Source organism: Butyricicoccus intestinisimiae (genome assembly GCF_018918345.1).
Classification (GTDB): Bacteria; Bacillota; Clostridia; order Oscillospirales; family Butyricicoccaceae; genus Butyricicoccus_A; species Butyricicoccus_A intestinisimiae.
The window spans coordinates 572,226-629,896 of the sequence record NZ_JAHLQI010000002.1 but is presented as its reverse complement, the minus strand read 5'-3'; the positions used below and the strand labels follow the sequence as shown (position 1 = coordinate 629,896).

Annotated in this window: 56 protein-coding genes, 5 tRNA genes and 1 pseudogene (1 of these 62 only partly in view); 45 read left to right on the top strand and 17 right to left on the bottom strand. The window is 48.1% G+C overall.

All coding sequences use genetic code 11. The features are described 5' to 3' along the window. The 4 genes in view from prfA to KQI75_RS06475 are tightly spaced (at most 56 nt apart) and all read left to right on the top strand, a layout consistent with a single transcriptional unit that may run on beyond the window. Positions 1-267, top strand: partial view of a peptide chain release factor 1 gene (gene prfA, locus KQI75_RS06490; RefSeq protein ID WP_216469899.1) — the 3' portion only. It extends 807 nt beyond the left edge of the window; the window shows 267 of its 1,074 coding nt (coding positions 808-1,074); its start codon lies beyond the left edge, outside the window; its stop codon occupies positions 265-267. Positions 268-323: 56 nt separating this feature from the next. Continuing rightward, positions 324-1,367 (top strand): L-threonylcarbamoyladenylate synthase, encoded by a 1,044-nt coding sequence (locus KQI75_RS06485; RefSeq protein ID WP_216469898.1) that lies wholly within the window; start codon positions 324-326, stop codon positions 1,365-1,367. Continuing rightward, the gene (gene coaE, locus KQI75_RS06480) at positions 1,364-1,957 is read left to right on the top strand and encodes a dephospho-CoA kinase (RefSeq protein ID WP_216469897.1); all 594 of its coding nucleotides are present in this window, start codon (positions 1,364-1,366) and stop codon (positions 1,955-1,957) included. Before KQI75_RS06485 ends, coaE begins: the two co-directional genes overlap by 4 nt. 30 nt (positions 1,958-1,987) lie before the next feature. Further along, positions 1,988-3,382, top strand: a complete 1,395-nt coding sequence (locus tag KQI75_RS06475; RefSeq protein ID WP_216469896.1) for an aminopeptidase — start codon at positions 1,988-1,990, stop codon at positions 3,380-3,382. A gap of 51 nt (positions 3,383-3,433) precedes the next feature. On the opposite strand, the gene KQI75_RS06470 is transcribed toward KQI75_RS06475, so the two are convergent. From KQI75_RS06470 to truA, 12 genes are all read right to left on the bottom strand, one after another. Then, the gene (locus KQI75_RS06470) at positions 3,434-4,165 is read right to left on the bottom strand and encodes an NAD-dependent protein deacylase (protein ID WP_216469895.1); all 732 of its coding nucleotides are present in this window, start codon (positions 4,163-4,165) and stop codon (positions 3,434-3,436) included. A 24-nt stretch (positions 4,166-4,189) separates the two neighbouring features. Then, positions 4,190-4,711 carry a nitroreductase family protein gene (locus tag KQI75_RS06465; protein ID WP_216469894.1) on the bottom strand — a complete coding sequence of 174 codons (522 nt, stop codon included), beginning with the start codon at positions 4,709-4,711 and terminating at the stop codon, positions 4,190-4,192. Between the two features lie 167 nt (positions 4,712-4,878). Next, positions 4,879-4,954, bottom strand: a tRNA-Lys gene (locus KQI75_RS06460). A 4-nt stretch (positions 4,955-4,958) separates the two neighbouring features. Beyond that, positions 4,959-5,033, bottom strand: a tRNA-Gln gene (locus KQI75_RS06455). Between the two features lie 76 nt (positions 5,034-5,109). Further along, positions 5,110-5,186: transfer RNA gene (locus KQI75_RS06450), tRNA-His, on the bottom strand. A gap of 39 nt (positions 5,187-5,225) precedes the next feature. Next, positions 5,226-5,302: transfer RNA gene (locus KQI75_RS06445), tRNA-Arg, on the bottom strand. A gap of 32 nt (positions 5,303-5,334) precedes the next feature. Next, positions 5,335-5,408, bottom strand: a tRNA-Gly gene (locus tag KQI75_RS06440). Positions 5,409-5,489: 81 nt separating this feature from the next. Next, the gene (locus KQI75_RS06435) at positions 5,490-5,705 is read right to left on the bottom strand and encodes a hypothetical protein (RefSeq protein WP_216469893.1); all 216 of its coding nucleotides are present in this window, start codon (positions 5,703-5,705) and stop codon (positions 5,490-5,492) included. Positions 5,706-5,767: 62 nt separating this feature from the next. Then, complete coding sequence (locus tag KQI75_RS06430; RefSeq protein WP_216469892.1) at positions 5,768-8,110, bottom strand: ATP-dependent Clp protease ATP-binding subunit; 2,343 nt, start codon at positions 8,108-8,110, stop codon at positions 5,768-5,770. A gap of 107 nt (positions 8,111-8,217) precedes the next feature. Further along, entirely contained in the window at positions 8,218-8,913 is a 696-nt protein-coding gene (locus KQI75_RS06425) for a CvpA family protein (protein ID WP_216469891.1), read from the bottom strand. A 53-nt stretch (positions 8,914-8,966) separates the two neighbouring features. Next, on the bottom strand, positions 8,967-10,205 hold the full coding sequence (locus tag KQI75_RS06420; RefSeq protein WP_216469890.1) for a DUF5711 family protein: 1,239 nt from the start codon (positions 10,203-10,205) through the stop codon (positions 8,967-8,969). Then, positions 10,202-11,002 carry a tRNA pseudouridine(38-40) synthase TruA gene (gene truA, locus KQI75_RS06415; protein ID WP_216469889.1) on the bottom strand — a complete coding sequence of 267 codons (801 nt, stop codon included), beginning with the start codon at positions 11,000-11,002 and terminating at the stop codon, positions 10,202-10,204. The genes KQI75_RS06420 and truA overlap by 4 nt, the downstream gene beginning before the upstream one ends. Positions 11,003-11,019: 17 nt before the next feature. On the opposite strand from truA, the gene KQI75_RS06410 reads away from it, so the two are divergent. The 9 genes from KQI75_RS06410 (at position 11,020) to KQI75_RS06370 (ending at position 21,074) form a co-directional block, all read left to right on the top strand. After that, complete coding sequence (locus tag KQI75_RS06410; protein ID WP_216469888.1) at positions 11,020-11,226, top strand: hypothetical protein; 207 nt, start codon at positions 11,020-11,022, stop codon at positions 11,224-11,226. A gap of 22 nt (positions 11,227-11,248) precedes the next feature. Beyond that, positions 11,249-13,990, top strand: a complete 2,742-nt coding sequence (locus KQI75_RS06405; RefSeq protein WP_246566426.1) for a DNA translocase FtsK — start codon at positions 11,249-11,251, stop codon at positions 13,988-13,990. Positions 13,991-14,097: 107 nt separating this feature from the next. Beyond that, on the top strand, positions 14,098-14,604 hold the full coding sequence (locus tag KQI75_RS06400; protein ID WP_216469887.1) for a flavin reductase family protein: 507 nt from the start codon (positions 14,098-14,100) through the stop codon (positions 14,602-14,604). A gap of 183 nt (positions 14,605-14,787) precedes the next feature. Next, positions 14,788-16,785 (top strand): YgiQ family radical SAM protein, encoded by a 1,998-nt coding sequence (locus KQI75_RS06395; protein WP_216469886.1) that lies wholly within the window; start codon positions 14,788-14,790, stop codon positions 16,783-16,785. A 12-nt stretch (positions 16,786-16,797) separates the two neighbouring features. Next, positions 16,798-17,667, top strand: a complete 870-nt coding sequence (locus KQI75_RS06390) for a class I SAM-dependent methyltransferase (protein WP_216469885.1) — start codon at positions 16,798-16,800, stop codon at positions 17,665-17,667. An 18-nt stretch (positions 17,668-17,685) separates the two neighbouring features. Continuing rightward, on the top strand, positions 17,686-18,546 hold the full coding sequence (locus KQI75_RS06385; protein WP_216469884.1) for an energy-coupling factor transporter ATPase: 861 nt from the start codon (positions 17,686-17,688) through the stop codon (positions 18,544-18,546). Next, positions 18,543-19,427 (top strand): energy-coupling factor transporter ATPase, encoded by an 885-nt coding sequence (locus tag KQI75_RS06380; RefSeq protein ID WP_246566423.1) that lies wholly within the window; start codon positions 18,543-18,545, stop codon positions 19,425-19,427. Before KQI75_RS06385 ends, KQI75_RS06380 begins: the two co-directional genes overlap by 4 nt. Next, positions 19,421-20,224: an energy-coupling factor transporter transmembrane component T family protein gene (locus KQI75_RS06375; RefSeq protein ID WP_216469883.1), complete on the top strand. Its 804-nt coding sequence runs from the start codon at positions 19,421-19,423 to the stop codon at positions 20,222-20,224. Before KQI75_RS06380 ends, KQI75_RS06375 begins: the two co-directional genes overlap by 7 nt. A gap of 49 nt (positions 20,225-20,273) precedes the next feature. Next, a complete protein-coding gene (locus KQI75_RS06370; protein ID WP_216469882.1) occupies positions 20,274-21,074 on the top strand; it encodes a Cof-type HAD-IIB family hydrolase in 801 nt (266 codons plus the stop codon). A 68-nt stretch (positions 21,075-21,142) separates the two neighbouring features. Here the strand turns inward: KQI75_RS06370 and KQI75_RS06365 are convergent, their stop codons facing one another. Together KQI75_RS06365 and KQI75_RS06360 are read right to left on the bottom strand one after the other, a co-directional pair. Then, positions 21,143-21,961 (bottom strand): hypothetical protein, encoded by an 819-nt coding sequence (locus KQI75_RS06365; protein WP_216469881.1) that lies wholly within the window; start codon positions 21,959-21,961, stop codon positions 21,143-21,145. A 121-nt stretch (positions 21,962-22,082) separates the two neighbouring features. Beyond that, entirely contained in the window at positions 22,083-22,922 is an 840-nt protein-coding gene (locus tag KQI75_RS06360; RefSeq protein WP_216469880.1) for an AraC family transcriptional regulator, read from the bottom strand. 601 nt (positions 22,923-23,523) lie between these two features. Between KQI75_RS06360 and KQI75_RS13700 the strand changes: the two are divergent. The 32 genes and pseudogenes from KQI75_RS13700 to KQI75_RS06205 form a co-directional block, all read left to right on the top strand. Continuing rightward, positions 23,524-23,871 (top strand): annotated as a pseudogene (locus KQI75_RS13700) (NAD(P)-binding domain-containing protein); the annotation flags it as partial. Positions 23,872-23,883: 12 nt separating this feature from the next. Next, positions 23,884-24,381 carry a DUF2520 domain-containing protein gene (locus KQI75_RS13695; RefSeq protein ID WP_330655518.1) on the top strand — a complete coding sequence of 166 codons (498 nt, stop codon included), beginning with the start codon at positions 23,884-23,886 and terminating at the stop codon, positions 24,379-24,381. After that, positions 24,378-25,205 (top strand): 3-methyl-2-oxobutanoate hydroxymethyltransferase, encoded by an 828-nt coding sequence (gene panB / locus KQI75_RS06350; RefSeq protein WP_216469878.1) that lies wholly within the window; start codon positions 24,378-24,380, stop codon positions 25,203-25,205. The genes KQI75_RS13695 and panB overlap by 4 nt, the downstream gene beginning before the upstream one ends. Before the next feature lie 32 nt (positions 25,206-25,237). Beyond that, positions 25,238-26,083 carry a pantoate--beta-alanine ligase gene (panC, locus tag KQI75_RS06345; RefSeq protein WP_216469935.1) on the top strand — a complete coding sequence of 282 codons (846 nt, stop codon included), beginning with the start codon at positions 25,238-25,240 and terminating at the stop codon, positions 26,081-26,083. Between the two features lie 24 nt (positions 26,084-26,107). Continuing rightward, on the top strand, positions 26,108-26,506 hold the full coding sequence (gene panD, locus KQI75_RS06340) for an aspartate 1-decarboxylase (RefSeq protein WP_216469877.1): 399 nt from the start codon (positions 26,108-26,110) through the stop codon (positions 26,504-26,506). Between the two features lie 270 nt (positions 26,507-26,776). After that, the gene (locus tag KQI75_RS06335; protein ID WP_216469876.1) at positions 26,777-28,708 is read left to right on the top strand and encodes a polysaccharide biosynthesis protein; all 1,932 of its coding nucleotides are present in this window, start codon (positions 26,777-26,779) and stop codon (positions 28,706-28,708) included. A 33-nt stretch (positions 28,709-28,741) separates the two neighbouring features. Further along, positions 28,742-29,635 (top strand): immunoglobulin-like domain-containing protein, encoded by an 894-nt coding sequence (locus tag KQI75_RS06330; RefSeq protein ID WP_216469875.1) that lies wholly within the window; start codon positions 28,742-28,744, stop codon positions 29,633-29,635. Between the two features lie 11 nt (positions 29,636-29,646). After that, on the top strand, positions 29,647-31,047 hold the full coding sequence (locus KQI75_RS06325; protein WP_216469874.1) for a polysaccharide biosynthesis tyrosine autokinase: 1,401 nt from the start codon (positions 29,647-29,649) through the stop codon (positions 31,045-31,047). Continuing rightward, entirely contained in the window at positions 31,028-32,536 is a 1,509-nt protein-coding gene (locus KQI75_RS06320) for a polysaccharide biosynthesis tyrosine autokinase (protein WP_216469873.1), read from the top strand. The genes KQI75_RS06325 and KQI75_RS06320 overlap by 20 nt, the downstream gene beginning before the upstream one ends. Positions 32,537-32,544: 8 nt before the next feature. Beyond that, positions 32,545-34,410 (top strand): sugar transferase, encoded by a 1,866-nt coding sequence (locus tag KQI75_RS06315; RefSeq protein WP_246566420.1) that lies wholly within the window; start codon positions 32,545-32,547, stop codon positions 34,408-34,410. Positions 34,411-34,429: 19 nt separating this feature from the next. After that, positions 34,430-35,533, top strand: a complete 1,104-nt coding sequence (locus KQI75_RS06310; protein WP_216469872.1) for an EpsG family protein — start codon at positions 34,430-34,432, stop codon at positions 35,531-35,533. A 10-nt stretch (positions 35,534-35,543) separates the two neighbouring features. Further along, positions 35,544-36,614: a glycosyltransferase family 2 protein gene (locus KQI75_RS06305; RefSeq protein WP_216469871.1), complete on the top strand. Its 1,071-nt coding sequence runs from the start codon at positions 35,544-35,546 to the stop codon at positions 36,612-36,614. An 11-nt stretch (positions 36,615-36,625) separates the two neighbouring features. Beyond that, entirely contained in the window at positions 36,626-37,444 is an 819-nt protein-coding gene (locus tag KQI75_RS06300; RefSeq protein WP_246566419.1) for a glycosyltransferase family 2 protein, read from the top strand. 20 nt (positions 37,445-37,464) lie between these two features. After that, positions 37,465-38,478, top strand: a complete 1,014-nt coding sequence (locus KQI75_RS06295) for a glycosyltransferase family 2 protein (RefSeq protein WP_216469870.1) — start codon at positions 37,465-37,467, stop codon at positions 38,476-38,478. Positions 38,479-38,482: 4 nt separating this feature from the next. After that, on the top strand, positions 38,483-39,613 hold the full coding sequence (locus KQI75_RS06290) for a glycosyltransferase (protein WP_246566418.1): 1,131 nt from the start codon (positions 38,483-38,485) through the stop codon (positions 39,611-39,613). A 1-nt stretch (position 39,614) separates the two neighbouring features. Continuing rightward, positions 39,615-40,322 (top strand): DUF1919 domain-containing protein, encoded by a 708-nt coding sequence (locus tag KQI75_RS06285; RefSeq protein WP_216469869.1) that lies wholly within the window; start codon positions 39,615-39,617, stop codon positions 40,320-40,322. A gap of 4 nt (positions 40,323-40,326) precedes the next feature. Further along, positions 40,327-42,156, top strand: a complete 1,830-nt coding sequence (locus KQI75_RS06280; protein ID WP_216469868.1) for a hypothetical protein — start codon at positions 40,327-40,329, stop codon at positions 42,154-42,156. Beyond that, positions 42,153-43,277 (top strand): acyltransferase, encoded by a 1,125-nt coding sequence (locus KQI75_RS06275; RefSeq protein WP_216469867.1) that lies wholly within the window; start codon positions 42,153-42,155, stop codon positions 43,275-43,277. The genes KQI75_RS06280 and KQI75_RS06275 overlap by 4 nt, the downstream gene beginning before the upstream one ends. Next, a complete protein-coding gene (locus KQI75_RS06270) occupies positions 43,274-44,488 on the top strand; it encodes a glycosyltransferase family protein (RefSeq protein ID WP_216469866.1) in 1,215 nt (404 codons plus the stop codon). Before KQI75_RS06275 ends, KQI75_RS06270 begins: the two co-directional genes overlap by 4 nt. Continuing rightward, entirely contained in the window at positions 44,485-45,462 is a 978-nt protein-coding gene (locus tag KQI75_RS06265; RefSeq protein WP_216469865.1) for a glycosyltransferase, read from the top strand. The genes KQI75_RS06270 and KQI75_RS06265 overlap by 4 nt, the downstream gene beginning before the upstream one ends. A gap of 16 nt (positions 45,463-45,478) precedes the next feature. Further along, positions 45,479-46,039, top strand: a complete 561-nt coding sequence (locus KQI75_RS06260; protein WP_216469864.1) for an acyltransferase — start codon at positions 45,479-45,481, stop codon at positions 46,037-46,039. 26 nt (positions 46,040-46,065) lie between these two features. Next, positions 46,066-47,100, top strand: coding sequence for a glycosyltransferase family 2 protein (locus tag KQI75_RS06255; protein WP_216469863.1), 1,035 nt, complete (start codon positions 46,066-46,068; stop codon positions 47,098-47,100). A 34-nt stretch (positions 47,101-47,134) separates the two neighbouring features. Next, complete coding sequence (locus KQI75_RS06250; RefSeq protein ID WP_216469862.1) at positions 47,135-47,902, top strand: 6-hydroxymethylpterin diphosphokinase MptE-like protein; 768 nt, start codon at positions 47,135-47,137, stop codon at positions 47,900-47,902. A 15-nt stretch (positions 47,903-47,917) separates the two neighbouring features. Further along, entirely contained in the window at positions 47,918-49,423 is a 1,506-nt protein-coding gene (locus KQI75_RS06245) for an oligosaccharide flippase family protein (RefSeq protein ID WP_216469861.1), read from the top strand. A gap of 23 nt (positions 49,424-49,446) precedes the next feature. Then, positions 49,447-50,421: a glycosyltransferase family 2 protein gene (locus KQI75_RS06240; protein WP_216469860.1), complete on the top strand. Its 975-nt coding sequence runs from the start codon at positions 49,447-49,449 to the stop codon at positions 50,419-50,421. A gap of 26 nt (positions 50,422-50,447) precedes the next feature. After that, on the top strand, positions 50,448-51,182 hold the full coding sequence (locus tag KQI75_RS06235; RefSeq protein ID WP_216469859.1) for a 3-deoxy-manno-octulosonate cytidylyltransferase: 735 nt from the start codon (positions 50,448-50,450) through the stop codon (positions 51,180-51,182). Between the two features lie 12 nt (positions 51,183-51,194). Continuing rightward, positions 51,195-51,974 carry a 3-deoxy-8-phosphooctulonate synthase gene (kdsA, locus tag KQI75_RS06230; protein WP_216469858.1) on the top strand — a complete coding sequence of 260 codons (780 nt, stop codon included), beginning with the start codon at positions 51,195-51,197 and terminating at the stop codon, positions 51,972-51,974. A gap of 1 nt (position 51,975) precedes the next feature. Beyond that, complete coding sequence (locus tag KQI75_RS06225) at positions 51,976-52,941, top strand: KpsF/GutQ family sugar-phosphate isomerase (protein WP_216469857.1); 966 nt, start codon at positions 51,976-51,978, stop codon at positions 52,939-52,941. Next, positions 52,938-53,417 carry a KdsC family phosphatase gene (locus tag KQI75_RS06220; RefSeq protein WP_216469856.1) on the top strand — a complete coding sequence of 160 codons (480 nt, stop codon included), beginning with the start codon at positions 52,938-52,940 and terminating at the stop codon, positions 53,415-53,417. The genes KQI75_RS06225 and KQI75_RS06220 overlap by 4 nt, the downstream gene beginning before the upstream one ends. 16 nt (positions 53,418-53,433) lie before the next feature. Next, positions 53,434-54,663 (top strand): nucleotidyltransferase domain-containing protein, encoded by a 1,230-nt coding sequence (locus tag KQI75_RS06215; protein ID WP_216469855.1) that lies wholly within the window; start codon positions 53,434-53,436, stop codon positions 54,661-54,663. Positions 54,664-54,771: 108 nt separating this feature from the next. Beyond that, entirely contained in the window at positions 54,772-55,788 is a 1,017-nt protein-coding gene (gene galE / locus KQI75_RS06210; protein ID WP_216469854.1) for a UDP-glucose 4-epimerase GalE, read from the top strand. Positions 55,789-56,097: 309 nt separating this feature from the next. After that, complete coding sequence (locus KQI75_RS06205; RefSeq protein WP_216469853.1) at positions 56,098-56,259, top strand: hypothetical protein; 162 nt, start codon at positions 56,098-56,100, stop codon at positions 56,257-56,259. A 194-nt stretch (positions 56,260-56,453) separates the two neighbouring features. On the opposite strand, the gene KQI75_RS06200 is transcribed toward KQI75_RS06205, so the two are convergent. The 3 genes from KQI75_RS06200 to KQI75_RS06190 are packed head-to-tail and all read right to left on the bottom strand — an operon-like array spanning position 56,454 to position 57,546. Beyond that, positions 56,454-57,077 (bottom strand): manganese catalase family protein, encoded by a 624-nt coding sequence (locus tag KQI75_RS06200; RefSeq protein WP_216469852.1) that lies wholly within the window; start codon positions 57,075-57,077, stop codon positions 56,454-56,456. A gap of 3 nt (positions 57,078-57,080) precedes the next feature. Further along, positions 57,081-57,329, bottom strand: a complete 249-nt coding sequence (locus KQI75_RS06195) for a spore coat protein CotJB (RefSeq protein WP_216469851.1) — start codon at positions 57,327-57,329, stop codon at positions 57,081-57,083. After that, a complete protein-coding gene (locus KQI75_RS06190) occupies positions 57,322-57,546 on the bottom strand; it encodes a spore coat associated protein CotJA (RefSeq protein ID WP_216469850.1) in 225 nt (74 codons plus the stop codon). The genes KQI75_RS06195 and KQI75_RS06190 overlap by 8 nt, the downstream gene beginning before the upstream one ends. Positions 57,547-57,671 lie beyond the last annotated feature (125 nt).

The following is a 57,671-nucleotide window of genomic DNA, read 5'->3' as shown; positions in this document are numbered from 1 at the left end:
ATGAAGGTACTGCGTTCCCGTCTGTTTGAAATCAAACAGCGCGAACAGGATGACGCGATTGCTGCGGAACGCCGCAGTCAGGTCGGTTCCGGTGACCGCTCGGAGCGCATTCGTACGTATAACTTTCCGGAAAACCGCGTGTCCGAGCACCGCATCAAGCTGACGCTGTATAAGCTGGACAATTTCCTCAACGGAAATCTGGATGAAGTGCTTGACGCGCTGATTACAACCGATCAGGCGGAGAAGCTGGCAAAGATGGAAAATTAAACAAATAGACAAAAATAATTAAAATTATACGAATAGAAATAAAAGAAGGTCAAATCATGCAAACCAAACTGCTGCGTCCGTCGGAAGAACCGGCGGCAATTGAAGAAGCCGGTGCGCTGCTTCGCGCCGGAGAAGTTGTGGGCATTCCCACAGAAACGGTATATGGCCTTGCGGCGGATGCGCTCAATCCGCAGGCAGTCAAGCGTATTTTCGAGGCGAAAGGACGCCCGCAGGACAATCCACTCATCGTGCACATTGCGGATCTCTCCATGGTGCGGGAGATTGCAACGGAGTTTCCGCCGGAAGCACAGAAGCTGGCAGATGCGTTTTGGCCTGGTCCGCTGACCATCATTCTGCCCAAACAGGATAAAATACCAATGGTAACATCTGGCGGATTAAATACAGTTGGTATTCGCTTTCCGGTGCATCCGATGGCACAGGCAATTATCCGCGCGGCAGGCGTTCCGCTGGCGGCTCCGTCTGCCAACATCTCCGGCAGACCGTCTACCACGACAGCGCAGCATGTCATGGAGGACTTGCACGGCAAGATTGCCGCTGTTGTAGATGGCGGTCCGTGCTCGGTCGGTGTGGAATCGACGGTCGTGTCACTGTGCGGCGAACGTCCGCGGCTGCTGCGTCCGGGCGGAATTTCGCTGGAACAGCTGCAATCGGTACTTGGCGAAGTGGATGTTGACCGTGCGTTGAAAGAAAAGATTGACGACAGCGAGAAAGTCTCTGCGCCGGGCATGAAATATCGCCATTATGCGCCCAAAGCACCGGTAACGGTTGTATTCGGCACGCCGGAAGCCAGCGCGCAGTACATCGCGCAAAGACTGGGACAGCATACCGGCGTTTTGTGCTTTGACGATTGTGCGCAGCTGTTTTGCGGAAAAGCGGTTGTGGAGACGTTTGGCCCGTCCGATGATGAAGCACAGCAGGCGCGGGAAGTGTTCGATGCGCTGCGCCGGTTTGATGATACGGACTGCACGGAAATTTTTGCCCAGTGCCCGCCGTCCCGCGGCATCGGCCTTGCGGTGGCAAACCGCATCAAAAAGGCGGCCGGTTTCCATGTGATCGACTTGACGGAGGAACAAGCATGAAAATTCTTGGTCTGACCGGCGGCTCCGGCACAGGAAAAAGCGCTGCCTGTACGGCATTTGCGCGGCTGGGATGCGGCGTCATTGATGCGGACGCAACCTATCGAACGCTGTGCGATACCTGCGAGCCCATGCTGAAAGAAATACAAAATGTATTTGGAGATGTATTTTCTACAGACGGGAAATTAGACCGCAAAAAGCTCGGCGCCATCGTTTTTGCCGATGCGCAGAAGCTGCAGCAGCTCAACGCGATTACCCATCCGTATATTCGGCAGGCCGCCCGCGATGCATTCGCCGCGTATAGCAAACGGGGATGCTTGCTGTGCATCTATGATGCACCGGTATTGTTTGAAGGTCAGATGGAGACGCTCTGCGATAAGACGTGTGCGGTGCTCGCGGCGCGCAATACGCGCATTGCGCGCATTGTGGCGCGGGATGCGATTACGGAGGAGTATGCGGCGCTGCGCATTGACGCGCAGAAAGACGATGCATTTTACCGCGAAAGATGCGATTATGTCGTACAAAATGATGCAGACTTGGACACACTGTATACACAGGTGCGCAAGATCTATGAAGATATGGTGCGCAAATAAACGCATCGGTGCAGAAAGGATGAAAGTTTCATGGAAAACACCCTATTTTATGACAAAAAGACCGGCTGGGATCGCATGAGCGATGCCGAGCAGGCTGCCATGATGGAGTACGCGGAAGGATATAAGGCGTTTTTGGACGAAGCCAAGACCGAGCGTGACGCGGTTCGCCGCCTGCAGGCTATGGCAGAGGCAAACGGCTTTGCGGCATATACCCGCGGCAAGGAAATCCATCCGGGAGAAAAATATTACAAAATAAATAGAAATAAAGCGATTATACTCTTTGTAGTCGGTTCGGACGGCATGCACAGCGGCATCAATCTGTCGGCTGCGCATTTGGACGCGCCGCGCATTGATATTCGCACGGTTCCGCTGTATGAAGACAACGGCATGGCGCTGTTTAAGACGCACTACTACGGCGGCATCAAAAAGTATCAGTGGACAACCATTCCGATGGAGCTGCGCGGCATCGTTTGCCGCATGACGGAAAACGGCGTGGAGTCCGTGGATGTTCGCATTGGCGATAAGCCGGGTGATCCGGTCTTTGTCATCACGGATCTGCTCATTCATCTGGCAACCGAACAGATGGGAAAGACCATGATGAAGGGCATCGAGGCGGAGAATATGAACGTGCTGGTCGGCTCGAAGCCGTCCAAGTCGGACATCGAGACCTCAGATAAAATCAAGCTGTGGGTGATGGAGTTCCTCAACAAGGAATACGGTATCACGGAGGAGGATTTCCTGTCCGCAGAGCTGACCTGCGTGCCGGCGTTCAAGGCCTCGGATGTCGGCTTTGACCGCTCGTTTATCGGCGCCTATGGCCACGATGACCGCGTGTGCTCGTATCCGGCGGCAACGGCGCTGTTGGATCTCAAAGAAACGCCGAAAAAGACGTCTATGGTCATTCTGGTCGACAAGGAAGAAATCGGTTCGGACGGTGTGACCGGTATGCAGTCGCACTTCTTTGACACGCTGGTGGCAGATTTGTGCCGTGCAGACGGCACGCTGTTTGAGGAGTGCATCGAGCGCTCTACCTGCCTGTCTGCGGACGTTTGCAATGCGTTTGACCCGAACTATCCGAATGTTTCCGAGCGCCGCAACGATGCGCGTGTCAACTGCGGCGTAGCACTGGTCAAGTATACCGGTGCGCGCGGCAAGTCCGGTTCTTCCGATGCAACCGCAGAGCTGATGGGAAAAATGCGCTATCAGTTCCATAAGAACCATGTCATTTGGCAGACCGGTCAGCTCGGCAAGGTCGATCAGGGCGGCGGCGGTACCGTTGCCATGTTTATGGCGAACCGCAATATTGACACGGTAGATTGCGGCGTGCCGGTGCTCAGCATGCACGCGCCGTTTGAAGTCATTGCAAAGCTGGATTTGTTTGCCGCTTACAATGCGTTCAAAGCGTTCTATCAGATGGAGCAGTAATCACAATTCGCAAAAAAATATGGCGCTGCCGCAGGCAGCGCCATATTGCGTTTATCTGACTTGAATTTGCTCTAAAACCTTGCCAATCGGTGCATCAATGGTCAATTGCGCGCCGGTGGAGCGCTGCGTCTGACCCTTGTTGATGACGACGAGATATTTGCCGCGGAAGTACTGAATCAAACCAGCGGCGGGATAGACGGCAAGCGACGTGCCGCCGATGATCAGCATATCCGCCTGCGCAATTGCCTGTACACTGTTCATCAGGCACTGCTCATCGAGCGACTCCTCATACAGCACAACATCCGGCTTGATGATGCCGCCGCAGGTGCATCGCGGAACACCGTGACAGGATTTCATGTACTGGGCATCATAGAATTTGCCGCAGTGCTGGCAATAATTTCGATGCACAGAGCCGTGCAGCTCGTAGACGTTCTTGCTGCCGGCAGCTTGATGCAGACCGTCTATGTTTTGCGTGACAACGGCGGTCAGCTTGCCTGCCTGCTCCAGCTCTGCGAGCTTTTTGTGTGCGGCGTTTGGCTTCGCGTCCAGCGCGAGCATCTTGTCCTGATAAAATCGGAAGAACTCCTCCGGCTGAGACTGGAAAAAGGAATGACTGAGGATGGTTTCCGGCGGAAATTTGTACTTCTGATGATATAAGCCGTCAACGCTGCGGAAATCCGGAATGCCGCTTTCCGTCGAGACACCGGCGCCGCCGAAAAAAACAAGTTTCTTGGATTCGTCAATCATGTGCTGCAACGTTTGAATTTGCTGTTCCAATGCCATGGTACTGCCTCCTTGTTTTGTGTGTTACCGCACCAAAGTTGTGGTGTTTGCTTTTCGCTCGTGAATGACCGGCTGTGCTGCCGGATAGCCGATGGCAGCGGATGCATTGACGATGTGACTTTCCGGCACACCGTATTCCGTCAGCAGGGCGCGCACAGCGGGCACATCGCAGACGTCACGCACCTGATTGATCCAGCAGGTGCCGAGACCGAGAGAGGTCGCTGTCAGCAGCACATTTTCCATTGCCGCGCCGGCATCGAGAAAGCTGTTGCGGTTGTCGCGTTCGCCGGATACGATGAGAAAGGCAGCCGGTGCGAAAAAGTTGTAGCCGGCAGGCCGATTGTCCGCCTCTCTGACGGCGGCGGCAAGCGCCTGAATTTTTTCCGTGTTTGCGAGCAGCGTAAAATGCCAGCTCTGTTCATTGCGGCCGGACGGTGCCCAGACAGCAGCGGTCAGCAAATCCTGTAGCTTTTCCGGTTCCACAGGCTGCTCCGTAAAGCTGCGGCACGAGTGTCTGTCCAAAATATTCTGTAATACGGGATTCATATCATCATCTCCTTCTGCCTTTAGTATAATGCAGGGGAGAAACGGTTGCAAGTTTTTCTGCTTTGCACAGATTTCATCAACAGCCTGTGGATAACTTAGAGGATAAACTGTATGTGCATTTGATTTTGACAACAAAAAAAGCAGCATTTCCAAAGAAATGCTGCTTTTGGTGGCCCATCGGGGGTTCGAACCCCGGACCCTCTGCTTAAAAGGCAGATGCTCTACCTACTGAGCTAATGGACCGGACTGGCAGGGGCGGCAGGAGTTGAACCTGCGATACTAGAGTCAAAGTCTGGTGCCTTAACCACTTGGCCACGCCCCCGTATGCAGGCAATCAGCTGAAAGCCCCCGATAAAAAATGTTCTTCACAACGGCGCGCATCGTGAAGAATGAAAAAATGGGGTGAGTGAAGGGAGTCGAACCCTCGGCCTCCAGAGCCACAATCTGGCGCTCTAACCAACTGAGCTACACCCACCATATAGATTTTGAAACGCACATTCGGACTCAATTAGAATGGTACGCCAGGAGGGATTCGAACCCCCGGCCTACTGCTTAGAAGGCAGTTGCTCTATCCAACTGAGCTACTGGCGCATACAGAATCGTCTGTGCCTGCATGTGTGGTATGGAGCGGGTGATGGGAATCGAACCCACGTGTTCAGCTTGGAAGGCTGACATTCTACCATTGAACTACACCCGCAGGCTTTTCACAATGCTCACTTAGTATACCAATCCAAACGGGAATTGTCAAGCGTTTTTTGCAAAAAACTTTTGTTTTTTTCTAAAATTTCGCAGAATACACATTGAACATCGTGACAGCTAGCACACACACAAACAGCGCGATGAGCAGACCGCAGAAAATATTGAGCTGTTTTTGCACAGCGGCAATCTGCTCTTTGTCGCCGGTCTTTTTTACCGCCTCCTGCTTGCGCAGCAGCGCCATCGTCGGAATGAGAAGAACGATGAGAACGGCGATAATAATGAGTCTCCAAGTCATGGGGACACCTCCTACATATATCCCTCCGTCATGGCTGTACCATGGCGGAGGGGATCATAGAATCAAATTGTCTGAACAAGTATCTTGCCGTCTGCAGCAGAGACATGGGCACCGCTGAGCGGGTGTTCCCATGCGGCAATGATGCGGTTGGCGAGTTCGTCCTCGACCTGCTTTTCAATGGCGCGGCGCAGATTGCGGGCGCCAAATTTGACGGAGAACGAGTCCTCTATCAGGTAATCGACGAGGGAATCGTCCCAAGTCAGGCGGATATTGTTCTCGGCCAGCGTATCGCGCAGCTGCCCCAGCATAATCGCCGCGATGCCGCGGAAATCCTCCTTGGTGAGGTGGGAGAACGAAATAATATCATCGATGCGGTTGAGGAACTCCGGACGCATGATTTCCTCCAAAGCCTTGACGGCGCGCGCCTCGTCCTGTTCGGAGACCGTCTTGCCAAAGCCGACAGAGCCGCCGGAGCGGTCGGAACCGGCATTGGAGGTCATGATGATGATGGCGTTTTCAAACGATACTGTGCGGCCCTGTGCATCCGTGATGCGGCCGTCATCCAGCACCTGAAGCAGGATGTTGAGTACATCCGGATGTGCTTTTTCAATTTCGTCAAACAACACCACCGAGTACGGGCGACGGCGCAGCTTTTCGGTCAGCTGACCTGCCTCGTCGAATCCGACATATCCCGGAGGAGAACCGATCAGACGGGAAACCGTGTGCTTTTCCATGTATTCCGACATGTCGAGACGAATCAGCGCCTCCGGCGTGTCGAACAGATCCTCTGCCAGTGCCTTGACCAGCTCGGTTTTTCCGACACCGGTCGGACCGACAAACAGGAAGGAAACCGGCTTGTGCTTCGGGCTGATGCCAGCGCGGGAGCGGCGAACCGCATGAGCCACTGCGGAGACTGCCTTTTCCTGACCGACAACGCGGCGGTGCAGGCGTTCTTCCAGACCGATGAGACGAGAAAATTCCTGTTCACATACCTTGGATGCCGGAACACCGGTCCAAAGCTCGATGACGGAGGCCAAGTGCTCGGCGGTCAGCTCTGGAACCGGAATCTTGCGCAGCTCCGTGAGCTTGTTCTCCGTCTGCAGCTCCAGACTCTTCAGCTCTGCCATCTGCTCATAGACCTCATTGTTCTGCGGCAGCTGCAGCAAATCATCCTGCTTGCGGTGAATGTCTTCCAGCTTGTCGCCCAGCTCCGGAATCTCTGCCGTTGCCGGACTGTCCAGATTCAGGCGGGAGCAGGCTTCATCAATCAAATCAATGGCCTTGTCCGGCAGGAAACGATCCGTGATATAGCGCTCGGACAGTGCCGCCGCCTGATGGCAGATTTCATCGGAAATGTGTACGCCGTGGAAGGTTTCATAATATCCGCGCACGCCCTTGAGGATTTCCGCGGTATCCGTGATGGACGGCTCCGCAATGGTCACCGGCTGGAAACGGCGCTCCAAGGCGGCGTCTTTCTCGATATATTTGCGGTATTCTGCGAAGGTTGTCGCGCCGATGACCTGAATTTCACCGCGGGACAAAGCCGGCTTGAGGATGTTTGCGGCGTTCATAGAACCCTCTGCGTCGCCTGCGCCGACAATGTTGTGCACCTCGTCAATGACAAGAATGATATTGCCGAGAGACTTGATTTCATTGATGAGTCCCTTCATACGGCCTTCAAACTGGCCGCGGAACTGTGTGCCCGCGACGAGGGAAGTCAAATCCAGCAGATGCACTTCCTTGTTTTTGAGCTTGTACGGAACATCGCCCTTGGCAATGCGAATGGCAAGACCTTCTGCGACAGCGGTTTTGCCGACGCCCGGCTCACCAATCAGACACGGATTGTTTTTCTGACGGCGGTTCAAAATCTGAATGACGCGTTCGGTCTCGCTGTCTCTGCCAATGATTGCATCGAGCTGTCCTTCGCGGGCGCGATACGTCAAATCGGTGCAGTATGCAGACAGATTTTTGCGTTTTTTTGCCTCTTTTTTCTTGCGGCGCGCGTCATCCTCGCGGACATCTGTGCCGGATTCCTCGCGCGGTGCTTCCGTGTTGTCGTTGCCGGAGAACATCTTGTCAAGGAACGGGAACGTATGTGTGCCGCCAAAGTCAAACGAATCATCCTGACCGTCTGCGTCGTCCTCGTCCGGATCGATTTCCTCGTCCTCTGCATCGTCATTTTCGGTGTTCATGAGCGAATGCATGTTGGTCATTTCGTCGGTGATCTGATCCAGATCGTCCTCTGTAATGCCCATCTGGCGCATCAAGCCGTCAATCGGCTTCAGCCCCAGTTCCTTGGCGCATTTCAGGCAGTAGCCCTCGTTGGAGGTGCTGCCCTCTTCCATTTTAGAGATAAACACCACCGCCACGTTTTTGTGGCAGCGGGAGCATAAAGGCATATGCATAGGGGTAATTTCCTTTCTACTCTTGCGAAGTATGTATTCGTTGTGAAATAGAGCGGAGCAGGAGAGGCCTGCTCCGTCTTATTATGAGAAAAGTTATGAAAAAATACTCAGGTATTTGCAGGATTGCTTTCAAACAGCGAAACGCCGTCATTCCAGCCGACCAGCTTCCCCGCAATGGCAGAGTTCTCCATCACAGAAGGAGACAGCAGACCGGCATCGGAATATGCTGCCGGAGCAACCAGCTTGACTGCCCACAGGACAACCGTGCACAAAACCAGACCGCAGACCAGTCCGAGTGCGCCGCCGAGCAGCGCATTGCACGAGTGAATGACCGGCAGGCGGGTGAAGATGTCAAACACGGATGCCGCCCAGTGAATGAGAACGAGCAGAACGATAAAAGAAACGAGGAAAATCATCACATAGGCGAGCGCTTCGCCGACACACAGCGCAATGGCGCTGAGCATGGTGTCGCGCGGATCCTCCGCCGCCTGCAGCACCTCTAACGAGACGTGCTGAGACGATAAAATGTTCTGTAAATAGCCGGAAATACTGTTCCACAGCTCGGAAGCAGATGTGGACACAGAGGTCGATAGCGTCGGCATGGATGCGCTGACCGACTCCTTCAGATACGGAGCAATTTTTGCACCGACCTGCACGCGGAAGTGGCTGGCGCATGCCAGCGCGGCGATCAGCGCGGCGAGAGAGCCGAACAGATTAAAAATCGTGCCGATGAACCCTCTGTGGAATCCATTGAGCGTGTATAAAAGGATAACGAGTAAAATAATCCAGTCAACAGCTGTCATAAATATTCCGTCCTTTCAAGGGAATAGAAAATAGAGCGTGTGCTTTGGCGCGTTTAGTCCGAGGAAGCATGCAGATCCTTGAGCGGACTGCCGATGGTCAGCACCCGCGCCTGACTGTTAAACAGCGCGATGGCGGAGCCGCCGGAGCGCATGTACACACGAGACAGACCGGTGAGTCCGGTCTGAGAATCAATCTCTTTTAGACTCTTAGAATAGAACGTGACGGTTTCGCCGGTTGTCACGGCGAGGCGTCCGTCGCAGTAGCTGACGCCGTCCGGCTGCTCCGGCAAATACAGCGGCTTGCGTGAGGCTGTGCCGCGTGCATTGATGAGAACGACTTCCGCGCGGCCGGTCTGCGAATATGCTTCGGTTGCCAGCGCAAGACAGTCGTTTGTCAAGTCGAACGCGATCAGATCATCGGAAGAATAGTCCTTTTGGTACTTGATTTGTCCGCCGCGTGAGACAACATAGGTTGCGCTGTCGCAAACCGTGCACACGGTGTTGTTTCCCAAGAATTTCATGCCGAGCACGAGACTGCCGTTCATGTCAATGCCGTCATTGCCCTCGTTTGGCTTTTTGTCGGAACTGATGTCGGCAAAAAACAGCTTGGAGGTCAGCGTGAGACCGTCCTGACGGAAACAGAACAGTGCCAGCCGCTGGCCGTCCGAAGAGAGCGCCGCAGACATAATATAGTAGTCGTTGGTGGACCAGGTGTATAAATGCTCATTGTCCACGTTGTATACGCGAACCGCACTTTTATAGCCCGCCTCATCGGTCACGATAGCGACATTGCCGTTTGCGGCGATGTCCGCGTTGGTAATCGGAGAGGACATGGTCTGTGAGTACAGCTCGTTGAGCGTGTTCGTGACGGTAAAGCGATACGCCCCGCGGTCAAAGATCAGCAGATACTGGTTGGAGGCACGCATCACCGGATTGGCATAGGAAAGATTGGTTTCCATTTGCGAATACTTGCCCGGCATCTCAAACGACAGCATGTTGTCGGAGCAAACGGCGAGCCCGTTGCCGAACGGCAGAATGGACTTGCTGGAACCGGACGGATATGAGATAACCGTCATATCCTCCGCCGACCGCACAGAAGCGGCTTTGAGAGAGGAACGAATGTTGCCGATGCTTGCCGGTGTAAACAATTGTAAATTCATGCCGACAAACAGCAGCGTCACGAGAACGAGCAGCCGCCCGATATATGTTCGGCCGCGGTGGACGCGGCGCAGGACGGGATCGGGACTGTTCCACAGCGGATCCTCCCGCCGTTTCAAAGACATTTTTTTCATATCGGAAGCCCTCCGGGTACACCTTCGTCGGCTGCCAGATGGAATTGGTCAAGCTCCGGCGTTGTGTCATACCATAGGCGCGTCATGTACAATCCCTGCGGCGGGAGTGTCGGGCCGGCCTGCTCGCGGTCACAGCTCGCCAGAATGCGCGCGATGTCTTCCGGACGGAATTTTCCCTGACCGGCGTACAGCAGTGTGCCGGAAATTGCCCGCACCATGTTGTATAAAAAGCCGTCTGCGGAAACGCGGATGCGAACCAGTGCGCCGACAGCGTCTGCGCTGCACGTGAAAATCTCGCGCACCGTGGATTTGACCGGCGTGCCTACCGAGCGGACGGCGGCAAAATCCTTTTTGCCGATAAAATACTGTGCCGCCTGCTGCATGGCATCGACATCCAGAGAATAGGGATAGAAATAACTGCGGCTCACCGCGAACGGATCGCGGATTTTTCCCGGAGCAATCAAATAGGTATACTCCTTGCGCGTGCAGTTGAAGCGGGCGTCAAAATCGTCCGGAACGAGCGCTGCACCGGATACCGCAATGTCCATCGGAAGATGGGCGTTGATGGCGAACGGCAGACGATCCATCGGAATGGTATGTGTGCCGTGAAAATTGGCGACATACCGCCGCGCGTGGACACCGGCATCCGTGCGGCCGACACCGGACACCGACACGTCCTGTCCCAAAAGGGAGGCGAGCGCTTCGGTCACGGTCTGCTGTACGGAGCTTGCGTTGCGCTGGGTCTGCCAGCCGTGATAGGCAGTGCCGTCATAGCTGAGAATAATCGCTGTATTCAAAGGACAGATTCCTTTCTATGATGAATAAAAGTATAACAGGAGGCTATTACAAAAGTGTGAACAACAGCGCCGGAAAAGAAAAAAGTTTGCAAACGAACCGGCATGCCGTGCGCACGGCAGCATATCTTCCTGTCTATATTATAGAATACAGACCTGAGAAGAAAAATGCAACGGTCAATGTGGCATTTTTTCCGGTTTTATGGTACGATAGCAATACGCTATAGAAGGAACAGGTGGTATTTTCCATTGGCAAATACAAAAAAGACAAGCACGCGGACAAAAAAGACCGCGTCAAACAAAAAAACGTCCGCCGGAACGCGGCGGACAGCTTCTCGGAGCAGCGGCACGAGAACAACCAATACGGCGGCTCGCAAGCGCACGGGAACCGGAAAAAACGGCTCCGCGCGCCGCAGTGCGCCGAAAAGACAGACACAGAACATCCTGCAAACCAATCAGGTTTGGAACAACGTCACAGTCGGCATCGGACTTCTGATGCTGGCGGTTGTGCTGGTGCTTGCGCTGTGTCAAATGGACGGTATTTTGCTCACAGGTGTGCTGCATCTGGTCGGCGGACTGATTGGCTGGGGCACGCAGATGTTTTGGGTTGCCTTGTGCGTGGGCGGCATGTTCGCCCTGTGCGATTTGCAGCCGGTGCGCCTGCGCGTGACAAGTATTTTGCTGTTTCCGGTGCTGTGGAGTGCGCTGGCACAGAGCATCCTCATTCATCCGCGCATGACGATATCGTTCACATCCATCATTGAGCTGTGGCACAACGGACAAAATCTGCATATGGGCGGTGTCATCGGCGGTATGCTGGCAAGTGTGCTTGCGCTCCTGCTGTCCGGCATGGGCGCAAAAATTTTGCTCGTCATGCTCATGATGATTTTGCTGCTCATTATCTTCAACACCACACCGGCGCGCATCTGGATGCGTCTGCGCGGCGTGCTGTATGAGGACGTCGAACAGCTGCGCGAGCACGATATGACCGTGACGCCGGCAAAGACGCGCACGCAGCCGCTGGATGACGAAGACGACGGCACACAGATACTCGGACAGACCAGTCTTATCGGCAGACTGCGCAATCAGCGCGGCAATCACCGAAAGGCTCGGCTGATGAAGCAGCAGGAACAGGCACAGCGTGACGCTGAACAGCAAAAGACCGATGATTTGTCCGGCGGCATGATTGAGAACGAAGCATTTGATCAGGCGCGCGAGGAGGCAGCAGCCGCCTCGCGGGCGCGATATGAGAAGAAAATGGACAATCGGCGCAGGTTGGCGGATGTGATGCCGGATCTCACGGAGGCGCTGCACACACCGACAGCGAACACCCAGAAATCCGAACCGGATGTGCCGCCTTGGGAGGAGGCCGCCGCGGCGGCAGAGCAGCAAGCCGCTGTCCCGCAGGAAGAAAAAAGCTCGTCCAAAGAGGAACGGCAGCAAGTGCATCAGGAAATTTCCCGTGCGCTGGACGTACCGGCGGCAGAATATCAATATCCGCCGCTCAGTCTGTTAAACCGTTCGCCGAAATCCTCCAATACTGATGTGCGCGCCGAGCTGCGCGACAGCGCCGCGCGGCTGGTCGATACGCTGTCCTCGTTCGGCATTGATGTGCAGATTATCAATATTGTGCGCGGCCCGTCCGTCACACGCTTTGAAATTCAGATGGAGCGCGGTGTCAAATTCTCGCGCATCACCTCGCTGTCGGATGATATCGCCCTGTCATTGGGCGCAGATACCGTCCGCATTGCGCCAATTCCGGACAAACTGGCGGTTGGCATTGAGGTGCCGAACCGCACGGTACAAATGGTATCGCTGCGCGATGTCATCGGCTCGAAAAACTTTGAAAACTCCCGTGCGAGCTTGTCGGTTGCGCTGGGCAAGGACATCACTGGCACGGCACAGGTCATTGATTTGGCAAAGATGCCGCACTTGCTCATTGCCGGCACAACAGGCTCCGGTAAATCCGTGTGCATCAACTCGATTTTGATTTCACTGCTGTATAAATCTTCACCGGCGGATGTGCGGCTCATCATGGTAGACCCGAAAATGGTCGAGCTGGGCAATTACAACGGCATTCCGCACCTGCTGATTCCGGTTGTCACAGACCCGAAAAAGGCATCCGGTGCTTTGAGCTGGGCGGTTAGCGAGATGGAACGGCGCTATGCGCTGTTTGCTGCATCCGGTGTGCGCGGTCTGAGCGATTACAATGAACTGGTGCGCCAGCAGCAGGAACAAGAGCAGCAGACCGAGGACGCGGACGGACAGCAGATGGTGCATCCGCGCATGGAGCATCTGCCGCAAATCGTCATTGTCATTGATGAGCTGGCGGATTTGATGATGGTTGCGGCAAAGGAAGTTGAGACATCTATCTGCCGCATCGCGCAGAAGGCGCGTGCCGCCGGTATGCATCTGGTTGTTGCAACACAGCGGCCGTCCACCGATGTCATCACCGGTCTGATGAAGTCGAACATTCCGTCACGCATCGCGTTTGCTGTTGCATCGCAGGTTGAGTCACGCATTATTTTGGACACTGTCGGCGCGGATAAGCTGATTGGCAAGGGCGACATGCTGTACTCTCCTATCAATCTCAATAAACCGCTGCGCATTCAGGGCTGTTTTGTCAGCACCGAAGAAATCGAGCATGTCATTCAGTACGTGAAGAAAAATGCCGAGGCGGAATATTCGCAGGAGGTAATGGATCACATCGAGAAGCAGGCGGAGAGCGAATCGTCCGGCGGCTATGACGCCTCCGAGGACGAAGATGAGCTGCTGCCGCAGGCCATTACCATTGTTGTCGAGTCGGGACAGGCATCGGTATCCATGCTGCAGCGCCGCTTGAAATTGGGCTATGCGCGCGCCGCGCGTCTGGTCGATCAGATGGAGCAGCGCGGCATTGTCGGCCCGTTTGAAGGCTCCAAGCCGCGCCGCGTGCTCATCACGCGTGATGATTGGATGCAGATGCAGCTGCGCGCAAGAGATCTGCCGTGATACAAAATTCTAAGCACATGAAAATACACAAACCGCTTGCATATTGCGGCGGGAGTATAGTAAGATAACAGTATACACAACAAGAGATACGCAAGGAGGTTTTTACTATGTCTTTCCGTAAAATTGATCCGACTGAGCTGCCGGGCAACGCCATTGACGAAATCTGCAACAAGTGGATGCTGCTGGCTGCCGGTACAGAGGATGATTTCAATTTCATGACCATCAACTGGGGCATGCTGGGCGAACTGTGGTTTAAGCCGGCAATGACCGTTTATGTGCGTCATTCCCGTCACACCTTTGGCTATATGGAGAACAACGATGTGTTCACCGTGACCTGCCTGAAGCCGGGACATGAGGATGCACTCAAGCTGGCTGGCTCCAAGTCCGGCCGCGACATCGACAAGCTCAAGGAATCCGGTCTGACCAAGACCATGATTGACGGCGTGCCGACCTTTGAGGAAGCTGCATACACCCTCGTGTGCAAGAAGATGTACGCACAGGAGCTGCCGCCGGAGAACTGCACCGATATGCCGATTTTTGAGCACGCATACGATGCACCGGACTACCACAAGATGTATATCGGTCAGATCGTTGCCGCTTACGTCAACGACTAATTGATAGAATAGGGTGTTGGACGCCCATCCCGCTGGCGGGATGGGCGTTTTTGCGTGTGTCGGAAAGTAAAAGTAAAAAAACAGGAAATTCGTAAAATATTCCGTTTCTTCTTCCGCTCTGCTGTGGTATGATAAAAGCTGAGAAAAACTAGGAATTTCTAAAATCAGTCAAAAGAGGACGATATGGCAAAGAAAACAGGCGGCTTTTTGCCGATTTCAAAAGAAGATATGGTGTCGCGCGGGTGGTATTACTGTGATTTTCTGTTGGTAACCGGTGATGCGTATGTGGATCATCCGTCGTTTGGCACGGCGGTTATCTCGCGTGTGCTGGAGGATGCGGGCTATCGCGTGGCAATTCTGTCCCAGCCGGATTTTCGCTCGGAGGCGGATTTTGCGGCGATGGGACAGCCGCGCTATGCGGTGCTGATTAACAGCGGCAATATTGACTCCATGGTGGCGCATTATACGGCATCCAAAAAGCGGAGACATGACGATTCGTATTCTCCCGGCGGTGTGGGCGGCAAGCGTCCGGATCGTGCGGTAACGGTATATGCGAAGCTCGCGCGCCGTGCGTTTCCGAATACGCCGATTTATCTCGGCGGACTCGAAGCGAGTCTGCGCCGCTTTGCGCACTATGATTATTGGGCGGATCATATTATGCCGTCCATCCTGCAGGATGCGGGAGCAGACGGTCTGATGTTCGGTATGGGCGAGAAATCCGTGCTGGAAATCGCCGCGAATCTGAAGGCGGGAAAGCGCGGACCGGACGTGTGCAAACAGGTTCGCGGCACGGCATATTTTACCAAGAATGCACAAGATATTTCGTTCCCCGCTGTGTGGTGTCCGTCTATGGAAGAAACAGTAGAGGACAAAATCAAATACGCAGAATCGGTAAAGATACAGTACGCACAGCAAGACCATATTACGGGAAAAGCAATTGTACAAAAGCATGGCCATCGCCTGCTGGTGCAGAATCCGCCGTCCATTCCGCTAACGACAGAGGAAATGGACTGGGTATACGGTTTGCCGTATGAGAGAACCTATCATCCGAGTTATGAGGCTGTCGGCGGTGTTCCGGCGATTGCAGAAGTGCAGTTTTCGATTATTCACAACCGCGGCTGTTTCGGCGGCTGTAATTTCTGCTCGCTGGCGTTCCATCAGGGCAGATATATTTCCTCGCGCTCCCATGAATCGGTTGTGGCAGAGGGTAAGCGCATCGCTCAGCATCCGGATTTTAAGGGATATATTCATGATGTCGGCGGCCCGACGGCAAATTTCCGCTTTCCGGCTTGTAAGAAGCAAGAGACACAGGGCTTATGTCAGAATAAGCGCTGTCTGTTCCCGAAGGCCTGCGGCAATTTGCGCGCAGATCATTCGGACTATCTCAAGCTGCTGCGTCAGCTGCGGGAAATTCCCGGCGTCAAGAAGGTATTTGTGCGTTCGGGTCTGCGCTATGATTACATGATGGCGGATGACAACGATGAATTTTTCCTGGAGCTGGTCAAGTATCATATCAGCGGTCAGCTCAAAGTCGCACCGGAGCACATGAGCGATCATGCGCTGTATTATATGGGCAAACCGTCATTTGACGTATACCGCCGGTTCAAGGAGCGGTATGAGCGCATCAATGCAAAATTGGGCAAAAAACAGTACTTGGTACCGTATCTGATGTCCTCGCATCCGGGCGCAGAGCTGAGCGATGCCGTGCATCTGGCAGAATATCTGCACTCGATTGGCTATATGCCGCAGCAGGTGCAGGATTTTTATCCGACACCGGGCACGCTGTCCACAGCGATGTACTATTCCGGCGTCGATCCGCGCACGATGAAGCCGGTGTATGTTGCCAAGACACCGGAGGAAAAGGAAATGCAGCGCGCACTGCTGCAGTGGCGCAGACCGGATAAGCGCGCAATCGTCATCAAAGCGCTGCTGCAGGCGGGACGAGAAGATCTCATCGGCTATGGCAAAGAGTGCCTGATTCGTCCGCGTCCCAATGAACATTTTGCACATTTACACACGGAAAAGCCGTCCAAACGGCACGGTCGCGGACGCAATACGCAGCCATCGCGCAGAACGGACAGAACGACAGATCGGCGTGCAGCGCGCACAAGCAATCGTTCCGGCGGCGGACGCAGAGATCAGAAATCCAACCAAAAGAAGAAATATACCAAACATAGATAACAGGAGAATCATATGTGGATTGCAGATAAATGGAAAGATTTTGAAGTGCTCGACTGCGGCAATGGCGAAAAAGTAGAGCGCTGGGGCAAGCAGGTGCTGGTTCGTCCGGACCCGCAGGCAATCTGGCCGAAGCAGAAAAACGTTTCTGCTTGGAGAACCGCAGATGCGTCTTATCATCGCTCGTCTTCCGGCGGCGGCAAGTGGAACATCAAAAAGCTGCCGTCTCAGTGGGACATTCATTATCGCGAACTCACGTTTCACATCAAGCCGATGAACTTTAAGCATACCGGTTTGTTTCCGGAGCAGGCGGCAAACTGGGATTATGTAGACGGACTGATTCGCAAGTCGGATAAGCCGGTGCGAGTCCTCAATTTGTTTGCGTACACCGGCGGTGCAACACTGGCGGCAGCTGCTGCAGGCGCCAGCGTCTGCCATGTCGATGCCTCCAAGGGCATGACCCAGTGGGCAAAGGAAAATGCGGCGGCTTCGGGTCTGGCAGATCGTCCGATTCGCTGGATTGTCGATGACTGCAAGAAGTTTGTCGAGCGTGAAATTCGCCGCGGACATAAGTATGACGGCATCATTATGGATCCGCCGAGCTACGGCAGAGGACCGACGGGACAGGTTTGGAAGATTGAAAATGACATTGCTGATTTTATTCAGCTGACCTCTCAGCTGCTGTCGGATGATCCGCTGTTTCTGCTTGTCAACAGCTATTCGACAGGTCTCGCACCGGCTGTCATGGGATATATTCTCGGCACAACGATTGCCTCTCGCTTTGGCGGTCATATTGATTGTCAGGAGCTGGGTCTGCCGGTGAAATCGACGGGCTATGCCCTGCCGTGCGGCAATACGGCACGCTGGGTGAATACCAACCGGTAAAAATAAAGGAAGTACACCATGTCAGACATGATTCATGCGGAAAATTTAACTTTCCGCTATACAGATTTTTCCCGTGCAACGCATTTGGCGCTGGACGGTGTGAATCTTACAATTCCATATGGACAGTTCACCGCGATTTTGGGTAGAAACGGCTCGGGAAAATCCACGTTTGCCCGCATGTGCAACGCCATCAATCTGCCGTCCGGCGGCAGAATCTGGGTGGATGGAATGGATACCATGGATGAAGAACAACTGTGGGACATTCGCCGTGCCTGCAGTATGGTGTTTCAGAATCCGGATAATCAGATTGTCGCAACCGTCGTAGAGGAAGATGCGGCGTTTGGTCCGGAAAATATGGGTGTAGAGCCCAAAGAAATCCGCAGCCGCGTCTATCAGGCGCTCAAAATGGTTGGGATGTATGACTATCACCTGCACGCGCCGCATTTGCTGTCCGGCGGACAAAAACAGCGCGTTGCCATTGCCGGCGTGCTGGCCATGAAGCCGAAATGCATCGTGCTTGATGAGCCGACTGCTATGCTGGATCCGCAGGGACGTGCGGACATTATGCGTATTTTGCATGAACTGCACGAAAAGCAGCACATTACCATTATTTTGATTACACATCACATGGATGAAGCGGTGCAGGCGCAGCGTGTCGCAGTATTAGACGGCGGGCATCTCGTCATGGACGGCACACCGCGCGAGATTTTCACACAGACCAAACGGCTGCGCGCGTTGGGACTGGAAGCGCCGCAGAGCATTGAACTGCTGGAGCGCATCAACCAGACCGCTGGAGAGCAGATTCCGATGGATGCATTGACCGTCACGGAATGCGCCGACCGGCTGGAAGCATGGCTGAAAGGGGGCGCACAAAAATGAGCGAACGAGATATTCCCATTTTGGAAGTGCATGACCTGAGCCATGTATACAGCAAGGGCACACCGTTTGAGCAAAAGGCGCTCGACCATGTCAATCTAAACGTGGAGCGCGGCGAATTTTTGGCAATTATCGGTCATACCGGTTCGGGAAAATCCACCCTGATTCAGCATCTCAACGGGCTGCTCCGTCCGACAGACGGGCAAGTGCTTTTGCACGGAAAAAATATTTTTGCCTCAGACTGCGATATTCGCCGTGTGCGCTTTCGCATCGGACTGGTGTTCCAGTATCCGGAATATCAGCTGTTTGAAGAAACAGTTGGCAAGGATATCGCCTATGGTCCAACCAATATGGGACTGGATGCCGCAGAGATTGAGCGGCGTGTTGCGCAGGCGATGGAAGATGTCGGATTGGATGTCAGTCTGCGCGACAAGTCGCCGTTTGAGCTGTCCGGCGGACAAAAACGCCGCGTCGCGCTGGCGGGCGTTGTGGCGATGCAGCCGGAGATTTTGGTGCTCGATGAGCCGACGGCGGGACTGGATCCGGCAGGACGCCGGGAAATGTTCGAACTCATTCGCCGCCTGCACGATTTGCACGGCACAACCATTGTGCTCGTTACCCATTCGATGGAGGATGCGGCGCGCATGGCGGATCGCTTGGTGGTCATGCAAAACGGACGGGTTTTCCTGACCGGAAAACCGGAGGAAGTGTTTGCGCGGGCAGATGAATTGGAACAGGCGGGACTTACCGTGCCGCAGGTTACAAAGATTTTGCTGGAATTAAAAAAACGCGGCATTCCAGTCGATACCGGCTGTTATACCATAGAGCAGGCAGTTGCACAGCTGCTTGCATATAAACAGGCAGGAGGGAAGAACGGATGCTGAAGGACATCACACTGGGACAATATTTTCCGGGGCGGTCCATTCTGCACCGCGCCGACCCGCGCACCAAGATTTTGCTGGTCTTTGTGCTGATCATTGCCATATTTGTGTGCAGCAATCCGGCATCTCTGCTGCTGCTCGCGCTGTTTATTTTCGGCATGGTCTATCTGGCGCGCCTGAGCCTGCGCATGGTGCTGCGCGGCCTTAAGCCGCTGCTGTTTATTATCATATTTACTGCCGTGCTCAATTTGTTTATGACGCCGGGCGGAAAAACGCTGTGGAAGTTCGCCATGCTGACAATTACATCGAGCGGTGTGAGCCGTGCGGTGCTTATTGTTGTGCGGCTGATTTTACTGATTGTCGGCGCGTCGCTGCTGACGTATACGACTTCTCCGATTCAGCTCACAGACGGATTGGAAAAGCTGCTGTCTCCGCTCAAAAAGGTGCATGCGCCCATTCATGAGCTGGCGATGATGATGTCGCTGGCACTGCGGTTCATTCCGACGCTGGTGGAGGAGACCGACAAAATTATGAGCGCACAGCGCGCCCGCGGCGCGGATTTTGACTCCGGTGGATTGATGCACCGCGTCAAAGCGCTCGTGCCGATTCTGGTGCCGCTGTTTGTGTCGGCATTCCGGCGGGCAGATGAGCTGGCAACTGCGATGGAGTGCCGCTTGTACCGCGGAGATATTGGCCGCACGCGGATGCGTCAGCTGAAATTTGGAAAAGCAGATGCTATTTGCGCCATTGCCGCGGTCGTCGTCATCGGCGGCGCGATTGCAGCGCAAATCATTGCATAACAAGTATCATAAAACAGGATTTTCGCAAACGGAAGGGGAGCTATTCAAAATGTATCGTTTGATTGCACTGGATCTGGACGGAACGGTGCTGACCAGCAGTATTGATATACTTCCATCGACGGTGGAGGCGGTAGCCTATGCCCGCAGCAAGGGCGTCAAGGTCATCGTCTGTACCGGTCGAATTGTAGGAGAAGCTGCTGTTTTCTCGAAGGAAATCGGCGCATCTTCTCTGCTGATTTCGGCGGGCGGCGCGGCGATTTCCGATGTGCGCAATGCGCGCAACGTCAAGGAATGGGCGATGCCGTGGGACATTGGCGCAAAGGTCGTGGAAGCCGTGCAGAATCGCCCGGTCACCGTTATGATTTATGTAGGTGACAGACTGTATTTGAACCCGTATTCGGACGAAATTTTATGTAATACCAAGCGCACAGAGGGATTCTGGGCGAGCAAAGTGGTGCTGCCGGATGTTGCAGCGACGATTCGGGAACACAAATTTCCGGTATCGAAGGTGTTCGCCCGCGGCGATGTGCAGGTACTTGCGGAAGCGCTGGCGGAGATTAACCAGCTGCCGGGCATTCATATCACGCGTTCGGCGGAAAATAACTTTGAGATTATGCCGGAGGGCGTCAATAAGGGTCTTGCCTTGCAGGAGCTGACACAGGTCATGGGCATCACAATGGATGAAGTCATGGCAATCGGCGACAGTGACAACGATTCGGATATGCTGCGCATCGCAGGCATGCCGGTCGTGATGGGAAATGGTGACGAGGCCGTAAAGAAGCTGGCGAAATATGTCACAGACACCAATGATAATGACGGTGTGGCAAAGGCGATTTATAAATTCATCTAAGGGAAATAGATGGTAGATATAGAATAGGGAAAAGAAAAAGACCTGCCGGAGGCGGGTCTTTTGTGCTGTTATGCGGCGTTTTTGAGATACTGCTTGAGCGTCAGATAGTCATATGTCACGAGCGGTTCATTCTTGTCCGCGGTGAGTATGTCGGTCTGTGTCAGATTGCCGTGCTTGTCGTAGGTATTGGTGTACTTGACCTGTAAATTTCCCTGTGCGTCATACGTGCTGGTATTGACCAGCCGACCGTCTGCATCGTAGTCCATTTCGTCCCAGCTGTCCAGCACGTCGTTGGTATAGGTGCTGGATTTGACGAGATGCCCCGCTTCATTGTACAGAGATTCGATGGTGATGGTATCCGCAGCCGGATGATCTTCCGTCCCGCTGTGCTGAACGGATTTGGTCTGTCTGCCTTGGTCATCCGTCGTGATTTCACACCAATAGTTGTTGCTGGCACTGCCGTGATTTTCCGTGTGCACCCGTTTGGTGAGATGACCGTTTTTGTCGTAGGAGAAGGCTTCTTCGTAGTCTTTGCCGTTGCTGCCGTCCAGATTGACGGTAACAGCTAAATTGCCGTTTTTGTATTTATTTTGCACACGAGTTTGAACATCGCCGGATTCATTGTATGTGAGGATTTCCGTCGGCTGATTGTCCTCGCTGTATGTTGTTTCTGTCCAGCCGGTAAGATTTCCGGATGCAGAATAACGGGATTCTTTGGTGCAGTTCCCGTTTGCGTCATAGTCATAGGTAACATAATTGCCTGTGTTGGCGGTCTGCTTGGTACATACATAGGGATTTTCGGATGAGCCTGCTTTGCCGGAACCGCAGCCTGTCAGCAAAAAAGCCGCCAGACAGACCAAAAACAGGGCAGAATGTGTGTGTTTCATGGGTCGTCCTCCTTTGTCTAGTATAGCATACCATAAAAGTTAGCAAAACACAACGACGAAGGCAAAAAAACGCCGGTTCCGAAAACATTCGGAACCGGCGCGATATCCTTAGAGTTACCTATTACTTGGCATTTTTGCGGTTGCGCTTCTGCCACTCACGCGGCGGGATGCCGAATACCTTGTGGAAGGCACGGGAGAAGTGCAGCTGGTTCGGATAGCCGACAGAACGGGCAATGGTTGCAATCGGTGCGGCACCGATTTCCAGATAGTGACAAGCAACGCTCATGCGCTGACGAATCAGATATTCCTGCGTGGTCATGCCGGTCGCATCGCGGAACAGCTTGCCGAGATAGCTTCTGTTCAGGCCGCAGTATTGCGCAACATCCTCCACGGAAATATCCTGCGGGTATTTGGTCTTAATATAACGAATCGACTTTTCCACATAGTACTGCTGCAGGTTGGATACCTTCGGCTGACAGGGGCGCGGGCTTTCCTGTACCAGATAATCCAGCATTTCCATCGCCAGACCATACGCTGCCAGTGCGCCCAGTTCGGTGTCCGGAGCGGTCAGCTGAGCCAGCGTGCTTTTTGTCTTGCAGTTGTCGCCCAGATCCGCCAAAGACAAAATCGGCTTTTGCGGCGTCAGACCGGCGCGTGCCAGAATCTTCGGCAGCGCATCGCCGGACATCTCTGCCCACATGAGCTGAATCGGACCGTGCAGAGCGGAAGCATTGACGCAGACATCCGGAAACATCACGAGGATGGAGCCAGGTTCGATGGTATGCATTGAGGAGCCGAGCTTCAAGCTGCCGGAACCCTCTGTTATATATGTGATAACAGTGTGCTCGTTCAAAATCGGCAGCTGCGTAAAATCGGCGTCCTTCTCATACCGACCATACTGCCGCAGGGCAGTCTGGGAGAAGCTGGCAGAGTCACAGAATTGAGTTGTAAATTCGACCATAATAAATCTCTCCTTGCCTGTGCATATCCGTAAATAAGGGGAAAATATACGGGTTTATGCAAATATTCCTTCTCAAATCTCTCAATATAATATCATTATACGGAAAAGAACCACATATTGCAAGAGGGCTTTCGAAAATTTTAAAGAAAACTTAAATTGGCATAAAGAAATAAAAAATTCGGGAAAAACGATTAAATGCGAGATTAGACGCCGCAAATGGGCGGCGGATTTTATCGGATATGCGTGCTGCGTGCACGTGGACAAAAGTTTGGGAAAATGAGAATAGTACACAAAAAACGGGAGAGAGAATGCATTTGAATGACGAAAAGTAACAAATGCAAAAATGAAATATCACGGAATTACCAGTAAGAACCGATAAAATCAGCCTAGTGTTTTGTAAAAACATTGGGCTGTACGGAGAAAAATTTATATTTTGCTGGGAATCCCTTGTCTCAGCCAAACCATTGTGCTATTCTAAACAGGATGGGTGGTATTGCGGCACGCCGCAAACTGCACCGGATGTTTTTTCTTTTTTTCGGCACAGCCTATATTGTGAAGGAGCAAGTGGGACTGATGCGCAGGGAATCGCCGCCGGCATTACGCGGAGGTGGTTCGTATGAAAATTGGTTTTATCGGCGCGGGAAACGTCGGGACATCGCTCGGAAAGCTATTTGCCCAGCGCGGTGTTTCGGTCACGGGATACTTCAGCAGAACCCGCAGACACGCCGAGGAGGCAGCAGAGTTTACAAGGACGCATTGCTTTGATACATTGGAAGAAATTGTACAAGCGAGCGATACCCTGTTCGTGACCACATCGGACGGTGTGGTTGCACGCATGTGGAACGACATGAAAACACTGCCGATCAAAAGTAAATGTATATGCCATTGCAGCGGCGCACTGCCCAGCTCGGTTTTTGAGGGCGCAGCACAGTGCGGCGCACAGACTTGTTCTGTGCATCCGATGATGGCAGTCAGTGACCGATTCTCCGTGTGGGAGAAGCTGAACGGCGCATTTTTTACGTTGGAAGGCGACGGCGCTCCGCGTATGCAGGAGGTCTTGGACACCTGCGGCGTGCAGCATGCGACGATTCAGGCGGCAGACAAGGCGCGCTATCATTTGGCGTCATGCGTTGTGAGCAATTTGGTTGTTGGACTGGCGGATTGGGGCACACAGCTCTTGGAGCAGTGCGGCTTTACGCAGGAACAGGCACTGACCGCTTTGACTCCGCTCATGCGCGGAAACATGCAGGCAATCTGTGACAAAGGTGCGCAGAATGCTCTGACAGGTCCGGCAGAGCGCGGAGACATGGGAACGATTCAGTCGCACATGGCATGTTTGACGCGGGAAGAACAGGCGCTATACGCCCGTTTGACGCGCAGATTGTGTGACATTGCGCACAAAAAACATCCAGACAGAGACGATACCGCCCTTACCAAGTACTTGGAGGGATTGTCATGAAGAACACTGTATTAACATTCCAGCAGGCAAAAAAAGAAGGCACGCGTCTTTCGATGCTCACGGCGTATGACTATTCGACAGCGAAGCTCGTCGATGCGGCAGGTATCAACTCGATTCTGGTAGGAGATTCGCTGGGAAATACCATTCTCGGCTATGAGGACACACTGTCCGTTACAATGGAAGATATGATTCACCATACGGCAGCTGTTGCACGCGGTGCGAAAAATGCACTGGTCATCGGCGATATGCCGTTTATGTCTTATCAGGCATCTGTTTATGACGCAGTTGTCAATGCAGGCAGACTGATGAAGGAAGGCCGCGCCAACGCAGTAAAGCTGGAGGGCGGCGCTTCTGTATGCGAGCAGATTAAGGCGATTGTCGGCGCATCCATTCCGGTTTGTGCACATATTGGTCTGACTCCGCAGTCTATCAATGCGTTTGGCGGCTTCAAGGTACAGGGCAAGGGCGAAAAGCAGGCACAGCAGCTGTTGGACGACGCCCGCCGCGTACAGGAGGCAGGTGCCTTTGCTGTTGTCTTGGAAGGCATTCCGGCACTGCTGGCACAGAAGATTACCGACACACTGGACATTCCGACCATTGGCATCGGCGCAGGCGCCGGCTGCGACGGTCAGGTTCTGGTTTATCAGGATATGCTCGGTATGTTTACCGATTTTAAGCCGAAGTTCGTCAAGCACTTTGCCAACGTCGGTGAGATTATGACCGAAGCGTTCAAGACCTTCGATCAGGAAGTCAAGGAGGGCGTGTTCCCGGCACAGGAGCACACCTATAAGATTGATGAAGACATCATCGGCAGATTGTACTAAGAGATAGGCATCGGATAAAGGAGTTTCACATGATTACCATCGTTAAGACAATAGAAGAAGTTCGCGCACAGGTCAAGGCATGGCGCGCAGAGGGACTGACCGTCGGTCTGGTTCCGACCATGGGATACCTGCATGAAGGCCATCAGAGCCTGATTGCCCGCTCGGTTGCAGAGAACGACCGCACGGTTGTCTCCGACTTTGTCAATCCGATTCAGTTCGGACCGACTGAAGATCTGGCAACCTATCCGCGCGACATCGAGCGTGATGCAGCGCTGTGCGAGTCCACCGGCGCAAATCTGATCTTCCATCCGGAAGCAGACGAAATGTACGCACCGGATTTCTGCACCTATGTTGATATGGATCATCTGACCAAGGGACTGTGCGGCAAAACCCGCCCGATTCATTTCCGCGGCGTCTGCACGGTTGTCAGCAAGCTGTTCCACATTGTACAGCCGGATCGCGCATACTTCGGTCAGAAGGACGCACAGCAGCTGGCAGTCATCCGCCGCATGGTGCGTGACCTGAACATGCCGCTGACCATCGTCGGCTGCCCGATTATCCGCGAAGAGGACGGTTTGGCAAAGTCCTCCCGCAACACCTACCTGAGCGCAGAGGAGCGCAAGGCAGCACTGTGCCTGTCGCGCGGTCTGAACAAGGGTAAGGCTGCCGTAGAGGCTGGCGAGACCGATGCAGAGAAGGTCAAGGCAATCATCACCGCTGAGATTGAGGCAGAGCCGCTCAGCCGCATTGACTACGTAGAAATTGTAGATTGGAACAATCTGGAGCCGGTCAGCAGCACCGAGGGCTCGATTCTCGCTGCTGTTGCCGTATATATCGGCAAGACCCGCCTGATTGATAACTTTATCATCGAACGCTAAATATAAACGGAGGACGAAATTTACATGACAATCCAGATGCTGAAAGGCAAAATTCACCGCGCCGTTGTTACACAGGCAGAACTGAACTATGTTGGTTCCATCACGGTTGACAGCGAGCTTTTGAATACAGCTGGTATTTATGAGTATGAAAAAGTACAGATTGTAGACGTAAACAATGGCAATCGCTTTGAGACTTACACCATCGCAGGTGAGCCGGGCAGCGGCGTGATCTGTCTGAACGGCGCGGCAGCACGCTGCGCATCTGAGGGCGACCATGTGATTATTATGGCCTATGCGGATGTGACGCCGGAGGAGGCGCAGACCCATAAGCCGAAGGTTGTTTTTGTTGACGACGACAACCACATTGCGCGTGTCACGCACTATGAGAAGGCGGGCGCACTGTACGACGACGAGCGACTGTAAGACAAGCAGAAAATAAAAAATACCTGTAATGAAACAGACACAACAACTGCGTTGTGTCTGTTTTTTCGTGGGTGGATAAAAATGAATATAGATTCAGACAATTTTTTAGCAATTGCAATCTTGAAGGAAAATTTATACAATTTTGCAAAAAAAGACGAAAAAACGCAAAAACGCAAAGAAAATATATAGAAAAGGTGATTGCAGTTTTGAAAAGAACATGGTATGATATTGATAAGCAATGTGTTTGAGCTAGAGGGGGAACAGGCAAGCATGCGCTGTGATATTGAAAAAAAAGAGAACAGCATACAGGCGCAGACCATCGTACAATTGTTCTTGGATGTATGCATCATCCTGAGCAGCATGGGCGGCGCCCTTTGGGTGCGCATGGATTTCCAGTTTGGCGGGATTGATACGGTATTTTTGCAGTCCTTGGAGAAATATGCAGGCATCAATATTGTTTGTACGCTGCTGGTGTTCCGCGGATTTCGGCTGTACAACAGCCTGTGGCGGTACGCAGGTATGATAGAACTGAAAAATATTGTGTACGCGGTGACCGGTTCGGCTGTCCTGCAGGTGGTCGGCATGCATGTGCTGCATGTATCTATGCCGCGCAGCTATCCGGTTTTGTATCTGCTGCTGTTATTTTTCCTGACGGGATTTAGCCGGTTTATCTGGCGCATATTACCGGAGCGGACACAGGAAACCGAGCAAAAACCGGATACAATACGCACAATGATTGTCGGCGCCGGAGAAGCCGGCAATATGCTGCTCAAAGAATTGGTGGGCAGCAGTCATCTCAATCGGAAAATTGTCTGCATCATTGATGATGACAGGACAAAGATAGGGACATATCTGCATGGCGTGCCTGTGGCGGGAACCGTGAAACAAATTCCGCCGCTCGCGGAACGATACGGCGTGAACGAGATTATCGTTGCGATTCCGTCCGCGTCCAGCTCAGAGAAAAAGAAAATTTTAGAAAGCTGCAGCCGCGCGGTTGGCTGCAATGTGCTGACGCTGCCGGGCATTTATCAGATTATCAACGGCGATGTCCATGTTTCCATGCTGCGGAAAATTGAAATCAACGATTTGCTCGGGCGAGAGCCGGTTGATTTGCGCATGGAAACCATTATGCGCTATGTCAAGGGAAAGACCGTCCTCGTCACAGGAGGCGGCGGTTCCATCGGCAGTGAGATTTGCCGACAAATTGCGGGATATGCGCCGCGCACGCTCATTCTTTTTGATATTTATGAAAACAGCGCGTATGATGTTCGCGGAGAACTATTGTACCAATATCCGGACTTGGATTTACAGGTGCTCATAGGCTCTGTTCGCAATGAAAAGCGTGTGAATACAATTTTTTCTACATATCGTCCGGAATTGGTGTTCCATGCGGCAGCACATAAGCATGTGCCGCTGATGGAGGACAGCCCGAACGAAGCGATTAAAAACAATGTGCTCGGCACATGGAACGTCGCCAAAGCCGCAGATGCCTATCATGCGAAAAAAATGGTGCTGATTTCAACGGATAAGGCAGTCCGTCCGACCAACATCATGGGAGCGTCGAAACGTATCTGCGAGTTAATTGTGCAAAGCTTTGCGCAGACATCCAAGACGGAATATGCCGCGGTTCGGTTCGGCAATGTGCTGGGCAGCAACGGCAGTGTGGTTCCGCTGTTTCAAAAACAGATTGCACACGGCGGACCGGTTACCGTCACACATCCGGACATTATTCGGTATTTCATGACCATTCCGGAAGCGGTGCATTTGGTTCTGCAGTGCGGCGCACTGGCTGAAGGCGGCGAGATTTTCATTTTGGATATGGGCGAACCGGTCAAAATCTTGGATTTGGCGGAAAATATGATCCGGCTTTCCGGATTGGAGCCGGGAAAAGACATTCCCATTACGTTTACCGGTCTGCGGCCGGGAGAAAAGCTGTACGAAGAACTGCTGATTAGTCTGGACAATTTGAAAACAACGGAAAATAAACAAATTTTTGTGGCGCAGCCAGCTCCCGTGGATGCGGAACGCACACAGCGGTTTGTGCGCAAATTGGTGCAGGACGCATTTGCTGAATCGGAACATATTCGGGAAGAAGTACAGCGGCTTGTGCCGGAATATACGCCGGAGAGAACAGAAACACAATCGGCGCAGCAGCCAGTTTCAATTCGAAAAGATAAGGCGAATGTATATGCGGCGCAGTAAACGCATCGTTCGCTTGGAAAGCAGGAGAAAACAATGAGACGAACACGAATTTTTACCATTGTACTGTTTGTCATTGCAGCCGCGGCGTTTGCCGTGTCACAAGTGATGCAGATGATGACGGACAAAAGCGGGCCGGCCATTTCTATGGATACGGACAGCATCACGGTGTCTGCGGAGGCCTCGGAAAAAGACCTGCTGCAAGGGGTGACGGCGCAAGACAATACGGATGGAGATGTTTCCCAAAACCTGATGATTGAGAATATGAGCAATCTGATGGAGGGAGATACCCGTACCATGACCATCGTTGCCTTTGACTCGGACGGCAATGTGAGCAAGGCGCAGCGCAGCGTGACATACAACGATTATCATGCGCCGCAGTTTACGCTGGACGGCCCGCTGCAGTATGCGCTCGGTGCGGATGATGTTTTGGACAACATCGGCGCGACCGATCAGCTGGACGGCAATTTGTCTGCCAGTGTCAAAATCACAGATAAGTACCGCATTCCGAACGATACCGAGGGCGAGTATCCGCTGGAGTTTACCGTGACGAACAGCGCCGGCGATGTATCGCGCCTGACAGCGACCGTCACCATGCTGTCGCAGTCGGATTACAATTCCAGCGCAAAGATTGGTCTGAGCAACTATCTGATATACATTGACAAGGGAAAGAAAATAGATCCCATGAGCTATGTCAAGGACATTGAAATTGGAGATACCACATACACCAAGCAAGAGAACGGCAGCTTTACGGCGCCCAGCACGGCGGCAGCCGTCGGGCAGACGGCAACGGCTTTGCCCGCAAGCAGCATCTCGGTTTCCGGCAGCGTAAACAGAAAAAAGCCGGGAACCTATGAGCTGACCTACACCATGCAGGACAAAAACGGCCGAACCGGTTCGACGCGGCTGATTGTTGTCGTGACAGAATAAGGGGGATGGGCATGGAACAGAATCTGACAAAACAGATTGACATTTTTAGTATCCTGAGAGATGTGTTGCACGAATGGGCGACCATCCTGCTGTTTGCCGTCTCTGTGAGCCTGCTGACCAACGTGGCTGTTGTGCAGACGTATCAGCCGGAGTACACGGCAAAAGCAATTTTTACCGTCTCGGCAAAGAGCACCAATAACACGATTTATCAGGATCTTTCCTCGGCGGAGGATTTGGCAAAACGCTTTACACAGCTGCTTGACAGCACAGTGCTCAAAAAGACCGTGGCAAAGGATTTGGGACAGGATACCTTCACCGCGGAGACCTCTGTAAAGCAAATTGAAAAGACAAACATGGTGGAGCTCAATGTTTCGGCAAATTCCGCGATGGATGCATATCGAACCATTCGTTCCATTATGAGTAATTATAATACGGTTTCGGATTATGTTCTCGGCAATGTCATCATGTATGTGATTCAGCAGCCGAGCATCCCGCTCGCACCGATCAATTCGCGAAGCCCGATCAAACCGATGGCATATGCGTTTTTCCTTGCGCTGGCGCTGGGTATTTTCTATATCGCCGTGCTGTCATATCGGAGAGATACCGTCAAAAATGCGCATCAGGTGCGCGAAAAGGTGGATGCAAAGCTGCTCGGCAGCATTTCCCATGAGCGCGTGCGCAGGCAGAAAAACAAAGAGCATCCGTCTATGCTGATGGACAATCCGCTGCGCAGCTTTGCGTTTGTGGAGTCCAACCGGATGATGGCATCGCGCGTGCGCAGCCGAATGGACCGCAAGCAGGCAAAAGTCGCACTGATTACCAGTGTGGCGGAAAACGAAGGCAAATCGACGGTGGCAGCCAATCTTGCCATGGCACTGGCAAAAGAAGGCAAGCATGTTTTGCTGATTGACTGTGATTTTCGCAAACCATCGCAGTATAAAATTTTCCAGCGTCCGGAGCATGAAAGCATTGATTTGCTTCAGGAACTGCGCCGCGGTACAGCGGAACGGGTTGCCATGCCGTATAAAACAACAGCTATGTATGTGCTGTTTAACAGCAAAGCGAATGATTCTGCGGAGCTGGTCATGGAATCCGGCGAACTGCGCCAGATGATTCACAGATATCGCGCCCAGATGGATTATATTATTTTGGATACGGCGCCGCTTGCACTGGTATCTGATACGGAGGAAATGGCACGACTGGCGGATACAACCATTCTGGTCGTGCGGGAAGATGCCGTGCTGGCAAGCAAAATCAATGACTGCATTGATATTCTCAATCAGACGGATGCACCGGTGCTCGGCTGTGTGCTGAACAACAGCATGAGCGGCAAGGTGCGCAGCAGTGCATCAAAGACAAGCGAGCATGCACATGTATCATATGGAGGTCATTATGGAAAAACAGCAAAATAATCTCCGAGAAGAAGAACTGGAAAAAATGGACCTGCTCGCCATTGTCGATGACATTTGGCGCGGTCTCAAACGATTTTGGCTGTTGTGCATTGTTGTCGTTGCAACCTGCGCGATTGTGTCGGCGTTTGCCGTCATTATTGCATTCACACCGACGTATGAAGCGTATTCTACCTTCGTCGTCAACAGCAAGACGGCATACAGCGACAACGCCGCATACACCAATTATTATAATGAGACCAGTGCCAGCCAGCTGAGCCAAACCTTTCCGTATATCTTGACGAGCGGCGCGCTGAGCGACGTCGTTGCAAAGAGCTTGGATATGGATTCGGTTCCGGCAACCATCACAGCGGATTCGATGGAGGGCACGGCACTGTTTACCATTCGTGTTCGTGCGAAAGACGCGCAGACAGCATATGATGTGCTGCAGGCTGTCATTCAGAACTATCCGTCCGTTGCAGAGTATATCATCGGTGACACCGAGCTGAAGCAGATGGATGAAAGCGGTGTGCCGGAGCAGCCGGTAAATCAGCTCAGCTTTAAGCGGTCTGCGGTCAAGGGCGCGTGTGGCGGCATGATTCTGTGTCTGCTGTTCCTGCTGTTTGACGCGCGCACCAGAAAGACGGTTCGCCGAGAAGAAGATTTGAAATCTGTACTCAGTGTGCCGTATCTGGGCGGTATTCCGTTTATCAAGGTGAAAAAGCGCAGCGATAAGAGCAAGGAACAGATTTTGGTAGACAAACAAAACCAAGCTGGAATGCTGGGCGAACGCATTCGCGTGGTGCGCAATCGTGTTATGAAAGCGGCGGAGGAACAGAGAAGCGGCACCGTATTTGTGACCAGTGCCGCAGAAGGCGAAGGCAAAACAACTGTCGCAGTCAATTTGGCAATTTCTTTGGCGCAAAAGGGCAAGCGTGTCGTGCTGGTGGACGGCAACCTGCGAAAGCCGGCAGTGGCAGGAGCGATGGGGCTGGAACCGGGCGCATATGGTACGATTGATGCACTGGAAGGTGCGCCGCTGGCTGCGGACAGCTTTCAGACATATGGCTCTGACGGTCTGCGCGTGTTGACGGGCAGACCGCTGGAAGCGGAAGAATGGGATGCATTTCAGCAGAAAAATATTGAATTGATGCTGGACAAGCTGCAGCCCCTGTTCGACTACATCATCATTGATACACCGCCGTGCGGCGAATTGGCGGATGCCCTGCTGTTCGCCCGCTGCGTGCACAATGCGGTATTGGTCGCACGACACGATAAGACTCGCGTGGATCAGATTTTGTCAGCGGCGGAACTGCTGGCAGAAACGGGAACAACACTGATTGGCTATACCATCAACGGAATCGAAGCCGGTATCACAGGCTATGGCTACGGCTATGGCTACGGATATTATGGCCGGTATGGATATGGCAGAAAGTATGGTTATGGTTATGGGTATGGCTACGGCTATGGCTATGGCGAAAAACAGGAGAAACATTCTTCAAAGAATGGATAAGGAAGGACATGGCGCGTAAAGATATGCAGAGTAAACGGAAAAAACGATGGCTTGCGGCGGGCGTTGCCGCTGCTGCGCTGGGAATGGCATATCTTGGACTGTCTGCTGCCGCGAAAGCGCAGCGCAAACAGCAGGAACAGGAATATGGGTCTGCGCAAGAGCAGCAGGAAAAATGCGCCACTCCAAAGCATGTATCTGCATATGATGCAACATGGAAACGCATTGCAGACAAAACCTTGTCTTTTGGCGGGCTGATTGCATTGGCGCCGGTTTATGCTGTGATTTCCGCTGCCGTATATCTGGATGATCCGGGACCTGTTTTGTTCACACAAAAGCGCGTGGGAAAAAATAAAGCATATTTTCCGCTGCATAAATTTCGCAGCATGAAAATGGATACGCCGCATGATATGCCGACGCATTTGCTGCAGGATCCGGAGCAATATCTCACCCGTGTCGGGCGATTTTTGCGAAAATACAGCCTGGATGAATTGCCGCAGATTTGGGATATCTTTGTGGGAAATATGAGCATCATCGGCCCGCGGCCCGCGCTGTGGAATCAGGAAGATTTGATCGCTGCGCGCGATGCATGCGGCGCCAATGATATTCGGCCGGGACTCACCGGCTGGGCGCAAATTAACGGCAGAGATGAGCTGGAAATCGCAGAAAAGGCGCGCTATGACGGGGAATATGTGCAAAAAGAGAGCTTTTCCTTTGATGTAAAATGCTTTTTTGGAACCATCGCTTCTGTTCTCAAACATGAGGGCGTTGTGGAAGGCGGAACGGGAAACGGTCAGCAAAGAAAAAAGATTGTCATCTTGACCAATCATTCCTATATGCTGTGGAGGTTTCGCCGAGAATTGATAGAAGATTTGGCGAAAGAACACGAAGTGGTTTTGGGAATGCCGTTTGTCGGTCATGAACAAGATTTTATGGCATTGGGAATGCGGTGCGTCAATATAGACGTTGACCGCCGCGGAATCAATCCCGCCACAGATGCCAAATTGATTCATACATATTATCAGCTGCTCAAACAGGAAAAACCGAATCTGGTCATTACATACTCCATCAAGCCCAATATTTACGCGGGCTTGTGCTGCCGTGCTCTGCACATTCCGTTTTGCGCCAATGTACAGGGGCTGGGAACGGCGTTTCAAAAGCCGAGATTGGCCAAAGCGGTTACGATTTTATATCGGGAAGCATTTCGCGGCGTGAAAACCGTATTTTTTGAAAATACAGCCAATGCGCAGGAATTTATCAATCGAAAGATTGTCTCACAAGAGAAAATAACCGTGCTGCACGGCGCAGGCGTTGACGTACAGGCGTATTTCTATCAAGCATATCCGGAAAATGCATGCGTTCATTTTTTATATCTGGGGCGCATTATGAAGGAAAAAGGAATGGATGAATTGCTGGATGCCTGCGAGCAGCTGCATGAGGAAGGCTATTCCTTTGTATTAGACCTTGTTGGATTCTTTGAAGATGCATATAAACAGCGAATCAATCAACTGTCTGCGCAAGGCATCGTTGTATTTCATGGATTTCAGCAAGAACCGCGCCCGTTCTATGCTGCGTGCGACTGTGTGGTGCTGCCGTCTTATCATGAGGGCATGAGCAATGTCCTTTTGGAAGCAGCCGCGACAGGACGCCCGGTGATCACATCGGATATTCCCGGATGCAGGGAAGCGGTCGTCGATCAAAAAAGCGGTTTTTTGGTGCCGAAGGGTGATGCGCAGGCGCTGTATCGGGCGATGAAACACATGCTGTCCATCGACAGAGCACAGAGAGAACAAATGGGACTTGCCGGACGCAAATGGATAGAACAGCAATTTGGAAAAGAACAGGTTGTGCGGGAGACAAAGAACGCACTGATGTAAGATTTGGGGAGAAAGAAAGATGACACTGACAAATTACTGGTGGCTGCTGATCTGGATGTTTGCAGCTGGCGGAATCATAGCGTGGGCTCTGCCAAAACAGCCGGTTATGGTGATGGGAAAACGAGAATATCGCTGGACCATGTCATCCGCTGTCATTTTTGTACTGCCATATATTATTTGGGCTGGTTATCGAAAAAATATCGGCGATACAGAGACCTATCGGAAAACATTTCGAGAATCCGCATCCTCGTTATCGCAAATTTCTCAGGCTGTATCAGATACGGCCAAAGACAAGGGCTTCACTTTTTTGACTGTATTGATTAAGAGCATCATTGGCAATTCCGATATAATTTTCTTCATGCTGATTGCGATTGTACAGATGCTTTGTATTGTCATCGTATTCCGAAAGTATTCTACGAACTTTTGGCTCAGTATGTTTTTGTTTGTTGCATCGACCGATTATCTGTCGTGGATGCATAACGGCATGCGTCAATTTCTTGCGGTAACGATTATTTTTGCCTGCACAGGGCTGCTGCTCAAAAAAAAATATCTTCCGGTTATCCTTGTCATTTTGCTGGCTGCAACGATACATGGCTCTGCGCTGTTTATGCTGCTCATCATCTTTCTTGCACAAGGCAAGGCGTGGAACAAGAAAACCTTGCTGTTTATCGCAGGTATTCTCTTAATCATTACAGGTGTCGATCAGTTTACGCAGCTTTTGCAAAATGTGCTGACAGACACACAGTACAGCGATATGACGACAAATGAAATATGGACAACGGATGATGGCACGAGCTTTATCCGTGTTCTGGTATACTCCGTGCCGGCAGTCTTTGCCTTCTTGGGAATTAAGTATATAGAGGAATCCGGAGACCCTGTGGTAAATTTGGCGGCAAATATGTCGATTGTAACCGCAGGCCTGTACGTTGTTTCGATGTTTACCAGCGGTATTTATATCGGACGCATGCCGATTTACACGTCATTGTATTCTTATATTCTTCTGCCGTGGATTTTTGAGCATGCATTCAATGAACGATCCAAAAAATTGATGTACGCGCTGACGTGCGGATGCTATTTGGTGTTCTTTTATTATCAGATGCATGCGACGTGGGGGATATTGTAAGGGGTGTAACATGCAAGAAATAGATGCTCAATCCATAAAAGTGTCAATCATTGTTCCCGTGTATAATGCAGAAAAATATCTCAAACAGTGCGTAGAAAGTCTTCTGTCGCAGACCTACAGAAACGTAGAAATAATTTTGGTGGATGATGGAAGTCCGGATGAATGTCCGCAACTTTGCAATGCTTACGCGTCCAAGGATAAGCGCGTTCGAGTAATTCATAAAGAAAACGGTGGGCTATCTTCTGCTAGGGAGACAGGAATTCAAAACGCCAATGGTAATTATATCGTAGTTGTAGATAGTGATGATTGGCTTGAACCAAACACAGTATCAGACTGTTTGAGTATTGCACTTATAGACAATGCTGATTGTGTTATGTTTGGCTATGTGCGGGAATATCCACAAAAGAGTATATCATCTCCCCTCTTTGATTTTAACTTTTCTTATGAACTACCTGCTTCAGAAGAAAAGATTCATCGTAGAGTTGTTGGATTGATAGGTAATGAATTAAGGAACCCTCAACAGATCGATAGCCTTTCTTCTGTTTGTATGAAGTTATACAGGTCTGATATTGCGAGAAAAGGAAAAATTATCAGCGAACGAATTGTTGGCACATCTGAAGACACAATTTTTAATCTCTATGCACTTGACGGGTGCAAGGTTAGCTACATCAACAAATGTTTTTATCATTACCGCAAGTCTAATGCGCAGTCTATTACGACACAGCACAAACCGGATCTCGCGGAAAAATGGGATGTTATGTATGACGTCATGCAGGAGTATATAGATGGCTCTGGTCGGAAGGATGAATATCGTACGCCTTTTCTGAACCGCGTTGCTTGTGGCATGATTGGTCTTGGATTGAATGAAATTGGCAGTTCAGAGAGTATGCATAAAAAGTCACGACATCTTAAAGAGATATTGGATAAGCCATTATACAGAGAGGCGTTTTTACAGTTTGATACCTCATATTGCGATGCAAAATGGAAGCTATTTTTTTTGCTATGTAAGAAGCGTTGGACATTTTTGCTGGCGGTACTGCTGCAAATTATGAATTATCTGCGGCCACGGTTGGCTAACTAAGGGAGTGTATTATGGTAAAAGTTTCAATTATTATGGGCGTTTATAACTGTGCCACGACACTACCAGAGGCCATTGACTCTATTTTCGCGCAGACTTATTCAGATTGGCAGCTTATTTTGTGTGATGACGGTTCAAAGGATGGCACATATGTTGTGGCAAAGGCATATCGGGAAAGGTTGCCCGACAAAATCATTCTTCTTAAAAATGAAGAAAATATGGGGCTGAATCACACACTTAATCGTTGCCTGCAAGTTGCTACCGGCGAGTATGTAGCACGGATGGACGGAGATGATGTTTCTCTTCCGACCCGACTTGAAAAAGAAGTTGCATTTTTAGATGCACATCCTGAATATGCCATTGTCAGTACTCCGATGATCTTTTTTGATGAAAGTGGTGATTGGGGGCGAAGCTATGCCATTGAAAAGCCTACAAAACGCGACTTTATCAAGCATAGCCCAGTTCATTGCCACGCGCCCTGTATGATACGAAGAAAAGCGTATTTAGCAGTAGATGGGTATACGGAAAATAGACAAATGCTCCGCTTTGAAGATGTAAACCTTTGGTATAAGCTCTACGCTAAGGGATATGTCGGTTATAATTTGGATGAGCCGCTTTACAAGATGCGGGATGATCATGCCGCTGCAAACCGTAGAAGTCTAAAATCTCGTATGAATGGAGTATATGTGACCTATGTTGGTTTTAAGCTGTTTCAGTTTCCATGGTATATGTATGGATACGTCGTCATTGATTTTTTGAAGCATTTTATTAAGGGGATTATGCCAGGACGGTTGTATATGAAATTTCATAAGAAAAGCGAGCGTAAGTGGTAACTGCACTTTTGGAGGATTGCATGAAGATGGTAAGTGTAATAGTGCCGATTTATAATGCTGCATGCTATTTGGAATCGTGCATCGACAGTATAATCAACAATACATATCGCAACTTGCAGATTATATTGATTGATGATGGCTCAACGGATTCATCTGCTGCGATTTGCGACAAATTTGCGGCGAGTGACAGCAGAATTGTTGTTATCCACCAGCGTAATTCTGGGCTTGTAGCTGCGCGTAATGCGGGAATCGGTGCGGCTTCTGGAGATTACATAAGCTTTGTAGACGCAGATGATCAAATTGCCCCGGAGTTTTATGCAAAAATGGTTGCAGCAATAGAAAGTAAAGATGCCGATATTGCTGCATGTGAATACAGAAACAAACTTGAAGACATTTCTTTAAATCAAAGTTCAAAATTATGCAATAGCGCAGTACTTCAAACATTCGAGGAGCAGCTTTCGGTACTGACATGTGCACCATCTATTCGTAGTATAACGTGGACTGGCCCCTACGTATGGAATAAGCTCTATAAATCAGATAGAATTACAGAGCTGTTCAAAAAAGAATGTCTAATGTGCGAGGATTTACGATTTAATTATGACTATATAAAGTCGAGTAATAAGATGGTAGTTGTGATGGAGGGCTTGTATTTCTACAGACTGCATGATGGGAGCATAACTGGTGTTTACAGAAAGAAAAAAAGTTCATCTGCTAATGGTGTGGCAAATGCTAAACTCTGGGCTTATATTGCGCAAAATGCGGAAGGCATTAGTAAGACTCTTCATAATTATCTGCAAGCACGTGCTGCTTATACGGCACATGGTGCACTTTGGCGTGTTTACTTATTCGGAGAGGAAGAAATATATAGCGATTTTGTAAAAGAAGCCAAAAGGATAATTTATGCTGCATCTTCTCTGCTCTGTCATGACAGAGAAACATATGGAGTCCATGTAAGGTGTGCTGTATGGAGTTGCGCGCATGTATTTGTAATCTGGAAAATGATCGTCAAGTGTAGTAGCCTATTAAGTAGGTGATCGTTTGAAACCAACTATGAAAAAAGTATTATTTCTCATCCACGACCTTGGTCAGGGTGGCGCTGAAAAGGTATTAGTTAACTTAGTCAACAACATGGATCGGTCGAAATTTGATATTTCTGTGACAGTACTTTTTGGCGGCGGTGTGAACGAGCAGTTCCTTGCGCCAGACATCCACTTTCGCGCAGTGTTCCCAAAAGAAGTGCCGGGTAACAGCAAGCTAATGAAGCTGCTGACACCAACGCAGCTGCACCGAATGTGCGTGAAGGAGCATTACGATATTGAGGTCTCCTATCTGGAAGGTCCGTCTGCACGTATTATTAGTGGTTGTCAGGGCGCAACCACCAAACTCGTATCTTGGATTCATGTGGAACAGCACACAATAGAGCGTCTGGCAGGTTCATTCCGTAATCAAAGAGAGGCACGTGAGTGCTATAATCGCTTTGACCAGACTGTGTGCGTCTCACAGTATGTCTATGATGACTTCTGCCGTATTCTTAATTTTCAGAAACCATGCCGTGTACTATACAATACGGTGGAGTCCGAGAAAATATTGGCTAAAGCAAATGATGCTGTATCGGAACTGATGAATGACGGAAAAATACGGCTTATGGCAGTCGGAACGTTGAAGGAGTCCAAGGGATATATGCGGCTGCTGTCCATCATTAAGCGCCTGCAGGATAAAAACTATCCTGTACATCTCTATATTCTAGGTATTGGCCCGCTTCAGCCGGAAATGGAACGCTATATTCAAACAAATAACCTGCAAGGAGCTGTTACCCTGCTCGGCTACCAGACAAACCCTTACAAATATGTCGCAAAGTGTGATTTGTTTGTATGCGCAAGCTATGCTGAAGGATTCTCCACCGCTGCAACGGAAGCGTTGATTGTTGGAACACCGGTTTGCACTGTCGAAGTATCCGGCATGAAGGAAATGCTGGGTGAAAATAATGAGTATGGATTGGTAGTAGAAAATAATGAAGAAGCGCTCTATCAGGGAATTAAAAAACTGCTGGACGCTCCGGAACTCTTAAAACATTACAAAAAGAAAGCCGAGGAACGGGGAAAGATGTTTAGTACGGAAAAAACAGTTCGTGTGGTAGAGGTAATGTTAATTTCTTTAGGAGGTCAATGATTTGAATACAAAGCAGTTGATTAAACGTTTTCTGTCCGAAAATAACCCGCTTGTAATTCAGCGGAGGACAAATATGCGCAATAAACTTACAAATAAAACGCCGACGTTTTTTTGTCCAAATTGTATTGGTGGATTACTTTTTCATGATTTGGGGTTGCAGTTTAGATCGCCAACAGTCAATCTAATGATGTATCAAACTGATTTTTTGAAGTTTGTTTTGCATATGGATGATTATCTAAGTCGGGAACTGTATTTTTTTGAACATCCGGAATATAAGTTCCCCTGCGCACATTTGGGAGATATAACAGTCCATTTTACACACTATCAAAGCGAGAAAGCAGCAGCACACGCATGGTATGAGCGCTCAAAGAGAATTGACATAAACAATATGTTTGTTTTTTTAGAGGAACGAGACGGATTGACAAAAGAGAACATTGTGCAGCTTGGGAATATACATGCTCGGGGACTGGTTGTATTTACAGCACATGCATACCCCGATATTCCGTATGTTTTACAAATTCCTAAATATGAGGGTGATGGTGAGATTGGAAATATTCTTCGTAAATCATATCTGGATGGACATTATGAATACGAGAAATATTTTGATTTTGTAAAATGGTTTAATGAGGCAGATGGAAATTTTGATATTCGCCCATTTTTGAAAAGAGACAATTTATGTCAGTCGAGGAGTGCTAGAACTGTGAGGTAGTACCATGTATCAATTTGACAAACTAAAGCTAGTGATTTGGGACTTAGATGAGACTTTTTGGAAGGGTACATTTTCTGAAGGAGATGTAACAATTCCAAATAAAAATAGAGAGTTAATCAAGGATTTAACAGACATTGGAATTGTCAATTCGATTTGCAGTAAAAACGATGAGTCTCAAATAATGAATTATTTAAAAGAACAAGATCTAACGGATTATTTTGTTTTCCCATCTATAAACTGGCTTCCAAAGGGCGAGAGAATCAAACAGTTAATTTCTGATATGAAACTCCGCCCAAGCAATGTTTTGTTCTTGGATGATAGTCTATCAAATCTTGGAGAAGCATCATTTTCATGTCCTGAAATAATGACAGGAACTCCGGAGATTATTCCTGATTTAATAACAGACGTTCAAAAGGTAAATAAAAAGGATTACTCGCATAAACGGCTTCAGCAGTATCGTGTTCTTGAAGAAAAGCGCAAAGCGCGGGAAATATTCACATCCAATGAGGAATTTCTATATCAAAGTAATATCTGTGTTACAGTTTCTACCGACTGTGCATCAAATCTTGAACGTATCCATGATTTGATTATCCGATCTAATCAGCTTAATTTTACGAAGATCAGGAGCACAGAGGCACAATTGATGTCTCTGTGCTCTGACTCAGATACGAAATGTGGCTATGTATCCGTTAAAGATCGTTTCGGTGACTATGGAATTGTTGGGTTTTATGCGATAAAGTCAAATCAATTACTTCACTTTGTTTTTTCCTGCCGTACCTTGGGAATGGGAGTTGAACAGTACATCTATAATAAACTTGGCAGGCCGGAATTGACGGTCGTTGGGGAGGTAATCAGTGATCTGTCCAACAGAGAGATTCCTGGATGGATTAATCAGAATAAGGTCAATAAAACCTCAAAAAAAATGAAGATTGACAACCTTTCAAAGCATTCAGTCTTGGTGAAAGGGCCATGCGACTTATTTCAGATATATCCGTATGTTGCTGATACGGAACTATTTGATACAGAATTTACATATGTTACGAATACAGGATTGGTGGTTGAATCTACCGGTCATACTACTCATGTTGTAGAGGCTTTGCGTTTAACAGAAGCACAAAAACAACTAGTAGTCCAAGAAGTTCCATTTGCCAGTATCGATATGTACAACGATAATATTTACAAGTTTCCTTACAAGATCGTGTTTCTAAGTATTCTTTCAGACTGTAATTTAGGCGTTTATCGTCGAAAGGAAACCGGTGAACGACTGGCTTTTCTGGAGTATATTCATCCCATTACAGATCCATCTAATTGGTCGAATCTGATAGCTGGACAATATCCGACTGCAAATTTTCATTTTACGGATGATATTTTAAAAAAATTTGCTGCTCAATATGAATTTATCGGAAGAAATACTCCTCAACAGATCGTTGAAAATTTAACGTATATCCGCAGTAATTTGTCTGAGAGTTGTGTTCTTGTTATTATGCTTGGCGGTGAACTTTGTTATGAAAAAAATACATTTGAGGCTTATAGGGATCGACATATTGTTCATAAACAGGTTAATGCTGCGATCCGAAAATGGGCAGAAAATCAGCCCAATGTGCGTTTGATAGATGTTAATAAGTACATAATAGATCAGAACAGTTTTTATGACCATTTTAATCACTATGTAAAGCCGGTATATTATGCTCTGGCAGCAGAAATGGTTGCTATTGTAAATGATGTTATCGGAAGCCAGATTTCGGAAACAGCACGTTCCAAAATGCTGTTGATTCGCGCAAAGGAAATATTAGCCCCTGCATACTACAAATTGAGAAAGGTTTTTAAAAGATGAGTATATCAAATAAGCGGGATGCCAACCTTGACTTGTTGCGTATCATATCCATGCTGCTTATCATTTTTCTTCACTCTATTGACCATAGCGGCGTTCTGGAGCAAGCGGATGTGTGTGGAGGAGGGATATATGCCTACGTACGCTTTACTTATGCATTGTGTCAGGTATGCGTCAACTGTTATATTATGCTGAGTGGCTATTATTTGTTAAACTCCAAGTTTCATGTTCATAAGCTGGTTGCGTTGTGGATGCAGGTCGTTTTTTATTCCTTTGTACTGAGAGTACTGTTTATGATAATGGGTCGGCATGCGTTTTCAATTGTTTCTCTTTTAAGTTGTTTTGTGCCCGTGCTAACTGGACGGTATTGGTTTGTTACAATTTATGTGGGATTGTATTTACTATTTCCATTTTTGAATAAGCTTGTTTGGGCGATGAATAAGAAAGAACACACATTGATGAATATTTGTCTATTTGTTCTATTTAGCTTGAGCATATCAATTTATCCTTCTTTTATGGGTATGAATTCTGGCGGTGGCTGGGGAATCGCTTGGTTTGTGGTGCTATATCTTTTGTCGTCATGGTTAAGATTGTATTATACTCCCAAGAATAAACCCGCAGTGTTAGTAGCGGTGTTTGTTTGTATACCGCTCATCATGTCGGCAAGTCAGATTGGTGCTAGGGCGGCGGGGATAGATATTTTTCAATGTATTATAAGCAATTGGTATCGATACGACTCAGTGCCGGTTTATTTGATGACATTCGCCTTATTTGCTGCATTTTTGAACATACGTATAGAGAATAGCTACATGAAAAAAATAATATGTGCTGTCGCACCTCTTACGCTTGGAGTTTATCTAATTCATGCTCATGCAGATGTATCTCCTTGGTTATGGGAAACGCTTAATTTACCTCAGTATATGGAGTATACATGTTTTCCGCTGTTGCAGTTGATGTGTGTGGTTGTAATTTTTATAGTTTGTATAGCAATTGATGCATTGCGGCGTAAGATACTTGGAAAGCTGGAGAATAACCACGTGGTTTGGACGTTCTGCGATAGAATTTCCACAAAATCTGCAATGCTTTTAAAAAATATAATTGATATTAGAGAGGCTGAGAGATGAAAATTCTTGTGATAAACGGCGATTGCATCCAAACAAATACGTCTGCCAACCTTTGCCATCTTGCTTATATCTGTGGATTGTTAGATGCTGGTCATGAAGTGAGTCTCTTGAGCGCAGACGGAAGGGACTATAAAACAGATCCAGCCATGGCGATTCCTGCGGGTGTCAAACATTATACAATTTATGGCACTTCCTTTTATGAAAGAATTTCACTAAAAAAAAGAGAGAGAATTTCCAAATTCGTTAAGACGGAGATAAGAAGCGTCCAAGATTCCGAGGCGAATGGCGGGATCATGCAGCGATTAAAGTCTGCTGTATTGACTTGCTATGGCGTCCATGGAATATATGCTACTTTTGTTCGCAGAGCGCAAAGATTTCGGTCTGATGTCGCATATGATTATGTTATCTCAATTTCTACGCCCGTTACGAGCCACCTCCTTACTTATAATCTCCTGAAAACGGGGCATATCAAAGCTACACATTGGATTCAAATATGGGAAGATCCATGGTATTCGGATGCTTACGGATTTAACGGAAAGACAGATATTTTTAACGAAGAAAAACGACTGTTGTCCTTTGCAGAAAGAATTTGTTATGTCAGCCCTTTAACTCTGAATAATCAGCAGAGGCTATTTCCTGAGTCGGCGGAAAAGATGTTTTGGATGCCACTGCCCGCATACTACAAGGACGCTACACCTGTACATAAAACCTCTGGGCGAAATATCTACGGCTACTTTGGTGACTATGCGCCAGCGGCAAGAGATTTAGAACCATTTTATACAGCGGCAGACAAGGCAAGAGTCGAGGTCAATATCTGTGGAAACCCAAGTAACCTTTTCCATTCGACAGATAAGATTCACATCCATCCGCGCCTTCCTTTAGCAGAATTAAAACCAATTGAGGACAACACCAATGTTCTTGTGTTTCTCTGCAATCGGCAGGGCGGCCAAATACCGGGCAAGATATATCAGTATTCTGCAACGGACAAAACAATTCTATTTATCCTTGATGGCACAGATGATGAGCAGGCTATGCTGAAAGACTATTTTGGCAAGTTTAATCGATATATTTTCTGCCAAAATACTGTGGAAGATATCACCCGCGCAATTCGGCAGATAGAATCCGGAGACATCGGTTCTGTTCAAAATGTGTCACTGGATGACTTTGAGCCAGCTAAGATTGTCAAAAGCATTTTAGAGGCAACAAAATGAATTCCATGAGTGCTATGAAGATCAGCATCATCATCCCTGTTTATAAGGTTGAACCATATCTTGACAAGTGCATATCTTCTATCGTAAACCAGACTTATACAAATCTAGAGATTATTTTGGTCGATGACGGTTCGCCGGATCAGTGTCCGCAAATGTGTGACGCATGGGCGGAAAAAGATGCAAGAATTCGGGTAATTCATAAAGAAAATGGTGGATTGTCAGATGCACGCAATACAGGTATGGCTGTTGCAACTGGAGAGCTAATGACATTTGTTGATAGCGATGATTGGATTGATCCTGATATGTACAAGCACCTTTATCAGCGCATGGTAGAAGACCATAGCGATATCGCGGCTTGTGGAGTGCAGATGGTGTGGGAAGATGAAACACCGCCCCGTATATTAACCCGCATGGGCAATCATGTTTTAAGTAAAGAGGAAGCCATGCAAGCTATTATAGAAGAATCGTGGCTTAAACAACCTGTTTGGTATAAACTTTATAAAACAAATTTGATAAAGGATATTCTATTTCCGGTAGGAAAATACCACGAAGATGTTTTTTGGAGCTATCAAGCTGTTGATAGAGCAAATAAAATATCAATTTCGGATCATATTGGATATTATTATCTTCAGCGCAATGGCAGCATTATGGGGGAAGAATATTCGCTAAAACGACTGGATGCTATTGAAGCAAAGGTACAGCGGCATGCATATATCAAAGAAAACTTTCCTGCGCTGGAAAATCTTAGCGCAAAAGATTTATGGTTTACTTGTATTTATCAGGGACAGATGGCGCTGCGAAATCTGGACGGTGAATCAGCGAAGCGTGTGATAGCGTACTTAGAAAAAAATTTAGCAAGGATGCCGCTGCCAAGCTGCACCGGAAATTTGAAAGAAACTGTATGGCTTGCTATGTCAAATACAAACCTGTTAAAGACATGTAAGATTCGAAACACACTGCGTATAGGACTATAATAAGGAGATTAGAAGAGTGATATTCAAAGACATAATAAAGAGATTTGTCCTCGGGGGGGAGACATCTCCTGAGAAAGCTACAATGGATTATTGTTTTGCTCATGGGTTTACCGCTGGAAAGAATTTCTCATATAACAGTGGCTATCCTATAGATGCGAATTGGCCATGGCTGATCTCGGTTGGCAATGATGTGACATTGTCGAGCAACGTGAGAATCCTTGCGCATGATGCGAGCACTGTGAAAGTAGGAGCTCATACTAAAATAGGTATTGTTAAAATAGGAAACAATGTTTTTATCGGGGCAGATAGCATTGTTCTTTGCAATACCAGAATCGGAGACAACGTAATTATTGGCGCAGGATCTGTAGTAACACATGATATACCGTCTAACAGTGTCTATGCAGGTAGCCCTGCAAAGTTTGTATGTTCTTTTAGTGAGTTTCAGGAAAAGCATCTGAGAAATCTTAAAACAAAACCTTATTTTGATAAGTATCGTTGGGATGAATGGGCAAATGCCTCGGAGAAAGAGCGTCGGGAAATGCGCAGAAAGTTAGAATTTACAGAGGGATATGTATAAGATCATTTAAAGAACGAGGTGGATAAATGATTTCAATTATCGTTCCAGTTTACAATTGCAGAAATTCTTTAAATTATTGTATCAATTCTATTTTGCGACAAACCTATGCCGATTTTGAATTGATTCTTGCAGATGATGGGTCTACAGATAAGAGCGATATGCTGTGTGATGCATATGCGAAAAAGGATTCTCGTATTAGAGTAATTCACAAGAAAAATGGTGGTGTATCGTCGGCGCGAAATGCAGGGATTGATAAATCTTCTGGAGAATACATTGCTTTTTGCGATAGTGATGATTACCTTGAGCCGGATTATCTGGAGACTCTTATCCAAACAGCAAGATCAAATTCAAGTTGCGGTCATATTTGGTGCTGCTTTCAAACAGTAACAGGATATCAAAAAGAGAATGCTGTTCCTAATCTGACAACAATAGAACCGATTTTGTACTATACGAGACGGGAATATATGACACTGCATGAACTATGGCTTGATACAGGACCGTGGAATAAGTTATATAAGAGAGAGATTATTCAGAATGCTGAGCTTCAGTTTTCTGAGGATTTTTCGCTCGGAGAGGATTGGCTCTTTAATCTTACTTATTTGGATTCTTCACCTAATGACCAAATTGCAGTTATAACAAAACCGCTATATAACTATGTGCGCGGTAATAATAATAGCTTAGATTCTATGTATCGAGATAATCTCTTGGAAATATATAGAAAGTTAAATGAAGTGTGCATAAAATATCTTCATAAATGGGATCTAGATTCGGAACAGATGCAGAAGTTTTATAATGGCAAGTTCTACATGTATGAAAGAGTCTTGGACAATACGATGCGAAATGTTGACCAAAAACGTTGCAAAAATATTGCATGGAATACTTCTTTTATGCGGAGTGATGAATTTAAAGAAGTGCTATCTATGCGAACTTGCCCGATACATCCGCTCTACTGGTTGGCGTATAGTTCTGGAAACTTTCGCAATGTATTGCTTGCTGATAAACTATGTCGTGCAAAACACTGTTTGGAAAAAATTATAAGAAATGATATAAAAGGATGTTAATTATATGAATATAATAACGCGCATGTGTGCCAGCTTGCAGGCGCGATACATAATCCCGTACCAGCAGGCGCACTTTGACAAAACCAAATACGACAAACGGTTGACAGCTTACAAAGGAAAGTATGCAGGAAAACGTTGTTTTCTGATCGGAAACGGACCGAGTTTACGGGCAGAAGATCTGACAAAATTGCACAAAGCCGGCGAAGTTACTTTTGCATTTAACCGCATCTATAATATTTTTGACAAGACGCCATGGAGACCGACATTCTATATTTCACAGGATGAAAAGATGCTGGCCGGCTGTGCGGATATTGTAAGCAAATTGCAGGGAGCAGAAAAATTTATTCCTATTCAGCTTAAATGGTGGAATAATATTACAATCGACAATGCAATCTATTTCAATATTGTCGCTCAGCAAACAGAAGATCCGCGGCAGTTTAGATTTTCTGACAATATTTCGCAGTGTATGTATAATTCCAGCACCTGTATGTATACAGCGGCGCAGCTTGCGGCTTACATGGGCTTTCAAAAGATTTTTCTTATTGGAGTGGATCATCAGTTTCACATCAGTCAGAACAACAAGGGTGAAATTGTAGTGGACAACTCCGTAAAAGACTATTTTACGGATAAATACAATGAAGATAAGGATAGATTATATATTCCCAATACAGAGCGCAGCACGCTGACGTATCTTGCGATGAAGCGCCATTGCGATGCTCGGAATATTGTGGTGTATAATGCGACTCGCGGCGGTAAACTGGAGGTTTTTCCGCGGATTGGATTTGATTCTCTTTTAGAATAAAGGATACATATATAAATGGCACAGGAAAAAAGTCAATTGAAAATTGGAATTGTTCTGTATTATGTGAACATGATTTTGGGAAATTTTATTCCGATTTTTTATACTCCAATTATGCTTTCGCTATTGGGACAGAGCGAATATGGTTTATATAAACTGGCGAGCAGTGTGACAAGCTATCTTTCGCTTATTTCCATGGGGCTTGGTTCGGCGATTACTCGGTATCTTATTAAGTCTCGGGAAGAAGAAGGAAAAGAAGCCGAAGAGCGAATGTTTGGACTCTTTGATGTGATTTTCAATGGAATTGCTGTCGCAACGCTGATTGTGGGTACACTGCTAACGATGGGTTTGCCTCTATGGTATGCGAAGTCTTTGACTGCTGTGGAGTTGAGTAGGATGCAGCTGCTGGTATTTATGATGGTCATAAATATGGCACTGAATTTTTCGCAGTCACCGTATTTATCTGTAGTAAATGCACATGAAAAATTTGTCTTTTTGCAGTATATCAATATCATTCAGACTTGTGGTGTTCCGTGTTTAAATTTGGTGGCATTGTTTATGGGAATGGGATCTGTAGGTATGACCATTGCGGCAATGGGAGCATCTATTTTAACACGCATAGCATATCAAATTTATGTTCGGCACAAAATGCAGATGAAACCCAGAATGAAGAATTTACCTACAAATAAGATGAAAGAAATACTTGGATTTTCTTTTTGGATCTTTGTTGCAAATGTAGTGGGTCAGCTTTATAACGCGACAGATACCGTGATGATTGGTATGGTTCCGGCGCTGGCAACAACGGGAGTAGCAGTGTATAACGTTGGTGGGATGTTTAACGGTATGATGTTTGGATTGACCACAGGTATATCGAATCTGTTGGCGCCTAAAACAAATCGTTTAGTATTTTTAGGAGCATCCGATAAAGAACTGACGGACTTGGCTATTCAAGTTGGACGGATCCAAGGCTATATTATGGCACTGATTGTTTCCGGTTTTGTAGCCTTTGGTAGACCGTTCATCATGTTTTTAGCTGGAAATAATTACATGGAAGCATATTGGATTGCAATCTTAATGATGATCCCTAATATGATACCACTTGTGCAAAGTGTTTGTCTAAATGTTATTGTAGCACAGAATAAACATCGGTTTCGCTCCTTGGTTTATCTTGGAATTGCAATTGTAAATGTTGTGGGAACTTGGTTCCTGATGCAGCATATGGGAATAGTTGGAGCTGCTTTCATGACAGGAGTAGCCTTGATACTTGGTCAGGGATTTGCGATGAACTGGTATTATCATAAAAAATCAAACCTAAATATGGTACGTTTCTGGAAACAAATAGCGTGTGTTTATAGAATACCGGTATTGATGTGTACAGTTACATTGCTTATTTCTAAATTTATTGATTTTTATAAAATTCAAGTTTTACTTATAGGGATTATGCTCTACGTAGTTGTGTATTGCATTTTAAACTGGAGATTCACAATGAATAACTATGAAAAAAATCTAATATTACTTTTTTGAGAAAAACAGAGAGGACAAGAAATATGAAGGAAATTAGCGTTATTGTTCCCGTTTATAAAGTAGAGCCATATCTCCGGCGGTGTGTGGACAGTATTCTTGCACAGACATTCAAAGACTTTGAATTGATTCTTGTAGATGACGGAAGCCCTGATAACTGTCCTGTCATCTGTGATGAATATGCAAAAAAAGATGGCCGTATCAGAGTTGTTCATAAAAAGAATGGCGGAATCTCTTCAGCAAGAAATGCTGGAATAGCGGTTGCACAAGGGAAGTATTTTCTCTTTTGTGATAGCGATGACTATGTTAGTCCACAATGGTGTATGTGCTTGTATGAGCAAATAAAAAAGAATCCGAATTCATCAATAGTTTGTGATTTAATCAGAATTGATGATTCTGAAGAGTTATACAAATTTCAAGAAGAAGGTGTTTTAAGAGCCTCAAAAACAGACTATTATCAAGTATATTTGATGGGGTTATCGGCATACGTTTGGAATAAAATTTATGTTGCTGAGAAAATAAAAAAGTATCAGTTGTGTTTCTGTGAGACGGAGAACATTTTTGAAGATGTGGACTTTAATCTGAAATACCTAAAATATTGTGATAACTGCATATATTTACCACAAAAATTATATGCGTATGTTCAAAGAGCTGAAAGTATCATGCATACATATGAACCAGACTGGCTTGCAATGCATATGCTCCCTTTTTATGGACGAATTTCATTTATTGGAGAAGAAAATCTCGTTGCGTACTGTGATAGTTGGTTATATCAGTTTTTGCATTTATTTTCTAACGTTTTTGATGAGAGAAACTCTGCTCCATGGATTAAAAAAATATTCTATAATCAGCGGGTGCTGTCCAGCAAAGAATTTCAATTTTGTTTGAAGCATGCTTCTGGAAAAAATGAGAACTCAATTGTCATTAAAATATTAAAAACAAAAAGTTATTTACTTTATTGGATGTTTGAAAGAATAGTCGATATTTGGCATAAAAAATAAAAATCATCTAGTAGGAGGAACATGCAATGAAAATCATCGGAATGATCCCAGCGCGGGGCGGCTCGTCTCGCTTTCACATGAAGCCACTGGCGCAAATTTGCGGAAAGCCCATGCTGTATTGGGTGTGGAAGCATTCGAAAGAAGTAGAACTCTTTGAGGAAGTTTATGTTGCTACTGACAATGAGAAAATTCGGCGTGTGGCAGAAGGATTTGGCGCAGAAGTTATTATGACTTCTTCAGATTGCGAAACAGCAACAGAACGGCTGTATGAAGTTTCACATAAGATTGAAGCGGATCTCTATGTTATGGTCAATGGTGACGAACCGCTGGTATTGGCAAAGGATATTGTCAAATGTATTCCAGAAACCATTCCGACAGACGGTTTCTATGTGTCTAACTTGATGACCGACTTTTCTAATCCTGTAGAGGTTGTTGATCCGACAAATTTGAAAATTGTCACGAATAAAGATGGAATTTGCCTGTTTATCTCTCGTGCGCCGATTCCATTTCCCAAAGGAGAAATGAACTACGCATACCAAAAGTTTGTAGGAGTAGGAGCATTTACCCAGAAAGCATTAGAATATTATCATGACACGCCTCGCGGACCGGTAGAGAAGATCGAAGAGAATGACTCTTTCCGATTTATCGAAAATCGAAAGGATTGTTATTATATCAATGCACATTGTAAGACGCTTTCCGTGGATACACCCAAAGATCGTGTGCAGGTGGAACGGTATATGCTCGAAAATGGCTTGGCATAAGGAGAGAAAATCATGTTTCAATTAATTGCAGGTCCTTGTGTAATCGAATCGGAAGAACAAGTGCTTTCTATTGCACAACAGATGAAGAATATAACCGAGCATTTAGGGATTCCCTATACATTTAAAGCCTCCTTTGATAAGGCAAACCGGACGTCTATTGATGGATTTCGTGGCCCCGGATTAGAAGAAGGACTGCGTATTTTAAAAAAAGTGAAAACGACAGTCGGTTTGCCAATCTGCACAGATATTCATGAGCCGTGGCAGGCGGAACCGGTGGCAGACGTCGCTGACATATTGCAGATTCCCGCGTTTTTATGCCGGCAGACTGATTTACTGGTGGCTGCAGCAAAGACGGGAAAGTGTGTAAACATTAAGAAAGCACAATTTCTTGCGCCGTGGGATATGAAAAACTGCCTTGAAAAAGTACGTCAATCGGGCAATCAAAATGTTATGTTGTGCGAACGAGGAACGAGCTTTGGGTACAATACATTGGTTGTAGATATGACGGGACTGCGTGTTATGAAAGAATTTGGTGTTCCTGTGATTTTTGATGCAACGCATAGTGTACAAAAGCCGGGTGGAAATGGAACAAGTACCGGTGGAAATCGAGAGTATGTAGAGTATTTGGCGAAAGCGGCAGTGGCAGTTGGAGTAGATGGGCTGTTTATGGAAACACATCCGAATCCGGATCATGCAAAGTCAGACGGTCCCAATATGGTGCCGTTGGACGAAATGGAAACCTTGCTGAAAAAGCTTAAACTGGTGTACCGTGCAGTGCATGCGGAGATATAACATGGACATTGTAAAAGAAGCGCAATGGGTATTTGATACAGAAATTACCGCCTTACAGAAAACCCAAAAGAGTCTTGGGAAAGATTTTGAAACCATTGTGCAGCTTGTAGTAAACTGTACTGGAAAAGTGATTGTCAGTGGCATGGGAAAATCAGGTCATATTGGTGCAAAGATTGCTGCATCATTGGCAAGTTTGGGTACACCATCATTCTTTATGCATCCTGGAGAAGCGATGCACGGTGATCTGGGAATGGTTGCAAAAAATGATGTGGTGCTTCTCATGAGCAATAGTGGAGAAAGCGATGAGATTGTTCGTCTGCTTCCAACACTTCATGAAATTCAGTGCATTACTGTGGCGATAACTGGAAATTCAAGATCTACTCTTGCGAAAGAATGTCAATATCATTTTTATTTTCCACATTTTGAAGAAGCATGTTATATGCACCTTGCTCCGACTAGCAGTACTACTGCACTGTTAGTATTGGGAGATGCTATTGCAGTGGTGGCATCCAAATTGCGTAATTATACAAAAAATGATTTTGCGCTTCATCATCCGGCTGGTGCACTGGGTAAAAAGCTGTTGGTTAAGGTTGAGAATGTTATGCATACTGGCGATGAAAATGCCGTTGTCCAGCAGGGAAGCACCTTGCGCAGTGCAATTGTAGAGATGAGCAGCAAAGGGCTGAGCATGGTCACAATTGTTGACCAAGAAAATAAGCTAAAAGGAATCATTACGGATGGAGATCTTCGGCGCATGCTGGAACACGGTGTGGATGTCTATCGAGAAATGGTAGACAATGTCATGACGAAATTGCCAAAGTATATTAACAGCCGGGATATGGCTGTTAATGCATTACAGAAAATGAGTGACTTTCGCATTACTGGAATGCCAGTTTTAGATAGTTCGGATTGTGTCGTTGGTTCTATTTTAATGCAAGATATTTATAAAGCGGGGATTATTGGATGATACAGCTACTTGTGATGGATGTAGATGGAACATTGACTGATGGAGCAATTTATATAGGGGATACAGGGGAATTGATGAAAGCATTTCATGTAAAAGATGGCTATGCGATCGCGCAGATACTTCCTGAGCATTCCATTATTCCCGCTATTATAACAGGGAGAGAATCAGCAATTGTTGAAAGAAGGGCGGAAGAACTGCATATTGCAGAACTTCACCAAGGTGTGGGAAATAAGTTGAAAAAATTAAAAGAAATTGCTGATAAACATCAAGTGCATGCAGAAAATATAGCATATATAGGAGATGACTTGAATGATCTGGAATGCATTCAATATAGCGGGATATCGGGATGTCCCGCTGATGCTGTAGAGAAAGTGAAGAACAATGTAGATTATGTTTGCAAGATGTGCGGCGGACAAGGAGCGGTAAGAGAATTCATTTCATGGCTAATTTGCCATCAGAATATAAAAAACAAGTAATGGAACAAAAGAAACAATGCAAACTTTTCAAACTTACTTTCTCTCCGCCCTTCGTGCGGCGTTAAACAATCAAACCGTGTCGTGGGAATCGGTTTCCCCAGCCGACTGGCGGGCGCTGTTTCAGCTTGCCCAGCAGCACAAGGTGGGACCGATGATCTATGAGGCGGTATATCATTGCCCTGCGGCAAAGCGGGTGCCGGAACTGATGCGGGCGTGGAAGCGGCAGACCATGCAGCAAGTGCTGGTGCAAACGCAAAAGACAACGGAATTTCTGCACCTATATGCAGCACTGCGTGAGCATGGTATCACGCCGTGCGTTGTCAAAGGCATTTTATGCCGGCAATTATATCCCAATCCGGATGAACGCGTGTCTGCGGATGAAGATCTGTTTGTTGCGCCGGAACAATTTGCGGCGTGTCACGCGTTTCTTCTAAAATATGGTATGAAACCAACAGCTGAGCGGACAGATTTGCAGACACAATTTGAAGTGTCGTATCAAAAAACAAACAGTCCGTTATATCTTGAACTACATCAGCAGCTATTTTCTCCGGATTCCGATGCATATGGCGATTGGAATTACTATTTTACACAGATTCATGCACAGCCTGTGGAAATCTTTGTGGATGGCGTGCTGCTGCGCAGTATGCAGCACACGGATCATCTGTTTTACTTGCTTTGCCATGCGCTCAAGCATTTTATGCACAGCGGATTTGGCATTCGGCAAGTCTGTGATATCGTGCTGTATGCCAATGCATACGGTGCACAAATTCAGTGGGGTAAACTTGTCGTGCAGTGCCAGCATATTCATGCAGATATCTTTGCTGCGGCGCTGTTTCGCATTGGACAAGAGTATTTGACCTTGGATTATAAAACAGCTTGTCTGCCGACGTGCTGGAAGAACATGCAGCTGGATGAAACAGCTATGCTGGAAGACCTGCTCGATTCCGGCATTTATGGCGGAGCGAGCGGAAGCCGAAAGCACAGCAGTACGATGACGCTGCACGCGGTTGCGGCACAAAAACAAGGAAAACAGAAAAAAATGCAAATTTTACGAACTATTTTTCCGAAGGCAAAAGATTTGCAGGGAAGATATTCGTATTTACAGAAAAAACCATTTTTGCTGCCGCTTGCGTGGGGAGATCGGCTGTTGCACTATCGCAAAGAGAGTCATACAGCTGTCCAGAGCATTCAGATTGGACAAAAACGGACGGCACTTTTACAGCAATATGGCATTTTAAAAAAATAATACATTGTGTGCACCAAATGCTGCGACCGAAAAAAGGCATTGTACGAAAAGCAATCTGGCAGTATAATAAAGATGTCAAGCGAATTGCTTAAAAAAGGAGAATGTACAATGAATATTTTGATTACCGGCGGTGCCGGATATATTGGCAGCCACACAGTCATTGAACTGCAAAAAGCGGGACATGATGTCGTTGTTGTGGACAATCTGAGCAATGCTTCGGAAAAATCCTTGCAGCGTGTAACTGAAATCACCGGCAAACCGGTTCCATTCTATCAGGTAGACATCCGTGACCGAGAAGGCCTGACCAAGGTGATGGAAAACCACGCATTTGATTGCTGCATTCATTTTGCAGGACTCAAGGCAGTCGGTGAATCGGTAGAGAAACCATTGGAATATTATGAAAACAATATCTCCGGTACGCTTGTTCTGCTGGATGTGATGCGCAAGCATGGCTGCAAAAATATTATTTTCTCGTCCTCTGCGACGGTTTACGGCAATCCGGCAGTGATTCCGATTACAGAGGAATGCCCGAAGGGACAGTGCACCAATCCGTACGGCCAGACCAAGAGCATGATTGAACAGATCATGATGGATATGCAGAAGGCAGATCCGGAATGGAATGTGGTTCTGCTTCGATACTTCAATCCAATTGGTGCGCATCCGTCCGGAAAAATTGGTGAAGACCCCAACGGCATTCCGAACAATTTGATGCCGTATATCACGCAGGTAGCTGTTGGCAAGCGTCCGGAGCTGGGCGTCTTTGGCGACGATTATGATACACCGGACGGAACCGGTGTGCGGGATTACATTCATGTCGTAGACTTGGCAGATGGCCATGTCAAGGCATTGGCTGCAATTGAAAAGAAATGCGGTATGGCGATTTATAATTTGGGAACCGGTCAGGGCTATTCGGTTTTGGACGTTGTCCATGCATTCGAAAAGGCAAATAACCTGACGATTCCGTATTCCATCAAGCCGCGCCGCGCGGGTGATATTGCCACCTGCTATTCTGACCCGACCAAGGCAGAGAAGGAATTGGGCTGGAAAGCGCAGAACGGTATTCTGGAGATGTGCCGCGATTCTTGGAATTGGCAGAAGAACAACCCGAACGGTTACCGCGATTAAAAAAATAAACCGGATTTTGGCAGATGTACAAGTTGTACATCTGCCTTTTGTATATATCCAGTACTTTTTGTAAATAACGGTCATAAATCGAAAAACATACCAGAGATACGGCAAATAATTCCAGAAATGCGGCAAAATTCAAGAAAAACTCCTGCATAGTGTGCATAATTCGGAATAACTGTTTTTGTGAACGATGACGGGAATGTGTACAAGAAGTGGAGAGAAAGACCATGCAAAATTATATAAAATAGAAATAGACAAATTGCCGCTGTTTGCAGTATGATAATCGCAGGAAGAGGGGAATGCAACATGATAAAGCAAATGCAGACCGGCAGCGTTTCGGTTATGAGAAAAGAAAAATCATGCAGCTTTTTTCGGAAGCTTGCACAGTCTTATATTAAGGGTGTCATGCATGCACAGTATGCAAATTCTGTGACGCAGACCTTTGGTCATTACATGGATAACAAGTAAACCAATATATTTATTATAAAAAAAGAGGTAACAACTATGCATTTCTTCCAAAAGCTCGCACGTTCTTATGTAAAGGGCGTAACCAATGTACAGTACGCAATGTCCGTTCGTGATGCATTCAATCACAAGTAATCGCAGAAAATAAATGAACAGAAACGAGCTGTCCCAGCATGAGACAGCTCGTTTTTGCATGTTCAGCGCTTTTTAAGCCGTTTGACGCAGCCTGCATCAAACGAAGGATTATATGCATAATAGTTTTTGGCATCGAGGTTTTCCTGTACATCGCGCAGAGCTTCACCGAAGCGCTGGAAATGCACGATTTCACGTTCGCGCAGAAACTTAATGGGATCTCTCACATCGGGATCGTCAATCAGACGCAGCAGATTGTCATACGTCAGGCGTGCTTTTTGCTCGGCCGCCATATCTTCAAACAAATCGGCAATCGCATCACCGGTGGATTGCAAGGTTGCCGCAGAAAACGGCGTGCCGCTTGCTGCCTGCGGATAAATACCATTGGTGTGGTCAACAAAATATGCGTCAAATCCGCTTTGCTTGATTTGCTCCGGTGTCAGACAGCGGGTGAGCTGATAGACGATTGCGCCGATCATTTCGCAGTGCGCAAGTTCTTCTGTGCCAATGTCAGTCAAAACTGCTTTGCCCTGCGCATATGGCTGCGCGAACCGCTGGGTCAGATAGCGCATCGCCGCGCCCAGCTCGCCATCCGGACCGCCGAGCTGCGTGATAATGAGTTTGGCCATTGCTGGATCGGGGTTGGCAATGCGCACCGGATACATGAGATTTTTTTCGTATGCCCACATAATTTATACCTCCTCCCAAGGCCACGGATCATCCGCCCAATTCCATCGGCCGGTGCTGCCTGCATCTTGGTGTTTGAGCGGTCCAAAATGCTTTTGGTATACCTCTTGTGCCTGCTGCTGTTTTTTGCAGACATTGCGGAAATATTGTACAGCTGACTCATCATCCGGATGGCTGTCTAAATACAGAGAGGCGTCTACGGCGGCAAATCCGTGCTCCTGTACATCGCGCATTGCTTTTTGCTTTTCAGTCACAGGAAACAGCCTCCTCTCCGATAAATGGCTTGTCAAGATCCGCAAAGATTGTGCCGCGCGCCAATGCGACGTCCTCTTGATAAATATTCTGCCAAACCTGATCTGGGACAAAGCCCATTGCCAGTGCCAGCAGATTGTAATTCAGGACATATCCGGGACCGGACTGCGCCGCCTGCGGCGTGACAGCCGGACGAGCCTCATTTGGCTTGGTTTCCATTGCGTTGCACCCTTTCTGTGGGAAAATACCCAGTTAGACTTTTCGGTCTATCTTATGCGAATGCAGAGAAGTAGGTGAATGGAGAACAAGAGGGCTGTCAGCAACAAACTGACAGCCCTCGCAGC

What these genes read in the sequence shown, in the direction of transcription:
- KQI75_RS06485 (WP_216469898.1), top strand. Translation starts at nt 324, where the DNA reads ATGCAAACCAAACTGCTGCGTCCGTCGGAAGAACCGGCGGCAATTGAA.
- coaE (WP_216469897.1), top strand. Translation starts at nt 1,364, where the DNA reads ATGAAAATTCTTGGTCTGACCGGCGGCTCCGGCACAGGAAAAAGCGCT.
- KQI75_RS06475 (WP_216469896.1), top strand. Translation starts at nt 1,988, where the DNA reads ATGGAAAACACCCTATTTTATGACAAAAAGACCGGCTGGGATCGCATG.
- KQI75_RS06470 (WP_216469895.1), bottom strand. Translation starts at nt 4,165, where the DNA reads ATGGCATTGGAACAGCAAATTCAAACGTTGCAGCACATGATTGACGAA.
- KQI75_RS06465 (WP_216469894.1), bottom strand. Translation starts at nt 4,711, where the DNA reads ATGAATCCCGTATTACAGAATATTTTGGACAGACACTCGTGCCGCAGC.
- KQI75_RS06435 (WP_216469893.1), bottom strand. Translation starts at nt 5,705, where the DNA reads ATGACTTGGAGACTCATTATTATCGCCGTTCTCATCGTTCTTCTCATT.
- KQI75_RS06430 (WP_216469892.1), bottom strand. Translation starts at nt 8,110, where the DNA reads ATGCATATGCCTTTATGCTCCCGCTGCCACAAAAACGTGGCGGTGGTG.
- KQI75_RS06425 (WP_216469891.1), bottom strand. Translation starts at nt 8,913, where the DNA reads ATGACAGCTGTTGACTGGATTATTTTACTCGTTATCCTTTTATACACG.
- KQI75_RS06420 (WP_216469890.1), bottom strand. Translation starts at nt 10,205, where the DNA reads ATGAAAAAAATGTCTTTGAAACGGCGGGAGGATCCGCTGTGGAACAGT.
- KQI75_RS06410 (WP_216469888.1), top strand. Translation starts at nt 11,020, where the DNA reads ATGATGAATAAAAGTATAACAGGAGGCTATTACAAAAGTGTGAACAAC.
- KQI75_RS06400 (WP_216469887.1), top strand. Translation starts at nt 14,098, where the DNA reads ATGTCTTTCCGTAAAATTGATCCGACTGAGCTGCCGGGCAACGCCATT.
- KQI75_RS06395 (WP_216469886.1), top strand. Translation starts at nt 14,788, where the DNA reads ATGGCAAAGAAAACAGGCGGCTTTTTGCCGATTTCAAAAGAAGATATG.
- KQI75_RS06390 (WP_216469885.1), top strand. Translation starts at nt 16,798, where the DNA reads ATGTGGATTGCAGATAAATGGAAAGATTTTGAAGTGCTCGACTGCGGC.
- KQI75_RS06385 (WP_216469884.1), top strand. Translation starts at nt 17,686, where the DNA reads ATGTCAGACATGATTCATGCGGAAAATTTAACTTTCCGCTATACAGAT.
- KQI75_RS06380 (WP_246566423.1), top strand. Translation starts at nt 18,543, where the DNA reads ATGAGCGAACGAGATATTCCCATTTTGGAAGTGCATGACCTGAGCCAT.
- KQI75_RS06375 (WP_216469883.1), top strand. Translation starts at nt 19,421, where the DNA reads ATGCTGAAGGACATCACACTGGGACAATATTTTCCGGGGCGGTCCATT.
- KQI75_RS06370 (WP_216469882.1), top strand. Translation starts at nt 20,274, where the DNA reads ATGTATCGTTTGATTGCACTGGATCTGGACGGAACGGTGCTGACCAGC.
- KQI75_RS06365 (WP_216469881.1), bottom strand. Translation starts at nt 21,961, where the DNA reads ATGAAACACACACATTCTGCCCTGTTTTTGGTCTGTCTGGCGGCTTTT.
- KQI75_RS06360 (WP_216469880.1), bottom strand. Translation starts at nt 22,922, where the DNA reads ATGGTCGAATTTACAACTCAATTCTGTGACTCTGCCAGCTTCTCCCAG.
- KQI75_RS13695 (WP_330655518.1), top strand. Translation starts at nt 23,884, where the DNA reads ATGATGGCAGTCAGTGACCGATTCTCCGTGTGGGAGAAGCTGAACGGC.
- panB (WP_216469878.1), top strand. Translation starts at nt 24,378, where the DNA reads ATGAAGAACACTGTATTAACATTCCAGCAGGCAAAAAAAGAAGGCACG.
- panD (WP_216469877.1), top strand. Translation starts at nt 26,108, where the DNA reads ATGACAATCCAGATGCTGAAAGGCAAAATTCACCGCGCCGTTGTTACA.
- KQI75_RS06335 (WP_216469876.1), top strand. Translation starts at nt 26,777, where the DNA reads ATGCGCTGTGATATTGAAAAAAAAGAGAACAGCATACAGGCGCAGACC.
- KQI75_RS06330 (WP_216469875.1), top strand. Translation starts at nt 28,742, where the DNA reads ATGAGACGAACACGAATTTTTACCATTGTACTGTTTGTCATTGCAGCC.
- KQI75_RS06325 (WP_216469874.1), top strand. Translation starts at nt 29,647, where the DNA reads ATGGAACAGAATCTGACAAAACAGATTGACATTTTTAGTATCCTGAGA.
- KQI75_RS06320 (WP_216469873.1), top strand. Translation starts at nt 31,028, where the DNA reads ATGGAAAAACAGCAAAATAATCTCCGAGAAGAAGAACTGGAAAAAATG.
- KQI75_RS06315 (WP_246566420.1), top strand. Translation starts at nt 32,545, where the DNA reads ATGGCGCGTAAAGATATGCAGAGTAAACGGAAAAAACGATGGCTTGCG.
- KQI75_RS06310 (WP_216469872.1), top strand. Translation starts at nt 34,430, where the DNA reads ATGACACTGACAAATTACTGGTGGCTGCTGATCTGGATGTTTGCAGCT.
- KQI75_RS06305 (WP_216469871.1), top strand. Translation starts at nt 35,544, where the DNA reads ATGCAAGAAATAGATGCTCAATCCATAAAAGTGTCAATCATTGTTCCC.
- KQI75_RS06300 (WP_246566419.1), top strand. Translation starts at nt 36,626, where the DNA reads ATGGTAAAAGTTTCAATTATTATGGGCGTTTATAACTGTGCCACGACA.
- KQI75_RS06295 (WP_216469870.1), top strand. Translation starts at nt 37,465, where the DNA reads ATGAAGATGGTAAGTGTAATAGTGCCGATTTATAATGCTGCATGCTAT.
- KQI75_RS06280 (WP_216469868.1), top strand. Translation starts at nt 40,327, where the DNA reads ATGTATCAATTTGACAAACTAAAGCTAGTGATTTGGGACTTAGATGAG.
- KQI75_RS06275 (WP_216469867.1), top strand. Translation starts at nt 42,153, where the DNA reads ATGAGTATATCAAATAAGCGGGATGCCAACCTTGACTTGTTGCGTATC.
- KQI75_RS06270 (WP_216469866.1), top strand. Translation starts at nt 43,274, where the DNA reads ATGAAAATTCTTGTGATAAACGGCGATTGCATCCAAACAAATACGTCT.
- KQI75_RS06265 (WP_216469865.1), top strand. Translation starts at nt 44,485, where the DNA reads ATGAATTCCATGAGTGCTATGAAGATCAGCATCATCATCCCTGTTTAT.
- KQI75_RS06255 (WP_216469863.1), top strand. Translation starts at nt 46,066, where the DNA reads ATGATTTCAATTATCGTTCCAGTTTACAATTGCAGAAATTCTTTAAAT.
- KQI75_RS06245 (WP_216469861.1), top strand. Translation starts at nt 47,918, where the DNA reads ATGGCACAGGAAAAAAGTCAATTGAAAATTGGAATTGTTCTGTATTAT.
- KQI75_RS06240 (WP_216469860.1), top strand. Translation starts at nt 49,447, where the DNA reads ATGAAGGAAATTAGCGTTATTGTTCCCGTTTATAAAGTAGAGCCATAT.
- KQI75_RS06235 (WP_216469859.1), top strand. Translation starts at nt 50,448, where the DNA reads ATGAAAATCATCGGAATGATCCCAGCGCGGGGCGGCTCGTCTCGCTTT.
- kdsA (WP_216469858.1), top strand. Translation starts at nt 51,195, where the DNA reads ATGTTTCAATTAATTGCAGGTCCTTGTGTAATCGAATCGGAAGAACAA.
- KQI75_RS06225 (WP_216469857.1), top strand. Translation starts at nt 51,976, where the DNA reads ATGGACATTGTAAAAGAAGCGCAATGGGTATTTGATACAGAAATTACC.
- KQI75_RS06220 (WP_216469856.1), top strand. Translation starts at nt 52,938, where the DNA reads ATGATACAGCTACTTGTGATGGATGTAGATGGAACATTGACTGATGGA.
- KQI75_RS06215 (WP_216469855.1), top strand. Translation starts at nt 53,434, where the DNA reads ATGCAAACTTTTCAAACTTACTTTCTCTCCGCCCTTCGTGCGGCGTTA.
- galE (WP_216469854.1), top strand. Translation starts at nt 54,772, where the DNA reads ATGAATATTTTGATTACCGGCGGTGCCGGATATATTGGCAGCCACACA.
- KQI75_RS06205 (WP_216469853.1), top strand. Translation starts at nt 56,098, where the DNA reads ATGATAAAGCAAATGCAGACCGGCAGCGTTTCGGTTATGAGAAAAGAA.
- KQI75_RS06200 (WP_216469852.1), bottom strand. Translation starts at nt 57,077, where the DNA reads ATGTGGGCATACGAAAAAAATCTCATGTATCCGGTGCGCATTGCCAAC.
- KQI75_RS06190 (WP_216469850.1), bottom strand. Translation starts at nt 57,546, where the DNA reads ATGGAAACCAAGCCAAATGAGGCTCGTCCGGCTGTCACGCCGCAGGCG.